51 protein-coding genes (2 of these 51 running past the window's edge) are annotated in these 56,841 nt (G+C 62.4%); 22 read left to right on the top strand and 29 right to left on the bottom strand.

The window, feature by feature from the left end:
• The 3 genes in view from ftsX to ftsY are tightly spaced (each overlapping or abutting the next) and all read right to left on the bottom strand, a layout consistent with a single transcriptional unit that may run on beyond the window.
• Positions 1-910: the 5' portion of a permease-like cell division protein FtsX gene (ftsX, locus tag AC07W7_RS08475; RefSeq protein ID WP_076963149.1), read on the bottom strand. It extends 113 nt beyond the left edge of the window; only the first 910 of its 1,023 coding nucleotides appear in the window; its start codon is at positions 908-910; its stop codon lies beyond the left edge, outside the window.
• Positions 907-1,578, bottom strand: a complete 672-nt coding sequence (gene ftsE / locus AC07W7_RS08470) for a cell division ATP-binding protein FtsE (protein WP_017476533.1) — start codon at positions 1,576-1,578, stop codon at positions 907-909. The genes ftsX and ftsE overlap by 4 nt, the downstream gene beginning before the upstream one ends.
• A complete protein-coding gene (ftsY, locus tag AC07W7_RS08465) occupies positions 1,575-2,957 on the bottom strand; it encodes a signal recognition particle-docking protein FtsY (protein WP_495039089.1) in 1,383 nt (460 codons plus the stop codon). The genes ftsE and ftsY overlap by 4 nt, the downstream gene beginning before the upstream one ends.
• Positions 2,958-3,298: 341 nt before the next feature.
• Between ftsY and AC07W7_RS08460 the strand changes: the two genes are divergently transcribed.
• The 4 genes from AC07W7_RS08460 to AC07W7_RS08445 all read left to right on the top strand — a co-directional run bounded on the left by AC07W7_RS08460 (position 3,299) and on the right by AC07W7_RS08445 (position 7,986).
• A complete protein-coding gene (locus AC07W7_RS08460; protein ID WP_076963147.1) occupies positions 3,299-4,654 on the top strand; it encodes a M16 family metallopeptidase in 1,356 nt (451 codons plus the stop codon).
• Entirely contained in the window at positions 4,647-6,137 is a 1,491-nt protein-coding gene (locus AC07W7_RS08455; protein WP_495039088.1) for a M16 family metallopeptidase, read from the top strand. The genes AC07W7_RS08460 and AC07W7_RS08455 overlap by 8 nt, the downstream gene beginning before the upstream one ends.
• The gene (gene rsmD / locus AC07W7_RS08450; protein WP_076963145.1) at positions 6,137-6,751 is read left to right on the top strand and encodes a 16S rRNA (guanine(966)-N(2))-methyltransferase RsmD; all 615 of its coding nucleotides are present in this window, start codon (positions 6,137-6,139) and stop codon (positions 6,749-6,751) included. The genes AC07W7_RS08455 and rsmD overlap by 1 nt, the downstream gene beginning before the upstream one ends.
• 236 nt (positions 6,752-6,987) lie before the next feature.
• Complete coding sequence (locus AC07W7_RS08445; protein ID WP_495039087.1) at positions 6,988-7,986, top strand: hydrolase; 999 nt, start codon at positions 6,988-6,990, stop codon at positions 7,984-7,986.
• A gap of 9 nt (positions 7,987-7,995) precedes the next feature.
• Here the strand turns inward: AC07W7_RS08445 and AC07W7_RS08440 are convergent, their stop codons facing one another.
• Both AC07W7_RS08440 and AC07W7_RS08435 read right to left on the bottom strand, forming a co-directional pair.
• Positions 7,996-8,850 (bottom strand): sulfurtransferase, encoded by an 855-nt coding sequence (locus AC07W7_RS08440; RefSeq protein WP_495039086.1) that lies wholly within the window; start codon positions 8,848-8,850, stop codon positions 7,996-7,998.
• Positions 8,851-8,883: 33 nt separating this feature from the next.
• Positions 8,884-9,555, bottom strand: coding sequence for a TetR/AcrR family transcriptional regulator (locus AC07W7_RS08435; RefSeq protein WP_029300622.1), 672 nt, complete (start codon positions 9,553-9,555; stop codon positions 8,884-8,886).
• Positions 9,556-9,702: 147 nt separating this feature from the next.
• Between AC07W7_RS08435 and AC07W7_RS08430 the strand changes: the two genes are divergently transcribed.
• The 5 genes from AC07W7_RS08430 to AC07W7_RS08410 all read left to right on the top strand — a co-directional run bounded on the left by AC07W7_RS08430 (position 9,703) and on the right by AC07W7_RS08410 (position 14,302).
• Positions 9,703-11,130: a coniferyl aldehyde dehydrogenase gene (locus AC07W7_RS08430; RefSeq protein ID WP_076963142.1), complete on the top strand. Its 1,428-nt coding sequence runs from the start codon at positions 9,703-9,705 to the stop codon at positions 11,128-11,130.
• Between the two features lie 28 nt (positions 11,131-11,158).
• Entirely contained in the window at positions 11,159-11,704 is a 546-nt protein-coding gene (locus AC07W7_RS08425) for a twin-arginine translocation pathway signal protein (RefSeq protein WP_099168611.1), read from the top strand.
• A gap of 53 nt (positions 11,705-11,757) precedes the next feature.
• A complete protein-coding gene (locus AC07W7_RS08420) occupies positions 11,758-13,353 on the top strand; it encodes a GMC family oxidoreductase (protein WP_236309081.1) in 1,596 nt (531 codons plus the stop codon).
• A 114-nt stretch (positions 13,354-13,467) separates the two neighbouring features.
• The gene (gene coaD / locus AC07W7_RS08415) at positions 13,468-13,947 is read left to right on the top strand and encodes a pantetheine-phosphate adenylyltransferase (protein WP_003176711.1); all 480 of its coding nucleotides are present in this window, start codon (positions 13,468-13,470) and stop codon (positions 13,945-13,947) included.
• Positions 13,948-14,050: 103 nt separating this feature from the next.
• Positions 14,051-14,302 carry a YfhL family 4Fe-4S dicluster ferredoxin gene (locus AC07W7_RS08410; protein WP_003213796.1) on the top strand — a complete coding sequence of 84 codons (252 nt, stop codon included), beginning with the start codon at positions 14,051-14,053 and terminating at the stop codon, positions 14,300-14,302.
• 124 nt (positions 14,303-14,426) lie between these two features.
• Here the strand turns inward: AC07W7_RS08410 and mutM are convergent, their stop codons facing one another.
• Together mutM and AC07W7_RS08400 are read right to left on the bottom strand one after the other, a co-directional pair.
• Positions 14,427-15,239 carry a bifunctional DNA-formamidopyrimidine glycosylase/DNA-(apurinic or apyrimidinic site) lyase gene (mutM, locus tag AC07W7_RS08405; RefSeq protein ID WP_076963139.1) on the bottom strand — a complete coding sequence of 271 codons (813 nt, stop codon included), beginning with the start codon at positions 15,237-15,239 and terminating at the stop codon, positions 14,427-14,429.
• A 21-nt stretch (positions 15,240-15,260) separates the two neighbouring features.
• On the bottom strand, positions 15,261-16,073 hold the full coding sequence (locus AC07W7_RS08400; protein ID WP_495039095.1) for an HDOD domain-containing protein: 813 nt from the start codon (positions 16,071-16,073) through the stop codon (positions 15,261-15,263).
• 279 nt (positions 16,074-16,352) lie between these two features.
• Between AC07W7_RS08400 and AC07W7_RS08395 the strand changes: the two genes are divergently transcribed.
• From AC07W7_RS08395 to ilvD, 3 genes are all read left to right on the top strand, one after another.
• Complete coding sequence (locus AC07W7_RS08395; RefSeq protein ID WP_057960898.1) at positions 16,353-17,549, top strand: class I SAM-dependent rRNA methyltransferase; 1,197 nt, start codon at positions 16,353-16,355, stop codon at positions 17,547-17,549.
• A gap of 246 nt (positions 17,550-17,795) precedes the next feature.
• Positions 17,796-18,995, top strand: coding sequence for an MFS transporter (locus tag AC07W7_RS08390; protein WP_495039085.1), 1,200 nt, complete (start codon positions 17,796-17,798; stop codon positions 18,993-18,995).
• Between the two features lie 227 nt (positions 18,996-19,222).
• Complete coding sequence (gene ilvD, locus AC07W7_RS08385; protein WP_076963136.1) at positions 19,223-21,064, top strand: dihydroxy-acid dehydratase; 1,842 nt, start codon at positions 19,223-19,225, stop codon at positions 21,062-21,064.
• A gap of 150 nt (positions 21,065-21,214) precedes the next feature.
• Here ilvD and AC07W7_RS08380 read toward each other — a convergent pair whose 3' ends face one another.
• On the bottom strand, positions 21,215-22,273 hold the full coding sequence (locus AC07W7_RS08380; protein WP_413469164.1) for an HAD family hydrolase: 1,059 nt from the start codon (positions 22,271-22,273) through the stop codon (positions 21,215-21,217).
• A 242-nt stretch (positions 22,274-22,515) separates the two neighbouring features.
• Between AC07W7_RS08380 and AC07W7_RS08375 the strand changes: the two genes are divergently transcribed.
• Positions 22,516-23,907: an L-cystine transporter gene (locus tag AC07W7_RS08375; RefSeq protein ID WP_076963134.1), complete on the top strand. Its 1,392-nt coding sequence runs from the start codon at positions 22,516-22,518 to the stop codon at positions 23,905-23,907.
• A gap of 73 nt (positions 23,908-23,980) precedes the next feature.
• Here AC07W7_RS08375 and AC07W7_RS08370 read toward each other — a convergent pair whose 3' ends face one another.
• Entirely contained in the window at positions 23,981-24,493 is a 513-nt protein-coding gene (locus tag AC07W7_RS08370; protein WP_076963133.1) for a dihydrofolate reductase, read from the bottom strand.
• A gap of 69 nt (positions 24,494-24,562) precedes the next feature.
• On the opposite strand from AC07W7_RS08370, the gene AC07W7_RS08365 reads away from it, so the two are divergent.
• Positions 24,563-25,942, top strand: coding sequence for a DUF2868 domain-containing protein (locus AC07W7_RS08365; protein WP_495039084.1), 1,380 nt, complete (start codon positions 24,563-24,565; stop codon positions 25,940-25,942).
• A complete protein-coding gene (locus tag AC07W7_RS08360) occupies positions 25,935-27,302 on the top strand; it encodes a DUF3482 domain-containing protein (protein WP_495039083.1) in 1,368 nt (455 codons plus the stop codon). Before AC07W7_RS08365 ends, AC07W7_RS08360 begins: the two co-directional genes overlap by 8 nt.
• Here AC07W7_RS08360 and AC07W7_RS08355 read toward each other — a convergent pair.
• From AC07W7_RS08355 to AC07W7_RS08325, 7 genes are all read right to left on the bottom strand, one after another.
• Positions 27,299-27,853, bottom strand: coding sequence for a phosphonate degradation HD-domain oxygenase (locus tag AC07W7_RS08355; protein WP_495039082.1), 555 nt, complete (start codon positions 27,851-27,853; stop codon positions 27,299-27,301). The two genes, AC07W7_RS08360 and AC07W7_RS08355, sit on opposite strands and share 4 nt — an antisense overlap.
• Positions 27,853-28,986 carry a TIGR03364 family FAD-dependent oxidoreductase gene (locus AC07W7_RS08350; protein ID WP_495039081.1) on the bottom strand — a complete coding sequence of 378 codons (1,134 nt, stop codon included), beginning with the start codon at positions 28,984-28,986 and terminating at the stop codon, positions 27,853-27,855. The genes AC07W7_RS08355 and AC07W7_RS08350 overlap by 1 nt, the downstream gene beginning before the upstream one ends.
• A 123-nt stretch (positions 28,987-29,109) precedes the next feature.
• Complete coding sequence (locus AC07W7_RS08345) at positions 29,110-30,135, bottom strand: putative 2-aminoethylphosphonate ABC transporter substrate-binding protein (protein WP_495039080.1); 1,026 nt, start codon at positions 30,133-30,135, stop codon at positions 29,110-29,112.
• Positions 30,136-30,161: 26 nt separating this feature from the next.
• On the bottom strand, positions 30,162-31,886 hold the full coding sequence (locus AC07W7_RS08340) for a putative 2-aminoethylphosphonate ABC transporter permease subunit (RefSeq protein WP_495039079.1): 1,725 nt from the start codon (positions 31,884-31,886) through the stop codon (positions 30,162-30,164).
• 1 nt (position 31,887) lies between these two features.
• On the bottom strand, positions 31,888-32,952 hold the full coding sequence (locus tag AC07W7_RS08335) for a putative 2-aminoethylphosphonate ABC transporter ATP-binding protein (protein ID WP_495039078.1): 1,065 nt from the start codon (positions 32,950-32,952) through the stop codon (positions 31,888-31,890).
• A gap of 237 nt (positions 32,953-33,189) precedes the next feature.
• Positions 33,190-34,053: a LysR family transcriptional regulator gene (locus tag AC07W7_RS08330; RefSeq protein ID WP_169900903.1), complete on the bottom strand. Its 864-nt coding sequence runs from the start codon at positions 34,051-34,053 to the stop codon at positions 33,190-33,192.
• A gap of 16 nt (positions 34,054-34,069) precedes the next feature.
• Positions 34,070-36,382 (bottom strand): heavy metal translocating P-type ATPase, encoded by a 2,313-nt coding sequence (locus AC07W7_RS08325; protein WP_495039077.1) that lies wholly within the window; start codon positions 36,380-36,382, stop codon positions 34,070-34,072.
• 85 nt (positions 36,383-36,467) lie between these two features.
• Between AC07W7_RS08325 and cadR the strand changes: the two genes are divergently transcribed.
• The gene (gene cadR, locus AC07W7_RS08320) at positions 36,468-36,917 is read left to right on the top strand and encodes a Cd(II)/Pb(II)-responsive transcriptional regulator (RefSeq protein WP_076963123.1); all 450 of its coding nucleotides are present in this window, start codon (positions 36,468-36,470) and stop codon (positions 36,915-36,917) included.
• A 114-nt stretch (positions 36,918-37,031) separates the two neighbouring features.
• Here cadR and AC07W7_RS08315 read toward each other — a convergent pair whose 3' ends face one another.
• Together AC07W7_RS08315 and lgt are read right to left on the bottom strand one after the other, a co-directional pair.
• The gene (locus tag AC07W7_RS08315) at positions 37,032-38,003 is read right to left on the bottom strand and encodes a thymidylate synthase (protein WP_076963122.1); all 972 of its coding nucleotides are present in this window, start codon (positions 38,001-38,003) and stop codon (positions 37,032-37,034) included.
• Positions 38,004-38,054: 51 nt separating this feature from the next.
• Positions 38,055-38,867 carry a prolipoprotein diacylglyceryl transferase gene (gene lgt / locus AC07W7_RS08310; protein WP_032858860.1) on the bottom strand — a complete coding sequence of 271 codons (813 nt, stop codon included), beginning with the start codon at positions 38,865-38,867 and terminating at the stop codon, positions 38,055-38,057.
• Positions 38,868-39,081: 214 nt separating this feature from the next.
• Here lgt and AC07W7_RS08305 point away from each other — a divergent pair, with 214 nt between their 5' ends.
• Positions 39,082-39,828: an NRDE family protein gene (locus tag AC07W7_RS08305; protein WP_495039076.1), complete on the top strand. Its 747-nt coding sequence runs from the start codon at positions 39,082-39,084 to the stop codon at positions 39,826-39,828.
• Positions 39,829-39,939: 111 nt separating this feature from the next.
• Here AC07W7_RS08305 and ptsP read toward each other — a convergent pair whose 3' ends face one another.
• Entirely contained in the window at positions 39,940-42,219 is a 2,280-nt protein-coding gene (ptsP, locus tag AC07W7_RS08300) for a phosphoenolpyruvate--protein phosphotransferase (protein WP_099168596.1), read from the bottom strand.
• A 22-nt stretch (positions 42,220-42,241) separates the two neighbouring features.
• Entirely contained in the window at positions 42,242-42,721 is a 480-nt protein-coding gene (locus tag AC07W7_RS08295; protein WP_003176750.1) for an RNA pyrophosphohydrolase, read from the bottom strand.
• Between the two features lie 143 nt (positions 42,722-42,864).
• Between AC07W7_RS08295 and AC07W7_RS08290 the strand changes: the two genes are divergently transcribed.
• Entirely contained in the window at positions 42,865-43,521 is a 657-nt protein-coding gene (locus AC07W7_RS08290; RefSeq protein ID WP_495039075.1) for a histidinol-phosphatase, read from the top strand.
• A 107-nt stretch (positions 43,522-43,628) separates the two neighbouring features.
• Here the strand turns inward: AC07W7_RS08290 and AC07W7_RS08285 are convergent, their stop codons facing one another.
• Both AC07W7_RS08285 and ilvA read right to left on the bottom strand, forming a co-directional pair.
• The gene (locus AC07W7_RS08285; protein ID WP_495039074.1) at positions 43,629-44,042 is read right to left on the bottom strand and encodes a DUF2269 family protein; all 414 of its coding nucleotides are present in this window, start codon (positions 44,040-44,042) and stop codon (positions 43,629-43,631) included.
• Between the two features lie 40 nt (positions 44,043-44,082).
• Positions 44,083-45,597 carry a threonine ammonia-lyase, biosynthetic gene (gene ilvA, locus AC07W7_RS08280; protein ID WP_197881431.1) on the bottom strand — a complete coding sequence of 505 codons (1,515 nt, stop codon included), beginning with the start codon at positions 45,595-45,597 and terminating at the stop codon, positions 44,083-44,085.
• A 136-nt stretch (positions 45,598-45,733) separates the two neighbouring features.
• On the opposite strand from ilvA, the gene rpiA reads away from it, so the two are divergent.
• Together rpiA and AC07W7_RS08270 are read left to right on the top strand one after the other, a co-directional pair.
• Positions 45,734-46,405, top strand: coding sequence for a ribose-5-phosphate isomerase RpiA (gene rpiA, locus AC07W7_RS08275; protein ID WP_495039073.1), 672 nt, complete (start codon positions 45,734-45,736; stop codon positions 46,403-46,405).
• A 348-nt stretch (positions 46,406-46,753) separates the two neighbouring features.
• Positions 46,754-48,700: an autotransporter domain-containing protein gene (locus AC07W7_RS08270; protein WP_495039072.1), complete on the top strand. Its 1,947-nt coding sequence runs from the start codon at positions 46,754-46,756 to the stop codon at positions 48,698-48,700.
• A 7-nt stretch (positions 48,701-48,707) separates the two neighbouring features.
• On the opposite strand, the gene AC07W7_RS08265 is transcribed toward AC07W7_RS08270, so the two are convergent.
• From AC07W7_RS08265 to AC07W7_RS08250, 4 genes are all read right to left on the bottom strand, one after another.
• Complete coding sequence (locus tag AC07W7_RS08265; protein WP_495039071.1) at positions 48,708-49,628, bottom strand: SdiA-regulated domain-containing protein; 921 nt, start codon at positions 49,626-49,628, stop codon at positions 48,708-48,710.
• A 120-nt stretch (positions 49,629-49,748) separates the two neighbouring features.
• A complete protein-coding gene (locus AC07W7_RS08260) occupies positions 49,749-50,675 on the bottom strand; it encodes an SdiA-regulated domain-containing protein (RefSeq protein WP_099168592.1) in 927 nt (308 codons plus the stop codon).
• A gap of 265 nt (positions 50,676-50,940) precedes the next feature.
• Positions 50,941-51,606: a fumarylacetoacetate hydrolase family protein gene (locus AC07W7_RS08255; RefSeq protein WP_495039070.1), complete on the bottom strand. Its 666-nt coding sequence runs from the start codon at positions 51,604-51,606 to the stop codon at positions 50,941-50,943.
• A gap of 24 nt (positions 51,607-51,630) precedes the next feature.
• A complete protein-coding gene (locus AC07W7_RS08250; protein ID WP_495039069.1) occupies positions 51,631-53,025 on the bottom strand; it encodes an FAD-binding oxidoreductase in 1,395 nt (464 codons plus the stop codon).
• A gap of 205 nt (positions 53,026-53,230) precedes the next feature.
• Between AC07W7_RS08250 and serA the strand changes: the two genes are divergently transcribed.
• On the top strand, positions 53,231-54,460 hold the full coding sequence (serA, locus tag AC07W7_RS08245) for a phosphoglycerate dehydrogenase (protein ID WP_076963666.1): 1,230 nt from the start codon (positions 53,231-53,233) through the stop codon (positions 54,458-54,460).
• Positions 54,461-54,522: 62 nt separating this feature from the next.
• Here the strand turns inward: serA and AC07W7_RS08240 are convergent, their stop codons facing one another.
• Positions 54,523-54,960: a DUF4399 domain-containing protein gene (locus tag AC07W7_RS08240; protein WP_076963665.1), complete on the bottom strand. Its 438-nt coding sequence runs from the start codon at positions 54,958-54,960 to the stop codon at positions 54,523-54,525.
• Between the two features lie 134 nt (positions 54,961-55,094).
• Between AC07W7_RS08240 and AC07W7_RS08235 the strand changes: the two genes are divergently transcribed.
• Positions 55,095-55,718 (top strand): transporter substrate-binding domain-containing protein, encoded by a 624-nt coding sequence (locus AC07W7_RS08235; RefSeq protein ID WP_076963664.1) that lies wholly within the window; start codon positions 55,095-55,097, stop codon positions 55,716-55,718.
• A gap of 64 nt (positions 55,719-55,782) precedes the next feature.
• Here the strand turns inward: AC07W7_RS08235 and AC07W7_RS08230 are convergent, their stop codons facing one another.
• Together AC07W7_RS08230 and AC07W7_RS08225 are read right to left on the bottom strand one after the other, a co-directional pair.
• Positions 55,783-56,277, bottom strand: a complete 495-nt coding sequence (locus AC07W7_RS08230; protein WP_495039068.1) for a 2-thiouracil desulfurase family protein — start codon at positions 56,275-56,277, stop codon at positions 55,783-55,785.
• 2 nt (positions 56,278-56,279) lie between these two features.
• Positions 56,280-56,841, bottom strand: partial view of a 2OG-Fe(II) oxygenase gene (locus tag AC07W7_RS08225; protein ID WP_169900895.1) — the 3' portion only. The gene runs 71 nt beyond the window's last position; 562 of the gene's 633 nt are visible here — the last part of the coding sequence; its start codon lies off the right edge, out of view — the gene reads right to left on this strand; the stop codon is at positions 56,280-56,282.

Below are 56,841 nucleotides of genomic sequence, written 5' to 3'. Positions count from 1 at the left end.
CCAGGGCAAAGTCACTGCCATACAAACCGGCCAGGCCGATTACCGCGTCGTTCAGCCAATCCAGGCCAAACGCCAATACGCCCCAGGACAGAATCCCCGCACCGAAGCCATAAAGCGCGCCCATATATAGAAAAGGACGACGCACATAGCTGTCTGTGCCGCCGACCAGTTTAATCACTTCTATCTCGGTGCGGCGGTTTTCAATATGAAGACGAATGGTATTGCCTATCACCAAAAGTAATGCAGAAACCAGCAACACCGTGAGGCCGAAGACAAACCGGTCGCCCAGCTTGAGAATCGCCGCCAGACGCTCGACCCACACCAGATCAAGCTGCGCCTGCTGTACCTTGGGCAGTTCAGCCAATTTTTGCCTTAATGCTTCAAGGGCCGTCTTGTCGATTTCATTGGGCGTGACCAGCACCACACCCGGCAGCGGGTTCTGCGGCAGCTCCTTGAGCGCCTCACCCAGGCCGGACTGTTGCTGGAACTCTTCCAGCGCCTGGTCGCGGCTGATGTACTCGGCCTCCGCCACGCCCGGCAGGTTCTTGATCTGCTCGCGCAGGGCCTCGCCTTCGGTAGCGCTGGCATCCAGTTGCAGGTACAGGGAAATCTGCGCCGCGCGCTGCCAGGAACCGCCCAGGCGCTCGACATTATTGAGCAGCAACGACAACCCCATCGGCAGGCTCAACGCCACGGCCATCACCAGGCAGGTGAAGAAGCTGCCAATCGGCTGCTTGCCCAGGCGGCGCAGGCTGTCCACCAGGCTGGCGCGATGGCTTTCGACCCAGGCATGCAGCAAGGTGCTGAAATCGGGGCCGTCATCATCGTCGCGTTTCTTTTTCTGCGGTTGCGGGTCGGCGGCTTTCGGCGCCACGCGCTCGGAAACTTTAGGGCTACGTGTGGCACTCATACGCCGGCCTCCCCATCACCAATCAGGCGGCCGCGCTGCAAGGTCAGCATGCGGTGGCGCATGCGCGCGATCAATGCCAGGTCGTGACTGGCAATCAACACGCTGGTGCCCAGGCGGTTGATGTCTTCAAACACGCCCATGATTTCTGCGGCCAGGCGCGGGTCGAGGTTACCGGTGGGCTCGTCCGCCAGCAGCAAGGCCGGGCGATGGACGATGGCGCGAGCAATGCCGACGCGCTGTTGCTGGCCGGTGGACAGGTCGCCGGGGTACAGGTCGGTCTTGTCCGACAGCGCCACACGCTCCAGGGCCGAATCCACACGCTTGATGATCTCGGCCTTGGACAGCCCGAGAATCTGCAATGGCAGGGCGATGTTATTGAACACCGTGCGATCGAACAGCAACTGGTGGTTCTGGAACACCACGCCGATCTGCCGGCGCAGGAACGGGATCTGCGCATTGCTGATAGTGGCCAGGTCCTGGCCCGCCAGCAGCAATTTGCCGGTAGTGGGGCGCTCCATGGCCAGCAGCAGGCGCAGCAAGGTACTTTTGCCGGCGCCGGAATGACCGGTGACAAACAAAAACTCACCACGGCGCACCCGGAAACTCAGCTCATGCAAGCCGACATGCCCGTTGGCGTAGCGCTTGCCCACCTGTTCAAAACGAATCATGAACGCTCCCGCTCGGCAAACAGTGCCTGGACAAAGGGTTCGGCCTCAAACGTGCGCAGGTCATCAATACCTTCGCCGACACCGATATAACGAATCGGCAGCCCGAATTGTTTGGCCAGGGCAAAAATCACCCCACCCTTGGCCGTGCCATCGAGCTTAGTCAACGCCAGGCCAGTCAGCTGTACCGTCTGGTGGAATTGCTTGGCCTGGCTGATTGCGTTCTGCCCGGTCCCGGCGTCCAGCACCAACAACACCTCGTGCGGCGCGTCGGCGTCGAGCTTGCCCATCACCCGACGCACTTTCTTCAACTCTTCCATCAGGTTGTCTTTGGTGTGCAGGCGACCGGCGGTATCGGCAATCAGTACATCGATGTTACGGGCCTTGGCCGCCTGCACGGCATCGAAGATCACCGAGGCGGAATCGGCGCCGGTGTGCTGGGCGATCACCGGGATCTTGTTGCGCTCGCCCCACACCTGCAATTGCTCCACGGCAGCGGCGCGGAAGGTGTCACCGGCGGCAAGCATGACTTTCTTGCCTTCCAGTTGCAGCTTCTTCGCCAGCTTGCCGATGGTGGTGGTCTTGCCGGCACCGTTGACGCCGACCACCAGGATTACGAAGGGTTTTTTCTCGACAATCACCAGCGGCGCTTCCACGGGCTTGAGCATGGCGGCCAGTTCGGCCTGCAATGACTTGTAGAGCGCGTCGGCGTCGGTGAGCTGCTTGCGCGCGACCTTCTGGGTCAGGCTCTGGATAATCACGGCAGTGGCTTCGACGCCCACGTCAGCGGTCAGCAGGCGGGTCTCGATGTCTTCGAGCAACTCGTCATCGATGATCTTCTTGCCCAGGAACAGGCTGGCCATGCCTTCGCCAATGCTCGCGCTGGTCTTGCTCAGACCTTGCTTGAGGCGGGCGAAGAAGCCGGTCTTGCTGGTTTCGGCAGGTGCGGCAACGACGGCAACAGGCTCGACCACCAGTGGCGCCGGCTCAACCACGACAGGCAGGGGCTCGACGGCGACCTGCACCGGCTCCACCACCACGGGGATCGGCGGTGTCACATGTTCGGCCTGCACATCCTCGACCAGCGCGACAGGCTCTTCAGCCACCGGCAATGGCGGCCACGGCTTGTGCTCTGGCTCTGGCGCAGCCTCCACCACCGGCTGCAGGACCGGCTCGGCGCTAGGCAGCACCACAGGCGCCGGCGTCTCAACAACAGGCTCGGCCACTGGTTCAATCGCCGGTTCCGCTTGCAGAACAGGCTCAGGTTGGACTTGCGGCTGTTCGACGACGGTTTCCTGCGGCTTTTTGCGCAGCCATCCGAACAGGCCTTTTTTCTCGCCAGCCGCAGCTGGGCTCTTCTTGTCGTCGTTGGAACCAAACATGGAGGACGGCTATCTCAAGGTAGCGACGCGCCAAGGAGGCGCCTCGGTAAATAATATTCAATGCGCAACAGACTGTTTTTTAGCCAGCTTGTTCATGCGCAGCATTGTACGAGGCGTGAATACAGCCTCAACAAATCGATTCAATATAGGACTGAAGCGATAAAATCGGCGAAAAGCGGATGAAAATCGGGAAAACCCACGAATAATTCCATCTTCACGACGACTGGATCCGAAACGATATGACCGCCGCAGTGGCCGCCGCTAATACGGATCAGTATCCTAGCACCTCCTCGCCCGCCGACGCTAAGACCAAGCGGGCAGCCCAACAGGTTTAAAAACGAATGAATGCTCTAGCCCGCCGCGCCGCAGGCCTGCTGCTCAGCACAGTTTGTCTGCCCCTTTCAGCCTTGGCTGCCGACCCACAACCCACCCATGAATTCACCCTGGACAACGGCCTCAAGGTCGTCGTGCGCGAAGACCATCGCGCCCCGGTGGTGGTCTCGCAGGTCTGGTACAAGGTCGGCTCCAGCTATGAAACCCCTGGCCAGACCGGTTTGTCCCACGCCCTGGAACACATGATGTTCAAGGGCAGCTCCAAAACCGGCCCCGGCGAGGCCTCGTTGATCCTGCGCGACCTGGGCGCCGAAGAAAACGCCTTCACCAGTGACGACTACACCGCCTACTACCAAGTGCTGGCCCGCGACCGCCTGGGCGTTGCCCTGGAGCTGGAAGCCGACCGCATGGCCACCCTGCGCCTGCCGGCCGACGAGTTCAGCCGCGAGATCGAAGTGATCAAGGAAGAGCGCCGCCTGCGCACCGATGACAACCCGATGTCCAAGGCCTTCGAGCGCTTCAAGGCCATGGCCTACCCGGCCAGCGGCTACCACACGCCGACCATCGGCTGGATGGCCGACCTGGACCGCATGAAGGTCGAGGAACTGCGCCACTGGTACCAATCCTGGTACGTGCCGAACAACGCCACCCTGGTGGTGGTCGGCGACGTGACCCCGGACGAGGTGAAAACCCTGGCCCAGCGCTACTTCGGCCCGATCCCCAAGCGTGACGTACCACCGGCGAAAAAGCCCCTGGAACTGGCCGAACCGGGCGAACGCCTGCTGACTATGCATGTGCAGACGCAGCTACCGAGCGTCATCCTCGGCTTCAACGTACCGGGCCTGGCCACCGCCGAAGACAAGCGCTCGGTCAACGCCCTGCGCCTGATCTCGGCGCTGCTCGATGGTGGCTACAGCGCACGCATCCCGAGCCAGTTGGAGCGCGGTGAAGAACTGGTGTCCGGCGCCTCGACCAACTACGACGCCTACACCCGTGGCGACAGCCTGTTCACCTTGAGCGCCACGCCCAACCAGCAGAAGAAGAAAACCGTGGCCCAGGCCGAAGCCGGGCTCTGGCGCCTGCTGGACGAGCTCAAGGCCAAGCCACCGACCGCCGAGGAACTGGAGCGTATTCGCGCCCAGGTCATTGCCGGCGTGGTCTACGAGCGCGACTCCATCACCAGCCAGGCCACGGCCATTGGCTCCCTGGAAACGGTCGGCCTGTCGTGGAAGCTCATGGACACTGAGCTGGCCGAGCTGCAAAGCGTGACGCCCGAGGATATCCAGAAGGCCGCGCGCACCTATTTCACCCGCGAACGCCTGAGTGTCGCCCATGTCCTGCCCGAGGAGACCACTCATGAGTGATCGCAAAAACAACCGCCTGGTGCTGCCCGGCCTGATCGTCGTGACCCTGGTGGCCGCGGTCGCGGTGTATATCGGTCGCCCGGACGACTCCATTGCCAGCCCGGCGCTGGAGCAGGCCAAGTCCAGCAAGACCCTGCAATCCCTGGCGGAGCTGGACGGCAAGAACCCGACCAACCGCACGCTCAACGTGCAGACCTGGAGTACCGCCGAAGGCGCCAAGGTGCTGTTCGTCGAAGCCCACGAACTGCCGATGTTCGACATGCGCATCCTGTTCGCCGCCGGCAGCAGCCAGGACGGCAACACGCCGGGCCTGGCGCTGCTGACCAACGCCATGCTCAACGAAGGCGTACCGGGCAAGGATGTGGGGCAGATTGCCGCCGGTTTTGAAGGCCTTGGCGCGGATTTCAGCAATGGTGCCTACCGCGATATGGCGCTGGTCTCGCTGCGCAGCCTCAGTGCCGCCGACAAGCGCGACGCCGCCCTCACGCTGTTCGACCAGGTGATCGGCCAGCCGACCTTCCCCGCCGACTCCCTGGCACGCATCAAAAACCAGTTGCTGGCCGGCTTCGAGTACCAGAAGCAGAACCCGGGCAAGCTGGCAAGCATCGAGCTGTTCAAGCGCCTGTATGGCGACCATCCCTATGCGCACCCCAGCGAAGGCACGCCTGAAAGCGTTCCGGCCATTACCCTGGCACAGCTGAAGGCCTTCCACGCCAAGGCCTACGCCGCCGGCAACGCGGTGATCGCGATGGTTGGCGACCTGTCCCGCACCGAGGCCGAGGCCATGGCGGCCAAGGTGTCCGCATCCCTGCCCAAGGGCCCGGCACTGGCGAAGATCGCCGAGCCGAGCGAGCCCAAGGCCGGCCTGGGCCATATCGAATTTCCATCCAAGCAGACCCACCTGTTGTTCGCACAACTGGGCATCGACCGCGCCGACCCGGACTACGCCGCCCTGTCCCTGGGCAACCAGATCCTTGGCGGCGGTGGCTTTGGCACCCGCTTGATGAGCGAAGTACGCGAGAAGCGCGGCCTGACCTACGGCGTCTACTCGGGCTTCTCGCCGATGCAGGCCCGTGGCCCGTTCATGATCAACCTGCAGACCCGCGCCGAAATGAGCGGCGGCACCTTGCGCCTGGTGGAGCAAGTGTTGGCCGACTACCTCAAGACCGGCCCGACGCAAAAAGAACTGGATGACGCCAAGCGCGAGTTGGCCGGCAGCTTCCCGCTGTCCACCGCGAGCAACGCCGATATCGTCGGGCAACTGGGCGTCATGGGGTTCTACAACCTGCCGCTCAATTACCTGGAAGATTTCATGAAGCAATCCCAGGCCCTGACCACCGAACAGGTCAAGGCTGCACTGAACAAGCACTTGAGTAGCGATAAAATGGTGATCGTGACCGCAGGTCCCACCACCGCGCAAAAGCCACTACCGCCCCCCACTGATAAACCTGCCGAGCAGCCGCTCGGGGTTCCGGAGCATTAATGGCTAGTCCATCCCGCCCTAAAAAACCTGTCCATAACGTTCACAACGGTGTGGGCCAATTGCGCATCATTGGCGGCCAATGGCGCAGCCGCAAGCTGAGCTTCCCCGACGTGGTGGGCCTGCGTCCGACCCCGGACCGAGTCCGCGAGACCCTGTTCAACTGGCTCGCGCCGTACATCGAAGGGGCCAAGGTGCTGGACCCGTTCGCCGGCAGCGGCGCGCTGTTCCTCGAATCCCTGTCCCGTGGCGCCGCCCTGGGCCAGGCCCTGGACGCGAGCAACGTGGCGGTGTCCAGCCTGCGCGAACACCTGGGCACCCTGCGTTGCACCACCGGTCACGTCCAAACCGCCGATGCCTTGCGCTACCTGGAAACCCAGCCGGCCAGCGCATTCGACGTGGTGTTCCTCGACCCGCCGTTCAACCAGAACCTGTTGCCGACCGTCTGCACCCTGCTGGAAGAACGCCAATGGCTGGCCGATGACGCCTGGGTCTACACCGAAAGCGAAACCGCGCCGTCGACCCTGGGCCTGCCGGGCAACTGGCGCCTGCACCGCGAGCAAAAATCCGGGCGGGTGTATTACGCATTGTGGCAACGTACGGCTCTGGCCCACTAAAAACACTGTAGGCACGAGCTTGTCGGGCAAGCCTGCTAATGCCGTTCAGTTAAGCGCAGATCCCCTGTGGGAGCGGGCTTGCCCGCGATAGCGGTATGTCAGTTAACAACTGTGTTGGCTGATCCACCGCCATCGCAGGCAAGCCCGCTCCCACATTTGATCTGCGCTGCTTTGAGCATTGCGTTCGCTTAACTGATCGGCATTAGGGCAAACCCGCTCCTGCAGGACAGGTATTCATGACACCGCTAGCCAATCGCTTCACTCCCGCCTTCGGCCTCGGCAACCCCCATCTGCAAACGCTGTGGGGCCCGCTCTGGCGCCCCACCACCCACCTCGAACGCCAGCGCGAGCGCCTGTGGCTGGAGGATGGCGACTTTCTTGACCTTGACTGGCACGGCCCCCACGACCCGCATGCGCCCTTGGTGCTGGTGCTGCACGGGCTGACCGGCTCGTCCAATTCGCCCTACGTCGCCGGCCTGCAAAAAGCCCTGGCCAGCCAGGGCTGGGCCAGCGTCGCGCTGAATTGGCGGGGTTGTTCCGGCGAACCCAACCTGTTGGCCCGCAGTTACCACTCCGGCGCCAGTGAAGACCTGGCCGCCGCCATCGCGCACCTGCGGGCCAAGCGCCCCTTGGCGCCGCTGTATGCCGTGGGTTACTCCCTGGGCGGCAATGTGCTGCTCAAGCACCTGGGCGAAACCGGCGACAGCTCTGGCCTGCAAGGCGCGGCAGCGGTATCGGTGCCGTTTCGCCTGGACCAGTGCGCCGACCGCATCGGCCTGGGCTTTTCCCGGGTCTATCAGAAGCACTTCATGCGCGAGATGCTCGGCTATATCCGGGTCAAGCAGCGCCAGTTCCTGCAGGATGGGCGTGAAGACGCACTGAAAACCCTGGCGGAGCTGGGCTCACTGGAGAAAATGCGCACGTTCTGGGATTTTGATGGGCGCGTCACCGCACCGCTGCATGGCTACCTGAGCGCCGAGGACTATTATCGGCGGGCGTCGAGTCGTTACTTCCTCGGGGCGATCCGTACGCCGACGCTGATCATCCAGGCGGCGGATGATCCTTTTGTGTTTGCCCACAGCCTGCCCCAGGCCAGCGAACTGTCGGACTGCATCGAGTTTGAACTGCAGGCCAGGGGCGGGCATGTGGGGTTTGTCGAGGGTTCGCTGAAACAGCCGGGTTACTACCTGGAGCGGCGGATCCCGCAATGGCTGCTGTCTCAACTCGATCCATAAAGTGGGAGCTCAGTCGCCGGTTGCGATTTGTCGCTGCGGATCAGTGATCCACTCACTCCACGACCCCGCATACAACTTGCCCAACGGATACCCCGCCAGGCTCAGGGCAAACAGGTTGTGGCACGCCGTCACACCCGAGCCGCAATACGCCACCAATTCCTGGGGCGAGCGGCCTTGCAGTTTTTCAGCAAACCGTTGCTTGAGCTGCGACACCGGCAAGAAGCGCCCGTCACTGCCCAGGTTCTCGCTGAACGCCGCACATTGCGCGCCGGGAATATGCCCGGCAATCGGGTCGATGGGTTCCACTTCACCGCGAAAACGCGGCAAGGCACGGGCATCGATCAGGGTCAGGCCCGGTTGGCCCAGGCGTTTTTGCAGGTGTTCAGCGTCCAGCAGCAGATGGTCGTCCGGGCTGCCAGCAAAGGTGCCCGGCTCGGTGCCAGGTGCATCCAGGCTCAGGGGGAAACCCGCGGCGTGCCAGGCCTTCAGGCCACCATCGAGGATCGACACCCCGTCGCGCTTGCCCAGCCAGGCCAGCAGCCACCAGGCACGGGCGGCAAATGCGCCAGGGCCGTCGTCATACAGCACGATCTCGCTGTCGGCATGGATGCCCCAGGCCTGCAACTGCCGGACCAGCACCTGGGCCGCCGGCAGCGGATGGCGGCCGGTCACGCCCTTGATCACCGGCCCGCTGAGGTGGCGCTCCAGGTCCGCATACTGCGCCCCTTCGATATGCCCCTCGGCATAGCTGCAACGCCCGTAATCCGGGTCTTCCAGGGCAAAGCGGCAGTCGAGGATGACTAAGCCGGCGCGCTGCTGGCGCTCGGCCAGTTGTTGCGGGCTGATCAGTTGTGCAAGCGGCATAACGGACTCCTGGAAATACGTTCGGGAAAGGGCCTACTTCACTTCTTCCAGTGCCTGACTTAACGGCACATAAAATTCCTTGAACAGCGCGTCCACGGCTTCTTTAGCCTGCGGCGTAATAAACCCTGCCTCCAGCACCAGCACCTGGTACACCCCGCGTTTGATCGCCTCGGCGCTCAGGTGCGCGGAGTTTTCATTGGTGGTGCACAAAAAGCGCACCCAGGAGGTGAGGATAATCCAGGCGTTGAGGGTCAGGGCTTCGGTCTGCACCGGGTCCATGTTCAGGATCCCGGCCTCGACAAACCCCCGGTAAATCGCGCCGCCCTGGATCAGGCAGCGCTGGGAAAAACGCCGGTAGCCGGTGGCCAGCTCCGGGTCGCTCTCCAGCAGATGCTCAAGGTCACGGTGCAGAAAGCGGTAGCGCCACATGCCGGCCAGTACCGCCTGCAAGTAAAAACGCTTGTCTTCGACCACCATGGCGCGCCCCTGGGGTGGGCGCAGGAAGCTGTCCACCAGGGCTTCGTACTCGCGAAACAGCACCGCGATAATCGCCTGCTTGTTCGGGAAGTGGTAGTACAGGTTGCCCGGGGATATTTCCATGTGGGCGGCAATATGGTTGGTGCTGATGCTGCGCTCGCCCTGCTGGTTAAACAGCTCCAGGCTGGTTTGCACAATACGTTCGCTGGTCTTTACTCGTGGTGCCATGGGGTATCGGCTTCTTGAATCCTGATGCAAACATCTTACGGTCTATCCTTGCCAGGATAAAACTGCATGTTGATGCGATGTCATTTGACAAATTAGAGCAATAACTCTAAAAACGCAGGTAGACCAATAATATCCTGGAGCTGCGTCATGTCTGCCAACGTTGCTTACCTGCAAGACTCCCAGGCGCTGGGCCAACTCCAGAGCCTGTTCGACGCCCAGCGTCGCGCCTACGCGGCCAACCCGATGCCGCCAGCGGCGCAGCGCCAGCAGTGGCTCAAGGCGCTGCGCGACCTGCTCAGCGATGAGCGCCAGGCGCTGATCGAGGCCATCAGCAACGATTTCAGCCATCGCAGCGCCGATGAAACCCTGTTCGCCGAGCTGATGCCCAGCCTGCACGGCATCCATTACGCCAGCAAACACCTCAAGGGTTGGATGAAACCCTCGCGTCGTGCAGTAGGTATAGCCTTCCAGCCGGCGTCTGCCAAAGTGATCTATCAACCCCTGGGCGTTATCGGGGTGATCGTGCCCTGGAACTACCCGTTATACCTGGCCATCGGCCCGCTGGTCGGTGCGTTGGCGGCGGGCAACCGGGTGATGCTCAAGCTCAGCGAGTCCACCCCGGCCACTGGCCAGTTACTCAAGACCCTACTGGCGCAAATTTTCCCCGAAGACCTAGTGTGCGTGGTGCTCGGCGAAGCGGAAGTGGGCATGGCGTTTTCCAAACTGCCTTTCGATCACCTGCTGTTCACCGGAGCCACCAGCATTGGCAAGCATGTGATGCGCGCCGCCGCCGAGCATCTGACCCCGGTCACCCTGGAGCTGGGCGGTAAATCCCCGGCGATTGTCTCGGCCGATGTGCCCCTCAAGGACGCTGCCGAACGGATCGCCTTCGGCAAGGCGCTGAATGCCGGGCAAACCTGTGTGGCGCCAGACTACGTGCTGGTTCCCGAAGACCGTGTGGAGGGCTTCGTCGAGGCCTACACCCAGGCGGTGCGCGGGTTTTATCCGACCCTGGCCGACAACCCGGACTACACCGCCATCATCAACGAGCGGCAACTCGCCCGGCTCAATGCCTACGTCAAGGACGCCACCGACAAGGGCGCGACCCTGGTGCCGCTCTATGACCAGGGCCAGGCCCGGCGCATGGCCCATAGCCTGCTGCTGAATGTCAGCGATGACATGACCGTGATGCAGGACGAGATTTTCGGCCCGGTGCTGCCCATCGTGCCCTATCGCGGCATCGACCAGGCCTTTGCCTACATCAACCAGCGCCCTCGCCCACTGGCGTTGTATTACTTCGGCTACAACAAGGCCGAACAGAATCGCGTGCTCCACGAAACCCATTCCGGTGGCGTGTGCCTGAACGACACCCTGTTGCATGTGGCCCAGGACGATATGCCCTTTGGCGGCATCGGCCCGTCGGGCATGGGCCATTACCACGGCCATGAAGGCTTCCTCACGTTCAGCAAGGCCAAGGGCGTGCTGATCAAGCAACGCCTGAATGCAGCCAAGCTGATTTACCCGCCATATGGCAAAGCCATCCAGAAACTGATCCAGAAGCTGTTCGTGCGCTAACACCGTGACCACCGGGACCACAATAAAAATGAACCCTAGCCTGACTGAATCACCCGCGCTGTCGCGGCGCGGCGTCTTGAAAATCGGCCTGTGCGCCAGCGCCTTCCTGGCCACCGCAGGCCTTGGCGCCAGCCTCAGCGGCTGCTCCAGCAGCACGCCGGCCAGCGGCTTTGCCATGCTGCGCAACAGCGACCTGCCGTTTTTGCGCGCAGTGATCCCGGTGTTACTGGAAGGCGCGGCCAGCGCCGAGGTGGTGGCAGCGGGTATTGAAGACACCCTGAAAAAACTCGATTACAGCCTGCTGCACCTGTCGCCGGAGATGTTCAAGCTGACCCAGCAGTTGTTCGACGTGCTGGGCATGGCCGTCACCCGTGGCCCGCTGACCGGCATCTGGGGCAGTTGGGAAAATGCCAGCGGCGAGCAAATCCGCAACTTCCTGCATCGCTGGGAAAACAGCTTCCTCAACCTGCTGCGCATGGGCCAGGGCTCGCTGCTCAAGCTGGTGATCATGGCCTGGTATTTCCGGCCCGAGTCCTGGGCCCATTGCGGGTACCCCGGGCCACCGAAAATCTGACCGTGATAGCTCCTACACGTCATGACCGCTGATAAAAACAAGAGAACAAGCTGATGCCCGTACCTGATGTGTTCCGCGATGGCATGGCCCGCGGCTGGAAGACCCATAATGGTGCTGCCCTCGACCAGGACCTGACGCTGGAAGCCGATGTCGCGATCATCGGCAGCGGCGCAGGCGGCGGCACTACCGCAGAGATTCTCAGCGCCGCCGGCTACAAGGTGCTGCTGATCGAAGAAGGCCCGCTCAAGACCAGCAGCGATTTCACGCTGCTGGAAGACGAGGCCTACGCCAGCCTGTACCAGGAAGGCATCGGCCGCATGAGCAAGGACGGCGCCATCACCATCCTGCAGGGCCGCGCCGTGGGCGGCACCACGCTGATCAACTGGACGTCGAGCTTTCGCACACCCGACCCGACTCTGGCCCACTGGGCCAGCGAATACGCGGTCAAGGGCCACAGCAGTGCCGAGATGGCGCCATGGTTTGCAAAGATGGAGCAACGCCTGGGCATCGCGCCCTGGGCCCTGCCGCCCAACGCCAACAACGATGTGATCCGCAAAGGCTGCGAAAAACTCGGCTACAGCTGGCACGTGATCCCGCGCAACGTGCGCGGCTGTTTCAACCTGGGCTATTGCGGCATGGGCTGCCCGGTCAACGCCAAGCAATCGATGCTGGTGACCACCATTCCCTCGACCCTGGAGCAAGGCGGCGAGTTGCTGTACCTGGCCCGCGCCGAGCGCCTGAAATTCAGCGGCGACACCATCACCAGCCTCGAATGCGTGGCCATGGATGCGCGCAGCGTAGCGCCCACCGGCCGCAAGGTCACGGTCAAGGCCAGGCATTACGTGCTGGCCGGCGGCGGGATCAACAGCCCGGCGCTGCTGATGCGCTCGGACGCACCCGACCCCCATTCGCGCCTGGGCAAGCGCACGTTCCTGCATCTGGTGAATTTTTCTGCGGGGTTGTTCGACGAGGTGATCAACCCGTTCTATGGCGCACCGCAGTCGATTTACTCCGACCACTTCCAATGGCAGGACGGCACCACCGGTAAAATGTCCTACAAACTCGAAGCCCCACCCCTGCACCCGGCCCTGGCCAGCACGCTGTTCGGTGGCTATGGCACGCAGAACGCCCTGGACATGGGCCAGTTGCCCAACACCCACGCCATGCTGGCGCTGCTGCGCGACGGCTTCCACCCCGACAGCCAGGGCGGCAGCGTCGGCCTGCGCGGCGATGGCACGCCGGTGCTCGACTATGAAGTCTCGCCCTACGCCTGGGACGGCCTGCGCCGGGCGTTCCACAGCATGGCCGAGATCCAGTTTGCCGCCGGCGCCAAGTCGGTCAAGCCGCTGCACCACGATGCGCGCTACGTCAGCACGCTGGCCGAGGCCCGCAGCCTGATCGACGGCCTGAACCTGGAACTGCATCGCACCTGCCTGGGCAGCGCCCATGTGATGGGCGGTTGCGCGATGGGCGAAGAGCCGAAAAATGCCGTGGCCGACAGCCTGGGGCGGCATCACCAGTTGCGCAATCTGTCGATCCACGATGGCTCGCTGTTCCCCACCAGTATTGGCGCCAACCCCCAGCTTTCGGTGTATGGCCTGACGGCGCAACTGGCGACAGCACTGGCCGAACGTCTGAAAACAGCATGAAAAAACCAGGTATTCGCGGTGTCTATAGTGCTTTCTTCTGCATAAGTTGACTTGGCCGACCGGGATGGCTGCGATACCATCCGGTTCCCCAACGGACTCCGCCAGGACGACGCGATGAACCGAGTGTTGTACCCAGGTACCTTCGACCCGATTACCAAAGGCCATGGCGATCTGGTCGAACGCGCCTCGCGCTTGTTCGACCATGTGATCATCGCGGTCGCGGCCAGCCCCAAGAAAAACCCGCTGTTTCCCCTGGAACAGCGTGTGGAGCTGGCCCGCGAGGTCACCAAGCACCTGCCCAACGTTGAAGTGGTGGGCTTTTCGACGCTGCTGGCGCATTTTGCCAAGGAGCAGAACGCCAATGTCTTCCTGCGCGGGCTGCGGGCGGTGTCGGACTTCGAGTATGAATTCCAGCTGGCCAATATGAACCGCCAACTGGCGCCGGACGTGGAGAGCCTGTTTCTTACACCGTCGGAACGTTATTCGTTCATTTCTTCGACCCTGGTGCGGGAAATCGCGGCATTGGGCGGGGATATCACCAAGTTTGTGCACCCTGCGGTCGCCGATGCGCTGACGCTGCGCTTCAAGAAGTAAGACCGCTCGACCGGCGCCCGCTCGCACTGCGGGCGCCAATGCGGCACAATTGCGCGCATTAGTTTTTCAGATGCCTTGGCAGAGTGCCCTGGCAGGAGTTTCCATGTCCCTGATCATCACCGACGATTGCATCAACTGCGACGTCTGCGAACCCGAGTGCCCGAACGCTGCCATTTCCCAGGGTGAAGAGATCTACGTGATCGACCCCAACCTGTGCACCCAGTGTGTCGGCCACTACGACGAACCCCAGTGCCAGCAAGTGTGCCCGGTCGATTGCATCCCGCTGGATGAGGCACACCCCGAGACTGAAGAGCAGTTGATGGAGAAGTACCGGTTGATTACCGGCAAGGCCTGAGACCTTGTGGTGGCTGGGCGGGCCTCATCGCGGGCAAGCCCGCTCCCACATTTTGACTTGTGAACACCTTCAAATGTGGGAGCTGGCTTGCCTGCGATGAGGCCATTCGCAGCACCCGCGAACCTCAGCTCTGGCACTTGGGGCAAAACACACTCGCCCGCTGCCCCAGCATCACATTGCGCAGCTCAGTCCCGCAGACCTTGCACGCCTCGACGCCCCGGCCGTAGACGAACAGTTCCTGCTGGAAATACCCCGGCTGGCCATCGCCACCGATAAAGTCGCGCAAGGTCGTCCCGCCGCGCTCGATGGCGGCCGCGAGGATGCGTTTGATCTCGATCGCCAGTTTCAGGTAACGCCCACGGGAAATGCCCTTGGCCTCCCGGCGCGGGTCGATCCCGGCGGCAAACAGCGCCTCGGTCGCATAGATATTGCCCACCCCCACCACCACCGCGTTGTCCATGATGAACGGCTTGACCGCCATGGAGCGCCCACGGGACAGCTGGAACAGACGCTCGCCGTCAAACAGGTCGGTCAACGGCTCCGGCCCCAGGCGCAGCAGCAGTTCGTGGTTGTGCGGGTCCTGGCTCCAGAGCATCGCGCCAAAGCGCCGGGGGTCGGTGTAGCGCAGGGCCAGGCCCGATTCCAGCTCGATATCCACATGTTCATGCTTGGCCGCCGGCAAACCGACTTCCACCAGGCGCAAATTGCCCGACATGCCCAAGTGGCTGATCAAGGTGCCGACTTCGGCATTGATCAGCAGGTACTTGGCCCGCCGCTCCACCAGCACGATGCGCTGCCCGGACAGGCGCACATCCAGGTCTTCGGGGATCGGCCAGCGCAGGCGCCGTTCACGTACGACGACCCGGCTGACCCGCTGGCCTTCCAGGTGCGGCGCAATCCCGCGCCGGGTGGTTTCGACTTCTGGCAGCTCAGGCATATTCGTCTCGCAATAGAAAGGTTAGTGCGCGCCCAACTCGCGGATCGACAACTTCAGGCTCTCGAAGTCGTAGTCTGACAGGCCCACGTAATCCAGCACCAGATGGCCGATGCTGTCCCATTCATGGTCAACCACCTGGTTGCCCAGTACCCGATAGGACGCGCAGATATGCTCGGCCATCTTCAAAATTGCCAGCAGGTTTTTCAACGGGCTGTTGCGCGCCGACTCATCGCTGAAAATCGCCAGGGCGTTGTGGTGGTTGGCGATGGCGTTGGTCACATGCTCCGGCAGGCGCCAGGACTTGGCGGTGTAATAACCCACCACCGCATGGTTGGTATGGAACGCGCTGTTCTCGGTGTCGACCACCCGGCATTCGGGCCCCGCCTTGGCGTAGGCATCCTCCAGCACGTTCATGTAGTCGGGGAAGCGCTTGAGCATCAGCGGCACGCCACAATCATGGAACAGGCCCAGGGCGTAGGCTTCGTCCACCGCCTGGGAGCCGGTGCGCTTGGCCAGGGTCAGGCAGGTCATTGCCACATCCTGGGCGGTGTCCCAGAAACGGTTGAGGGTGACGATGGTGTCATCGCTCATCTCGCCCTTGATCGACTGGGCATTGATCAGGTTGACGATGGAGCGGCTGCCCAGCAGGTTGACTGCGCGTTGGATCGAGGCAATTTTGTTGCTCAGGCCGTAATACGGCGAGTTGACGATTTTCAACAACGAACCGGACAGGCCCGGGTCTTGGGAGATCAGCCGGGCAATCACTTCCAGGTCTGGATCGGGCATGTACTGCTCCATCTGCAAATCCACCATGATTTGCGGTTGGGGCGGCACGCTGATGCCTTGCAGGGCCTGCTGGATCTGTTCGGCGGAAAGCTCTTGGGACATAAATACACACTCTAGGCTAGGCGCGAATTCTAACCTCTAAGCAAAGCTGACCGACACCTCAAAAACCCGAACCGAACCGCGATCAAATGTGGGAGCTGGCTTGCCTGCGATTGCATCACCGCCGTACGTCAGATACACCGCGCCGTCTGCATCGCAGGCAAGCCAGCGCCCACATGAACCGGTGCGCAAAGGGTATACTCCCGCTCTTTTTTCCGGAGCGACGTCATGTCCCTGCCAAGCCTGCGTCTCAAAGCCAACGCCGATCGTCGTTTGCGCAACGGCCACCTGTGGGTCTACAGCAACGAAATCGACGTGGCCGCCACCCCACTCCACGGCTTCCAGGCAGGCGACCAGGCCATCCTCGAAGCGGCCGGCGGCAAGACCCTGGGCATCGTGGCCATGAGCCCGAACAACCTGATCTGCGCGCGCCTGCTGTCGCGCGACATCAAGTTGCCGTTGGACAAGTCGCTGCTGGTGCACCGCCTCAACGTCGCCCTGTCCCTGCGCGACCGCCTGTTCGACAAGCCGTTCTACCGCCTGGTCTACGGCGATTCCGACCTGTTACCGGGCCTGGTGGTCGACCGTTTTGGCGATATCCTGGTGGTACAGATCGCCTCGGCGACCATGGAAGCCCATAAAGAAGACGTGATCGCGGCCCTGACCCAAGTGCTCAAGCCCAGCGGCATCCTGTTCAAGAACGATTCCGCCGCGCGTGATGCCGAAGGCCTCAACCGCTACGTCGAAACCGTATTCGGCCTGGTGCCAGAGTGGGTCGCCCTGGAAGAAAACGGCGTGCAATTCGAGGCCCCGGTGATCCAGGGCCAGAAGACCGGCTGGTTCTACGACCACCGCATGAACCGCGCCCGCCTGGCCCCGTATGCCAAGGGCAAGCGCGTACTGGACCTGTACAGCTACATCGGCGGCTGGGGCGTGCAAGCCGCAGCGTTCGGTGCCAGTGAAGTGTTCTGCGTCGATGCCTCGGCCTTCGCCCTGGATGGCGTAGAGCGCAACGCCGCACTGAACGGCGTTGCCGAGAAAATGACCTGCATCGAAGGCGACGTGTTTGAAGCGTTGAAAGAACTGAAAGCCAGCGAAGAACGCTTCGACGTGATCGTCGCCGACCCACCGGCCTTCATCAAGCGCAAGAAAGACATGAAGAATGGCGAAGGCGCCTACCGTCGCCTGAACGAGCAAGCCATGCGCCTGCTCAGCAAGGACGGCATCCTGGTCAGCGCCTCGTGCTCCATGCACCTGCCCGAAGACGACCTGCAAAACATCCTGCTGACCAGCGCCCGCCACCTGGACCGCAATATCCAGATGCTCGAACGCGGCGGCCAGGGCCCGGACCACCCGGTGCACCCGGCGATTGCCGAGACGCGGTATATCAAGAGCATTACGTGCCGGTTGTTGCCCAATAGCTAAGTAACACGCAGAGCAAAGGTGGGAGTGGGCTTGCTTGCGATAGCGGTGTATCAGTTACAGATTTTTAATCTGTTACGCCGCTATCGCAGGCAAGCCAGCTCCCACCTTTTTTGCGCCGTGTCAGAAAGATTTTTCCTACTGTCGCCAGCCACGCACCCCCAGGAAATTTCCCTCAAAGGTTTTGATTGAATTCCACTTTTTGCAGACTAGTATCGGTTTCTGGCTTCACTGCGGAAAACAAAAACAATGTCTGACTCCACCTGCTCGCCCGTCCTCGATGGCCCAGCCAAACGCCAGTATCTTTCCCGCTTCACCCTCATCACCTGCATTGCCCTGATCAGCTTCTTCCCGATCAATATCCTGCTGCCTTCATTTCCGGCCCTCGCCGCCAGGTTCGACACGCCCAGCGCCAATGTCGCGCTGTCCATCAGCCTGTTTACCCTGGTCTTTTCGATCTCCCAACTGATCGCCGGCCCACTCTCGGATAAATGGGGGCGCAAGGAAGTCCTGCTTGGCTGCATCACACTGTCGATCCTGGGGGCGATAGGCTGCACGCTGGCACCGGACTACCTGACCTTCCTGCTGTTTCGCAGCGTGCAGGCCATGGGCTGTGGCTTCTTCGTGCTGGGCCACGCCCTGGTGGAGGACCTGTTCGAGGAGCAGGACCGGGCCCGCGTGCGCCTGTATTACATGACCCTGAGCGGCTCGTTCGTCGCTCTTTCACCGCTGATCGGCTCCTGGCTGCAAACCACCTTTGACTGGCAAGGCAGCTTCTACGGGTTCGCGGTGATGGCATTGGGCATGTTGATCCATGCGTTGTGCATCCTGCCGTCCAAGTCCGCCAGCCCCCATCGCGCATCGGTGTCGATCATCGCCACCTTGAAAGCCGTGGCCGGCAATCGGGACTTCCTGCGCTACTGGTGGATCGCCGCACTGGTGTTCGCCTGCTACTTCGCCTTGATCAGCGTCACACCGCTGATGTTCATGGATGGGCTGAAACTGTCCGAATACCAGTACGCCCTGGTGCTGATGGTCTACGGCGTGGCCTATCTGCTGGGCGGCGTGGCGGCCTCGTTTCTGCAAAAACGCATCTCGCTGGCCCGGCAAATCAATATCGGCCTGGGGTTACTGCTGGTGGCCGGTGTGCTACTGATGCTGATCGTCAGCCTGGATGCCATCACCACCATAACCCTGCTGATCCCGATGCTGATCAGCGCCCTGGCCGTGACCCTGGTGCGCCCGGCGGCCATTTCGGCGGCGATGCTGCTGTTCTCAAGCAGCGCGGGCACCGCCGCCTCGGCGGGCAACAGCATCATGTTCCTGACGGCCGCTATCAGCAGCGCCGCCCTTGCACAAACCGGAACGCATTTGCTGATGACCATTGCTGCAAGCTTTATCGTCTTCAGCCTCTGGGGCTGGCTGACAAATACGCGGGTCGGGCGATAAAGCCCCGGACATGCTTCTCGCCATTCCCTCCCGCCGCCAGCGGTGTAGAATCGACCCTATTCATCGCCAGTCATCCCCCGGCGGGTTTATGAGCTCAAGGCCAATGCGCACGGCGATCCCGTAGCGTTTGCGGCAACCTCCGGACACACGGCTATTTCTGAGTGTTCCAGACGTCAATAGAAGCTCACTCCCCTATTTAGTACCTGATTAGCCGCCCGGAGTGCTCCATGCCAGATTACCGCTCGAAAACATCCACCCATGGCCGCAACATGGCCGGCGCCCGCGCACTGTGGCGTGCCACGGGGATGAAAGATGACGACTTCAAGAAGCCGATCATCGCGATTGCCAACTCGTTCACCCAGTTCGTACCGGGCCACGTCCACCTCAAGGACCTGGGCCAACTGGTCGCCCGCGAGATCGAACGCGCTGGCGGCGTGGCCAAGGAATTCAACACCATCGCCGTGGATGACGGCATCGCCATGGGCCATGACGGCATGCTCTATTCCCTGCCGAGCCGCGAGATCATCGCCGACTCCGTGGAGTACATGGTCAACGCCCACTGCGCCGACGCCATCGTCTGCATCTCCAACTGCGACAAGATCACCCCTGGCATGCTGATGGCCGCCCTGCGCCTGAACATCCCGGTGATTTTCGTCTCCGGCGGGCCGATGGAAGCCGGCAAGACCAAGCTCGCCTCCCACGGCCTGGACCTGGTGGATGCCATGGTCATCGCCGCCGATTCCAGCGCTTCTGACGAGAAGGTTGCGGAATACGAGCGCAGCGCCTGCCCGACCTGCGGTTCGTGCTCCGGCATGTTCACCGCCAACTCGATGAACTGCCTGGTAGAAGCCCTGGGCCTGGCCTTGCCGGGCAACGGCTCCACACTGGCCACCCACAGCGACCGCGAACAGCTGTTTTTGCAGGCCGGCCGCACCATCGTCGAGCTGTGCAAGCGTTACTACACCGAGAACGACGAGTCGGTGTTGCCGCGCAATATCGCCAACTTCAAGGCCTTTGAAAACGCCATGACCCTGGATATCGCCATGGGCGGTTCCACCAACACCATCCTGCACTTGCTGGCCGCGGCGCAAGAAGCCGAGATCGACTTCGACCTGCGCGACATCGACCGCCTGTCCCGGCATGTGCCGCAGTTGTGCAAGGTCGCGCCGAACATCCAGAAGTACCACATGGAAGACGTGCACCGCGCCGGCGGGATCTTCTCGATCCTGGGCTCCCTGGCCCGTGGCGGCCTGTTGCACACCGACCTGCCGACCGTGCACAGCCCATCCCTGGCCGCAGGCATCGCCAAGTGGGACATCACCCAGACCAACGACGAAGCCGTGCACACCTTCTTCAAAGCGGGCCCGGCCGGCATTCCGACCCAGACGGCGTTCAGCCAGTCGACCCGTTGGGACACCCTGGACGACGACCGTGAAAACGGCTGCATCCGCAGTGTCGAACACGCCTACTCCAAGGAAGGCGGCCTGGCCGTGCTCTACGGCAACATCGCCCTCGACGGCTGCGTGGTGAAGACTGCCGGCGTGGATGAGTCGATCCATGTGTTCGAGGGTCGCGCCAAGATCTACGAAAGCCAGGACAGCTCGGTGCGCGGCATCCTCGCCGACGAAGTGAAAGAAGGCGACATCGTGATCATCCGCTACGAAGGCCCGAAAGGCGGCCCGGGTATGCAGGAAATGCTCTACCCGACCTCGTACCTGAAATCCAAGGGCCTGGGCAAAGCCTGCGCACTGCTGACCGACGGGCGTTTTTCCGGCGGTACTTCGGGCCTATCCATCGGCCATGCGTCGCCAGAAGCCGCTGCCGGTGGCGCGATTGGCCTGGTGCAGGATGGCGACAAGGTGCTGATCGACATTCCGAACCGCTCGATCAACCTGTTGATCAGCGACGAAGAACTGGCTGCACGCCGGGTCGAGCAGGACAAGAAAGGCTGGAAACCGGTGGAGAAGCGCCCGCGCAAAGTCACCACCGCCCTGAAAGCCTACGCCCTGCTGGCCACCAGCGCCGACAAGGGTGCGGTGCGCAACAAGGCCATGCTCGACGGCCTGTAAGCCCCGCCCATAAAAATGCCCCGCCAAGTGCGGGGCTTTTTTTGCCTACCGAAGATCAATGTGGGAGCTGGCTTGCCTGCGATGCAGACACCACGGTGTTCCTGATACACCGAAGTCGATGCCATCGCTGGCAAGCCAGCTCCTACAGGGTTACTGGATTTCGTCAGGCTTGACGATCACCCAGTTCTTATCCGCCGTCACCGGTAACCCTTCCTTGGCCTGGGCCGCAGCATGCTTGGCGATCATGCCGTTGAGCTGGGTCATGTACTTGTCCTTGCGGTTGATCCACAAGTGGATGCCACCCTTGGCCACGTCCACATCGTGAAATAGCATGTAGCCGTCGCTGGTAGGGGTGTCGCCGCCGACCAGGACCGGTTTTTTCCATTCGTCGATGTAGGTGAGGATCGCCGCGTGCTTGCCGGCCATCCAGGTTGCCGGGGTCCACAGGTAGGGGGTCAGCTCCAGACCCAGGTTGGCTTTTTCGTCGTATTTGCCGGCGCTGATCTGCTTGCGGGCGGTTGTCAGTTCGCCGGTCTGGCGGTCCTTGAGCAAGGTGGTGACGCCAATCACGTTCTGCGGCTTGACGTTGTAGCCGTACTTCGGATCCGAGGCGACCATGCGCACCAGCTCTTCAGAGGCCGCCGTCATCACATACACGTCGATGCCGTTTTCCATCAGCCTGTTGTACAACTCGGTCTGGCCGGTGAAGATTTTCGGCGGTTGCACCTCCATGTTCTTCACCACATCGCCTTCGAAGTAGGTGACCGGCACCGGCTTGCCGCTCGCCATCAGCTCATCGACGTAGCCCTTGAGTTCCTTGAGGGTAAAGCCTGAAAACACCTGGGCGACCCACGGGTAGCAGACCATGTCGTCCACTTCGCACAGGCGATAGTAGTAACTGAACAGACTTTCCTTATGGTCGGCGGTGTCTTTAAAGGGCATAAGCTTGAGCGAAGGATCGAGACTGTCGCGGGTGATCAGGCCTTTGTTTTCCATATACGGCAGCAGCGATTCTTCGAGGTCGAAGCGGTAGCTGGTGTTGTCCATGTCGAACACCGCGTAATTGCCCTGGTTGGCGTTGGCGGCGATCATTGCATTCAGTTGCTTGGCGGCGGGTGCCGGCCAGTGTTTCAACTCGGTGGCGGCCATGACCTGGCTGGCAAGCCCCAGGCATAGCGCGGCGGCAAACAGTCTCGGCGCAAGCTTCATGTGCGTTTTCTCCCTGAGTGAAAGGCCACAACGCTAGCAAATCCTTGTGACGGTTTCCGGCACCAGCACGACGGTCTGCGTCCTGATACCGCCACCCATTTATCTCTAGGCGCCGATCCCTTATTCCAAAAACGACAGTAGTCATTCCATAACGGTATTAAATCAATATATTTCAAGCTGTTAGGCTTTCCGGTTCGCAGTCGCACGCTCAGGCGACTGGCAGCCATTTACTTGGAGCTTCAATGAATCTGCCGCTGATTCTCAATTTGCTGGTGTTCCTGGCGTTATTGCTGGGCCTGGCCCAAACCCGTCACACCCACTGGAGCCTGGCCAAAAAGGTCCTGCTCGCACTGGTACTCGGGGTGGTGTTTGGTGGAGTGCTACACACCATTTACGGTGCCGGCCACCCGGTGCTCAAGGCCTCGATCAGTTGGTTCGACCTGGTGGGCAATGGTTATGTGCAACTGTTGCAGATGATCGTGATCCCGCTGGTGTTCGCCTCGATCCTCAGCGCCGTGGCCCGCCTGCATAACGCCGCGTCCCTGGGCAAGATCAGCTTCCTGACCATCGGCACGCTGCTGTTCACCACCGCCATCGCGGCGCTGATCGGTATCGGCCTGACCAACCTGTTCGGCCTCACCGCCGAAGGCCTGGTGGCCGGCACCCAGGAACTGGCGCGCCTGCAGGTGATCCAGAGTGACTATGCGGGCAAGGTCGCCGACCTGAATATCCCGCAGTTGCTGCTGTCGTTCATCCCGCAGAACCCGTTTGCCGACCTGGCCCGGGCCAAGCCGACGTCGATTATCAGTGTGGTGATCTTCGCTGCGTTCCTGGGGGTTGCCGCGCTGCAACTGCTCAAGGATGACGTGGAAAAAGGCCAGAAAGTGCTGAACGCCATCGACACCCTGCAAGCCTGGGTGATGCGCCTGGTGCGCCTGGTGATGAAGCTGACCCCCTACGGCGTGCTGGCGCTGATGACCAAAGTGGTCGCCAGCTCCAACCTGCAAGACATCATCAAGCTCGGCAGCTTTGTGCTGGTGTCTTACCTGGCGCTGGGGCTGATGTTTGTGGTCCACGGCCTGCTGCTGTCGCTGGCCGGGATCAACCCGCTGCGTTTCTTCCGCAAGGTATGGCCGGTGTTGACCTTTGCCTTCACCAGCCGCTCCAGCGCGGCGAGCATCCCGCTGAGCATCGAGGCGCAGACCCGCCGCCTGGGCATCCCGCAGTCCATCGCCAGCTTCGCCGCCTCGTTCGGCGCGACGATTGGCCAGAACGGCTGCGCCGGCCTGTACCCGGCGATGCTGGCCGTGATGGTGGCGCCGACCGTGGGCATCAACCCGCTCGACCCGCTATGGATCGCTACCCTGGTGGCAATCGTGACCCTGAGTTCGGCCGGTGTAGCCGGTGTGGGCGGCGGTGCGACGTTTGCCGCGCTGATCGTGCTGCCGGCCATGGGCCTGCCGGTGGCGTTGGTGGCGCTGCTGATTTCCGTGGAGCCGCTGATCGACATGGGCCGTACGGCGTTGAACGTCAACGGTTCGATGACGGCGGGGGCGATTACCAGCCAGATCATGCAGCAGACCGATAAAGAACGGCTCAATGCCGATGAGCACGCTGAGTTGGCGCAGGCCTGATAGAGCGCTATCGCGGGCAAGCCCGCTCCCACAGTTGAGTCACCATGTGGGAGCGGGCTTGCCCGCGATGCTTTTAGGCTTTTTCCCAGACTTCAAAGTTATAGGCCGGCTTGTCGCCTTCAGCCGGGTTCTGCACATTCGACACCAGCTTCCAATGGTTGGTATCAAACTCTGGAAACCACGCATCCCCTTGCGGGCTCAGCCCCACCCGCGTCAAATACAGGCGATCCGCCTGCTCCAGCCCCTGCGCATACAGCTGCGCGCCGCCGATCAACATCAGCTCGTCCACGCCCTGTTCCAGTGCCCAAGCCTCGGCGCGCGCAACGGCTGCATCGAGGGACGGAAAAACTTCCGCACCTTCGAGCACCAAATCGGTCTGACGGCTGACCACAATGTTCAAGCGACCCGGCAACGGTCGACCCAGGGAATCCCAGGTCTTGCGCCCCATGATGATCGGCTTGCCCAGGGTGGTAGCCTTGAAATATTTGAAATCCGCCGGCAAATGCCAGGGCATGCTGTTGTCGACGCCGATCACGCGGTTTTCACCGAGGGCTGCGATCAGGCTTAAAGGGAGAGTTTTTTTCATGGCGACGAGAATACCAGAGGCGCGGGCCAGGGGTTATGCTCCAGGCTCACTGACACAACAGGACGGCGCGTGACTGCTCTGACTCCCCTGCACACACTCTGGCTGACGGAAACCGTGCGCCTGCGTGAAGAACACGCCGGCCCCCTGGAAGACCATGAAGCCAATCGACTGGCCCGCAGCCACGGCGGCGACCTGCCGACGCGCATTCAAAACCGCGCGTTGTGGCTGGCCGAGCGTGACGGCCTGCGCGCCGCCCTGCTCCACTGGCTGCAAGGCGCACGCCTGGCGCTGATCGTGCTGATGGTGCTGGCCATCGTCAGCGGCGCTGGCCTGGCCTTCGCCGCCCTGGGCAACGGCCTGGCCCCGGTCAATGTGTTCTGGGCCCTGGGCAGCCTGCTGGGCTTGAACCTGATCCTGCTGCTGAGCTGGGCCCTGGGCCTATTGTTTGCCGGCGAACACAGCGCCAGCCTCGGCCGCCTGTGGTTATGGCTCAGCGAAAAGCTCGCCCGCGATGCCAAGGCCGCACAACTGGCGCCAGCGCTGTTGTTGTTGCTGCAGCGCCAGAAGCTCAACCGCTGGGCGGTGGGCGTGCTGGTCAATGGCCTGTGGCTGCTGGCGCTGTGCAGCGCGCTAGTGATCCTGCTGACCTTGATGGCCACCCGGCGCTACGGGTTTGTCTGGGAAACCACCCTTCTCGGCGCCGACACCTTTGTCAGCGTGACTCAGGCCCTGGGCAGCCTGCCTGCGCTGCTGGGTTTTAGCGTACCGACCGTGGAGATGATCCGCGCCAGCGGCGACTCGGCGCTGACTCTCGAAAGCGCCCGCCAGGCCTGGGCTGCGTGGTTGGTGGGGGTGTTGCTGGTCTATGGCCTGCTGCCCCGGCTGATCCTCGCGGTGCTGTGCCTATGGCGCTGGCAACGCGGGCGCGCTGCCTTGGCCCTGGACCTCAACCTGCCCGGCTACGCCCACTTGCGCGAAGCCTTGATGCCCAGCAGCGAACGCCTGGGCGTCAACGATGCCGCGCCAGAGCAGTTGCACCACGTCAGCGGCGGCGCCAGCGAACTGCACAGCGATGGCGCGCTGCTGGTGGCCATCGAACTGGACGACCAGCGTCCCTGGCCGCCCAAACTGCCGGCCACGGTCAAGGACGCCGGTATCCTCGACAGCCGCGAATCGCGCCACACACTGCTGGAGCAACTGACTCGCTTCCCGCCGGCGCGCCTGGTGATCGCCTGCGACCCACGCCGCTCGCCGGATCGCGGCAGCCTGGCGCTGATCGGCGAACTGGCCCGCAGCGCCAGCGCTACCCGGGTCTGGCTGCTGCAAGCACCGCCCGGCCAGGCACTGGATGCCGAGCGCCTCGGTGATTGGCACACGGCCTTACAGCAACTGGATCTCCCCTTCGCCGACTGCGCGCCGCTCACTTGGTTGGAGACCGGTCATGACTAAACCCCTGAAACTGGCGGTGGTCGGCCACACCAACGTCGGCAAGACCTCGCTGCTGCGCACCCTGACCCGGGACGTGGGCTTTGGCGAGGTGTCCCACCGCCCCAGCACCACCCGACATGTCGAAGGCGCGCGCCTGTCAGTCGACGGCGAGGCCTTGCTGGAGCTGTACGACACCCCGGGCCTGGAAGATGCCATCGCCCTGCTCGACTACCTGGAGCGCCTCGACCGCCCCGGCGAACGCCTCGACGGCCCGGCCCGCCTCGCTCGTTTCCTTGAAGGCAGCGAAGCCCGCCAGCGCTTTGAACAGGAGGCCAAGGTGCTGCGCCAGTTATTGGCGTCCGACGCCGGCCTGTACGTGATCGATGCGCGGGAGCCGGTGCTGGCCAAATACCGCGACGAGCTGCAAGTGCTGGCCAGTTGCGGCAAACCGCTGCTGCCGGTGCTCAACTTTGTCAGCAGCAGCGACCACCGCGAGCCGGATTGGCGCGAAGCCCTGGCCCGCCTGGGCCTGCATGCGCTGGTGCGCTTTGACAGCGTGGCGCCCCCCGAAGATGGCGAGCGGCGGTTGTATGAAAGCCTGGCCCTGTTGCTGGAAAGCGCACGGCCACAGCTGGAACGGCTGATCCTCGACCAGGAGGCTCAGCGCCAGGCGCGCCAGCAAAGCGCCGCACGCCTGATCGCCGAGCTGCTGATCGATTGCGCCGCGTGTCGGCGCAGCGTGGTCACCGAGGATGAACAGCAAGCCATCAGCGATCTGCGCAAGGCCGTGCGCCAGCGCGAACAACGTTGCGTCGAGGCCCTGCTCAAACTCTACGGCTTCCGCCCGCAAGACGCCGCCGCCAGCGACCTGCCCTTGCTGGACGGGCGTTGGGGCGATGATTTGTTCAACCCCGAAACCCTCAAGCAACTGGGGGTGCGGGTCGGCGGCGGGATTGCCGCGGGGGCCGCCGCCGGGGCGGGTGTGGACTTGCTGGTCGGCGGCCTGACCCTGGGCGCCGCCGCCCTGGCCGGGGCGATTGCCGGCGGCGCGCTGCAAACCGCACGCAGCTACGGCAGCCGTCTGCTGGGCAAGATCAAGGGCCAGCGCGAACTGACCGTGGATGACAGCGTATTGCGCCTGTTGGCCCTGCGCCAGCGCCAGTTGCTCAAGGCCCTGAACCTGCGCGGGCATGCGGCGCTGCACAGCATCAAGGTCGATACCCCGCAGGACAAGAGCTGGCGCGAAGGCAAGCTGCCCGACGCCCTGCACAAGGCGCGCGCCCATCCGCAATGGTCGTCCCTCAACCCTCACCCAAGGTTGAGCCAGGCCGAGCGCCAGGAACAGATCCAAGCCCTGGCCCAGCGCCTGGACGAGGCCTAAGCCGCCAGCAAGTGCCGGGCCTTGGCCTTTAACACCTCAAGGTCGAGCAGCGGCACGTGCATTGCCTTGGCCTGTTCATCCCAGTGGCGCATGCGCAGGCTCACCGCACACAGCGGGTCCTGCTCAAACACACGGGCCTCGTCGGCTGTCATCACCCCGCCCTGGTAACCCAGGGTGCGGCGGCTGGCCTCGCTCAAACGCGCGTAATAGTCCGGCTGACTGAAGGTCAGGTAGCGCTTGGCCTGCACGTGGTACTCCACCAGTTTCGCCAGGCGCTCGCTGAACCCGGCACGCCGCAAGTAATCGGCGCCCAGGCGTTCGTGGCTGACCACGCCGTAGCCGCCCATATTCGCGCCACCCTGGCCGCAAAGATGCCCGATATCATGGAAGAACGCCGCCAGCACCACTTCATCGTCGAAGCCCTCGGCCATGGCCAGTTGCGCGGCCTGGGACATATGCTCGATCTGCGACACCGGCTCGCCGATGTAGTCGGCGGCACCATGCTGTTCGTACAGGCCGAAGACTTCGGCGACTACCTGCTCAGCGTTCATCACGCCTCCCCCCACAGTTCAGTGATAGCGCGCTCGGCCAGCGCCGGCCCCACGCTCATGCCCACGCCAGTGTGCATCAAGGCCACTCTGACCCCGTCGGCGGCGCGCAGGAACGAAAACGGCGCCGGCCCACGGGCACCATAGACGCCTTGCCAGCGCTCCACGACCTGGATCGGGCAGCCCAGGGTCTGTTCTGCCAGTTCGATCATCCAGTTGTCCACCTGTTCGCCGTTGAACGGCGATGGATCGCTGCCGTAATGGTGGGAATCGCCGATGATCAACTCGCCATGGGGCGTCGGGCTGATCAACAGGTGGATGCCATGCTCATGCAGGTGCGGCGTGTCGCGCAGAATCTGCGCCTGCACCGGCGCCGCTTCCGGCAAGTCGGCGAAGGCGCCGTAGTGCACGCAGCTCAGGCCGGTCAGCAGCGCGTGCTGCAGGTTCAAGTCGACCTTGGGCCGGGCACGGAGCATTTGCAGTTGGCAGATTTGCGGCTGGAGTGCGGCGATCTGCTCGGCCAGCAGGGTCTGGTAGTCGTGGCCGGAGCACACGATGATCTGCTTGCCACGAAAGCTGCCAGCGGTGCTGTGCACCTGGCCCGGTTCGATATCGCGTACCAGGGTGGAGAAGTGGAACTCCACCTTGAGTTCGCGGTGCAGGTAGTTGATCAGCGCGGGGAGTGCTTGGCGTGAATACAGCTGCTGATCGTCCAGGCCGTGCAGCGCGGCGCGATGATGGCGAAACTGGCCGCCATACAGATCATGCAGCGCGGCGCCTTGCAGCAGGTTGACGCGGTAGCCATGCGCCTTGGCGCGCCCGGCGCAAAAAGCCTCCAGCAGGTGTTCTTCGGCTTCGGTGCGGGCAAACAGGTAGGAGCCATTGCGCTTGAGTGGCAGGTTTGCCAGTTGTGCCCATTGGCCCCAGATCTCACGGCTTTGCCGGGCCAGGTCGAGCATCTGCCCGGGCGGTTGGCCGGTGACCAGGGCCTGGCCGAAGTTACGCACCGAGGCGCCCAGGGGCGTGGAGGTGCGCTCGAACACCTTGACCCTGAGGCCGCGTTTGGCGGCGGCGTAGGCGTGGGACAGGCCGAGGATGCCGGCGCCGATGATCAGTAGGTCGCTGTGGTGTGTCATTAAGTGATGTCCTGAATTTGAGGCCGCTATCGCCGGCAAGCCAGCTCCCACATTTGAATGTATTCACAGATCAACATGTGGGAGCTGGCTTGCCGGCGATGAGGCCATCAGCCCCAACGAATATTATTGACCTGCCACTTTCTCCGACTTGCCGTCATAGCGCTTGCGCCACTCAGCCAGGATGCTGTCGCGGTTCTTCGAGGCCCAGGCAAAGTCGTTTTTGATCAGGCGCTGCTCATAGTCCGCCGGCAATTCGGTCTGCGGCTTGGCAATGCCCGGCTGGGCCAGCACCGCGAAATTCTCCTTGTACAACTCCATCGCGGCGGGGCTGGCAGAGAAGTCGGCGAGTTTCTGCGCCGCCTCCTGGTGCGCCGTGCCCTTGATCAGCGCCGTGGCTTCGATATCCCAGCCCAGGCCTTCCTTGGGCAATACGATATCCAGTGGCGCGCCCTGGCGCTTCAACTGCACCGCCGGGTATTCAAAGGAGATACCGATCGGGAACTCCCCGGACGCCGCCAACTTGCACGGCTTGGAACCGGAGTGCACGTACTGGCCGATGTTCTGGTGCAGGTCATCCATGTACTGCCAGCCCTGCTTCTCGCCGAAGGTCTGCAACCAGGCGCTGACGTCAAGAAAGCCGGTGCCGGATGACGCCGGGTTCGGCATGACGATCTTGCCCTTGTACTCAGGCTTGGTCAGGTCCTGCCAGCTGATCGGCTTGCTCAGGCCCCGTTTCTCGGCTTCGACGGTGTTGAAGCAGATGGTCGCGGCCCACACGTCCATGCCGACCCAGGCCGGTGGGTTGGCGGCGTCGCGGTAGTTCTTGCCGATCTTGTCCAGATCCTTGGGCGCGTAGCTTTGCAGCATGCCCTGCTGATCGAGGATCGCCAGGCTGGACGCCGCCAGGCCCCACACGGCATCGGCTTGCGGGCGGGCTTTTTCCGCCAGCAGCTTGGCCGTGATGATGCCGGTGGAGTCGCGCACCCACTTGATCTCGACGTCCGGGTTGGCCGCCTCGAAGGCTTTTTTGTAGGTCTTCAACTGCTCGGCCTCAAGGGCCGTGTACACGGTCAACTCGGTCTTGGCAGCAAAGGCATTGAGGCTGAACGCGGTAAGCACAGCAGCGGCGAGGGCCAGGGGCTTGAACATGGTGCGTGTCCTTGTGGGGGGCAGAGTTATTGACCAGGCGCGGTTTGGCGCCAGGCCTGGGAGCGGCGCAACAAGCCGCGTGAGGCCCACGCCAGCAGCAGCGAGACGCCGGCTGACGTGAACAGAATCAGGGTCGACATGGCCGCCGCGCCGCCCACGTTGCCGGCATCGTCCATGTTCAGCACCGCCACCGCCGCGAGGATGGTGTCGGGGCTGTAGAGGAAGATCGCGGCCGATACGGTGGTCATCGCCGAGACAAACAGGTAGCGCAGGATGTCCAACAGCGCCGGCAGGCAGATCGGCACCGTCACCCGCAAAAAGTGGCGGTACAGCGGCGCCTTGAGCGACAGCGCGGCGGCCTCGAACTCGGCGTCGAGTTGGCGCAGGGCGGTGGTGGCGGTCATCTGCGCAGTGGTCAAATAGTGCGCAATGGTGCACACCACCAGCAGTGTCATGGTGCCGTAGAGCACATGCAGCGGGTTGCCGTTGAGGTTGAAAAAGAACACGTAGCCCAGGCCCAGCACCAGGCCCGGCACCGCCATCGGCACAAAGCTGAGCATACGCAGCGCCAGGTTCAAGCCCTTTTGCCCCTTGGTCTTTTCCATCAGGTAAGCGCCGGTAAAGATCAGCACGCTGCCGATCAGGGCGGTGCAGATCGCCATGGTCAGGCTGTTGCGATAGGCCAGCCAGCCGCCGCCGGCGGTGTCGTCGAACTGATAGTGGTTGAGCGACAGCGACAGGTTGTACGGCCAGAACTTCACCAGCGACGAATACACCGCCATGCCGAACACCAACAGCAACACCGCGCAGATCAGCAGCACAATCGCCAGGTAGCAGCCATCCCGCAGGCGCGATGGCGCCGGCTGGAACACCTGGGCACGGCCGCTCATGGCATCGCCATGGCGCCGGCGCAGCCAGGTATCCACGGCAAAACTGAGCAGCGCCGGCAGCAGCAACACCATGCCGATCAAGGCGCCGCGACCGAACTGCTGCTGGCCGACCACGGCCTTGTAGGCTTCCAGCGCCAGCACTTGATAGTCACCGCCCACCACCACCGGTACGCCGAAATCGGTGATGGTCAGGGTGAACACCAGGCAGAACGCGGCGAACACGGCCTGGCGCGTCGCCGGCCAAGTGATGCTGCGAAACGCCCGGGCCGGGCTGGCGCCCATGCTCGACGCCGCGTCGAACAGCCGCGCATCCGCCAGGGACAGCGCCGACAGCAGGATCATCAGCGCATGGGGAAAGGTGTAGATCACTTCACCGAGGACAATGCCCCAGAAACCATAGATGTTGTCTGACAGCAGGCCGCGCAACAGGCCCTGGTTGCCGAACAGGTACACCAGGGCGATGCCCGGCAGCATCGACGGCGCCATCAGCGGCAGCAACGACAGGCCGCGCCAGAGGGGCTTGCCGGGGATCAGCGTGCGTTGCAGGGCGTAGGCAAACAGATAGGCCAGGGGTACGACAATGATCGCAACGCTGAGGGAAACCTTCAGGCTATTGCCCAGCAGCCAATGGAAGTTGGCGCTGGTCAGCAGCTCGCGCGCGGCCACCAGGCCGCCGCCCTGGCCGTCTTCGGCGCTGAAACCGCGCCAGAAGATCGCCAGCAACGGCAGCAATACGGCGATGCTCAACAGGCACAGCAGCAGCAACTTGCCGCCCAGGACAAAAATACGGTCGCCGATTTGCGCACGGGAAACCTGACGGGCCACGCGGCCGGGTATCGGCAGGGTCATATCCGCGGCCATCTCAGGCAAACACCTGCAGGCTGCGCGGCGGCAGTGCCACCCAGATATCCTGGGCGCCCAGGCGCGGCATGGCTTCCGGCGCCAGTTCGGCCAGCAGCGGGTGGCCGGGCAACTGGTTCAGTTCAAAGCTCATGCGGCAACGGTTGCCGAGGAAGGTGATCTCGCGGACCTTGGCCGGGAACAGGTTTTCCTCGTGCGCCGGCGGGTTGATGCTGATCGCTTCCGGGCGGCAGAACAGGCGGCCCGACGCCGCTTTACCACTGTCTTCGGCCAAGCGTACGTTCATCCCGCCGACCTGGGCGTGGCTGGCACTGTTGCGGCTGAACGGCAGCCAGTTGCCCTGGCCGACAAATTCGGCCACGAACGGTGTGGCCGGGCGGTCGTAGATTTCTTGTGGGGTGGCGTACTGCTCGACCTTGCCGTTGTTCATCACGGCGATGCGGTCGGCCATCAACATGGCCTCGTCCTGGTTGTGGGTGACCATCAGGGTGGTGATGCCCAGGCGACGTTGCAGTTGGCGCAGTTCGGTACACAGGTGCTCGCGCACCCGGGCATCGAGGGCTGACATCGGTTCGTCCAGCAGCAACAGCGACGGGGCCGGCGCCAGGGCACGGGCCAGGGCGACCCGTTGCTGCTGGCCGCCGGACAGTTGGCCGGGGTATTTCTTTTCGCTGCCGCTCAGGCCCACCAGCTCCAGCATCTGTGCCACGCGCTTGCGCACTTCATCGCGACCGCTGCCGCTCAGGCCGTAGCCGATATTGGCCTCGACGCTGAGGTTGGGAAACAGCGCGTAGGACTGAAACAGAATGCCGTAGTCCCGCGCCTGAGGCGCCAGTAGGGAAACATCGCGATCCCCCAGGTACAACTCGCCGCTGTCCTGGCGTTCCAAGCCGGCGATGCAGCGCAGCAAGGTGGTCTTGCCACAGCCCGAGGGGCCGAGCAGGCACACCAGTTCACCGGCGGCGACGTCCAGGGACACATGGTCCAGGGCAGTAAAGGCGCCAAAGCGCTTCTGAATACCACGCACCTTCATCGGCGCGCCGGGGTTGAGCTGGACTGTGTGCATGATGGCACCTCATCGAACGGATGAAGGCCATGCTAGGGAGCAAATGCGTCCCTGGTGTGGCAGGAAGGCAAAAGCGGGTGATAGTGGTATTGGTGGATTTGGGTAGGGGTATAGCCTTGGGGTGTTTGGTCTACCGCTATCGCAGGCAAGCCAGCTCCCACATTTGGAGCTGTGAATACCTTCAAGTGTGGGAGCTGGCTTGCCTGCGATGGCGATTTTAAAACCATCAAAAATCTTTCAGAGCGGCGACATTTCCTGCGCCAACCCCAGAAACGCCGCCGGCAACCGCGCACCTTTGCGCTCCTTGAGGCAGTACAGGTACTCAGGAATCTGCGGCGCGTTCTCGATGGTCAGCACCCGCAGCTGCGGGTCATGGGGCACTTCCTGGCGGGCGATGATGCTGATGCCGATATTGCGCAGCACCGCCTCGCGAATCGATTCGCGGCTGCCGATTTCCAGCAGCGGCCCATAACTCACACCGCTGCCCTTGAGCATCTCTTCGGTCAGGCGCCGGGTGGTGGACCCTGCCTCGCGCATCAACAGGGTATGCCCCGCCAGTGCACTGAGCGGCACATGTTCCAGCACGGCCAACGGGTGATTGCGATGCACTGCCAGCACCAGCGGGTCGCTGCCCAGCACCCGGCGGATCAGGCGCGGGTCTTCCAGCAGCTGCGAGGAGGCGGCGACATCCACCCGGTAATCATCCAGGGCTTCGAGGACCTGCTGGGAGTTGCCGATTTCCACCGCCACCTCGACGTGCGGCAGGCGTTCGCGGAAGGTTTTCACCAGGTCGAGGATGTAATACGGCGCAGTCGCGGCGATCCGCAACGTGCCCTGGAGCTGGCCACTGTTGCGCAGAAAAAACTCAATATCCGCTTCCTGCTGCAACAACGCCTTGACCATCGGCAGCAGCCGCGCCCCTTCGTCGCTGACGGTGAGGCGGCGGCCACCGCGATAGAACAGCTCAACTGCGTACTGGCTTTCCAGATGGCGGATCTGGGTGGTCACCGTGGGTTGGCTCAGGCCGAGCTTTTTCGCCGCCTGGGTAATGCTGCCCAGGCGGGCGACCATGTAAAACGCCTTCAGCTCGGCACTCAGCACACCACCCTCTCATCGACTATTTGCGCAACAGGCGCAGACCATTGAACACCACCAGCAAGCTCACGCCCATATCGGCAAACACCGCCATCCACATGGTGGCCATGCCCATGAAGGTGACGACCAGGAAGATCGCCTTGATCACCAACGCCAGGCCGATGTTTTGCTTGAGGATACTCGACGTTTGACGCGACAAGCGTATGAATGCCGGAATCTTGCGCAAATCATCATCCATCAGCGCCACGTCGGCGGTCTCGATGGCCGTGTCGGTGCCCGCGGCGGCCATGGCAAAACCAATCTCGGCGCGAGCCAGGGCCGGGGCGTCGTTGATGCCGTCGCCGACCATGCCGACCCGGTGGTTTTTCCCGTACAGGTCCTCGATAGCCTTGAGCTTGTCGGTGGGCAACAGATCGCCCTGGGCCTCGTCGATGCCCACTTGGGCAGCAATCGCCCGGGCGGTGTGGACGTTGTCGCCGGTGAGCATCAGGGTCTTGATGCCCAGGTCGTGCAACTGCTGGATGGCTTCGCGGCTGCTGTCCTTGACCGTATCGGCCACGGCAAACAGCGCCATTGGGCCGGATTTGTCGAGCAGCAGCACCACGGACTTGCCTTGTTTTTCCAGGGCGAAGAGTTTTTCTTCAAGGGCCGGCGAGCACAGGCCCAGCTCCTCCACCAGGCGGTGGTTGCCCAAGTGGTAGACCTCACCGTTGATCTCGCCGCGTACCCCGCGCCCAGCCAGGGCCTCGAAGTTATCCACAACCCGCAGCGGCAGGTTTTTATCCACCGCGGCATTGGCGATCGCCAGCGACACCGGGTGGTCGGAACGCGCGGCCAGGCTGGCGGCCAAGGCCGGTGCGTGGTCTTCTACGTTGGGGAACAACGCCAGGTAGTCGGTTTGCACCGGCTTGCCGTGGGTGATGGTGCCGGTCTTGTCCAGGGCCAGGTAGTCCAGTTTGTAGCCGGCCTCCAGGTACACGCCGCCCTTGATCAGGATACCTTTGCGCGCGGCAGCCGCCAGGCCGCTGACGATGGTGACCGGGGTGGAAATCACCAGGGCACAAGGGCAGGCAACCACCAACAGCACCAGGGCGCGATAGATCCAGTCGAACCACACGCCACCCATGAACAGCGGCGGGATCACGGCCACGGCCAGGGCAAACAGGAATATCACCGGGGTGTAGATTTTCGAGAAGCTGTCCACAAAGCGCTGGGTCGGTGCCCGCGAGCCCTGGGCCTGTTCCACGGCATGGATGATGCGCGCCAGGGTGGAGTTGTTGGCGGCAGCGGTCACCCGGTATTCCAGGGAACCGGCCTGGTTGATGGTGCCGGCGAAGACTTTATCGCCCACGGTTTTCTCGATCGGCAGGCTTTCGCCGGTGATCGGTGCCTGGTCGATGGTGGACTGGCCGGCGCTGACTTCGCCGTCCAGGCCAATGCGCTCGCCGGGGCGTACCCGCACGATCGCACCCAACTCAATGTTCTTGACCTCCTGTTCGACCCAGCTACCGTCAGCCTGGCGCACCGTGGCCCGTTCCGGGGTCATCTGCATCAAGCCACTGATGGCATTGCGCGCACGGTCCAGGGACTTGGCCTCGATCAACTCGGCCACGGTAAACAGGAACATCACCATCGCCGCTTCCGGCCACTGGCCGATCAGGATCGCACCGGTCACGGCGATGCTCATCAGCGCGTTGATGTTCAGGTTGAGGTTTTTCAGGGCAATCCAGCCCTTTTTGTAGGTGGTGAGGCCGCCACTGAGGATCGACACCAGCGCCACCAGCGCCACCACCCAGGTCGGTGCGGCACTGGTGAAATGGATCACCTCTGCCGCCAGGGCACAAAAGCCAGACAGGGCCAGCGGCCACCAATGCTTCTTGGCCGGTGGTGCGGCGGCCGGCACGCCCTCTTCGATCGGATCGGCCTGCATGCCCAGGGACTTGATGGCCTCGACGATCGGTGCAGTGCTCGGCAGGTCGTGGGTGACACCGAGGATGCGGTTGATCAGGTTGAATTCCAGTTGCTGTACACCGGCCATCTTGCCCAGTTTGTTCTGGATCAGCGTCTGCTCGGTGGGGCAGTCCATGGCTTCGATGCGGAAAGTGCTCAGGCGCGCGTTGGCGCTGGTGGCTTGCGTCAACGTCACCAACGACGGGGCCGCCGCGCCGGAGCAGCAGGAATCGCCGCCGTGATCATGCTTTTTCACAGGCGCAAGCTTTTGCGCGTGATCATGGTGGCTATGATCATGGCTGTGGTCGTGATGGCTATGGTCATGATCATGACCGTGGTCGTGGCTGTGGTCGTGCTTGTGTGGGGTGCGCAGGGAATCGCTCATTGTGTCGCGTCCATAGAGGTGCCTGTTGCCAAGTAAAGACCCTGTAGCCACTATAGGGTCAAGCCCCCTTTTGGAGATTGCTGCGATGAAGATCGGTGAACTGGCAAAACTGACCGAATGCCCGGTGGAAACCATCCGTTATTACGAGAAGGAAGGCCTGCTGCCGCCGCCGGCTCGCAGCGAGGGCAACTACCGCCTGTACACCCAGGCCCACACCGAGCGCCTGACGTTTATCCGCAACTGCCGCAGCCTGGACATGACCCTGGAAGAGATCCGCAGCCTGCTGGGCCTGCGCGACAGCCCCCAGGACCAGTGCGAAAGCGTCAATGCACTGATCGACGAGCATATCCATCACGTCAAGGCGCGGATTGATGGGTTGTTGGCCTTGCAGAAGCAATTGCTCGACCTGCGCCAGCGTTGTGGCGAAGGGCCGGAGATTGAGCAGTGCGGGATCTTGCAGCGCCTGGAGGTCAGTGGGAGTGTGGCGGCCAGTGAGGCGGAGCATTCACATGTGGGTCGTAGTCACGGCCATTAGATAATGGGGTAACTGAGCTGACGCCATCGCAGGCAAGCCAGCTCCTACATGTGCCTGAGTACTCGGTCACATGTGGGAGCTGGCTTGCCTGCGATGCAGACGATGCGGTCTGGACTAGACCGCCATCGGCGCCGTCATCGGCGCATGGTGCTCATAGCCTTCCAGCGAGAAGTCGCCCGGCTCGATCAGCTCCAGCCACTCCGGCTGGTACACCCCGGTCTTGGCAAACTCCGGCACGCGCTCGCTGATCACCAGTTTCGGCGCGGCGAATGGCTCGCGCTTGAGCTGTTCGTTGAGCATGTCCAGGTGGTTTTCGTAGACGTGCGCGTCACCAATGAAATAGGTGAACCAGCGCGGCGTGTAGCCGGTCAGGCGCCCGATCAGGCTCAGCAGCGCGGCGCCTTCGGTGAGGTTGAACGGCGTGCCCAGGCCCAGGTCGTTGGAACGGATGTAGAGGGTCAGGGAGATTTCCTTGGTCTGCACATTCGGGTGGAACTGGTACAGCAGGTGGCACGGCGGCAAGGCCATTTCATCGAGCTGGGCGCAGTTCCAGCCGTGGAACAGGATGCGCCGGCTGCCCGGATCCTTGATGATGGTGTCGACACACTGGCGGATCTGGTCGATGGCCTTGTACAGCACCACGTAGGCCTGGCCGTCTTCCTCGCCTTCGGCGATCTGGCGATAGCCCTGGGCCAGGGTCTGCTCGATGGCCGCCTGGTTGCTCAGCGGGATCTGCTTGTACGCCGGCCATTTGCGCCATTGCACGCCGTAGATCTCGCCCAGGTCGTCCTCGCCCTGGCGGAACGGGTTGGCCAGCCACTGCGCGTTTTCGTTGGCATTCTGGTCCCAGACCTTGCAGCCCAGGGCGCGGAATTCGGCGGCGTTATTCACCCCACGCAAAAAGCCGCACATCTCGCCAATAGCCGATTTGAAGGCCATTTTGCGGGTGGTGATGGCCGGGAAACCTTCCTGCAGGTCAAAGCGCAACATCGCACCGGGGAAGCTGATGGTGTTCACGCCCGTGCGGTTGGCCTGCTTGGTGCCGTTGTTGATGACGTGGGAAACCAGCTCGAGATATTGCTTCATGACATTACCTGTATCGGTGAAGCCGAGGCCCCAAGGCCCCGGCGTTCAAATTTATAGCGCGGTGTTCTTGATCGCCTGCGGGCGGTTGTAAGCCCACCAGAGCATGCCCAGGCCGGCGAGAATCATCGGAATGCTCAGCACCTGCCCCATGGTCAGCCAGCCAAAGGCCAGGTAACCCAGTTGCGCATCCGGCACCCGCACGAACTCGACGATAAAGCGGAAGATCCCGTAGAACAGGGCGAACATCCCCGAAACCGCCATGGTGGGGCGCGGTTTACGCGAGAAGATATAGAGAATCAGGAACAGCGCCACGCCTTCGAGGGCGAACTGGTACAACTGCGACGGATGGCGCGGCAGTTGCGCCGGGTCGCTGAACGGCGGGAACACCATGGCCCACGGCACGTCGGTCGGCTTGCCCCACAATTCGGCGTTGATAAAGTTGCCGATACGCCCGGCCCCCAAGCCAATCGGCACCATCGGTGCGACGAAGTCCATCAACTGGAAGAATGACTTGCCATTGCGCCGGCCAAACCACCAGGCCGCGAGCATCACGCCGATAAAGCCGCCATGGAATGCCATGCCGCCCTTCCACACCTCGAAGATCAGGGTCGGGTTGGCCAGGTACGCGCTCAGGTCGTAGAACAGCACGTAGCCCAGGCGCCCGCCGACGATCACGCCCATCGACATCCAGAACACCATGTCGGAGAGCTTCTCCTTGGTCCAGGTCGGGTCGAAGCGGTTCAGGCGTCGGGAAGCCAACAGCCAGGCGCCGCCGATGCCGATCAGGTACATCAACCCGTACCAGTGGATTTTCAGCGGACCGATGGCCAGGGCCACCGGGTCGATCTGCGGGTAAGGCAGCATTGCGACTCCTCGTTAAATCATTGGTTATTGCGCACGGACCATGCCGGTGGGCGATTAAGCCTGCGTTACAGCAGTTCGATCAAATGAAGAAGTACGCCCCCCACGCCAAGCAGCCTGGCATGTTAACGGATGGGAGGCCTCTGGCCCAACTTCGATACGATGGATAGCCGGCGGTTCTATGGGTAGAGTGGGCAAAACACAAAGGGATCGCCTTATGTGCCTGATTGTTTTCGCCTGGCGGCCGGGCCATGCCCAGCCGCTGATCGTCGCGGCCAACCGTGACGAATTCTACGCCCGGCCCAGCCTGCCCCTGGCCCAGTGGCTGGATGCACCGCAGGTGTATGCCGGCCGCGACCAGGAAGCCGGGGGCACCTGGCTGGGGATTGGCGCCGATGGACGGTTTGCCGCGCTGACCAATATCCGTGACCCGCACCAGCCACCGGCGCGCAAGTCCCGGGGCGAGTTGGTGGCACGCTTTCTCAACGGTTCGCTGCCGGTTGGCGACTATTTAGCCGATGTTAACGGCAGATCCATTGAATATGCCGGCTTCAACCTGCTGATTGGCACGCCTCAAGAGCTATGGCACTACAACGCCCATGAGTCGACGCCTACCCAACTGACGGCCGGGATCTATGGCTTATCCAATGCCGGGCTGGACACGCCATGGCCGAAACTGCTCAAGGCCAAGGCGGCGCTGGCCCACGTGCTGGATGATCCGCAACCGGAAGCCTTGCTGGGTATTTTGAACGACCCGCAGACCGCGCCCTTTGCCGAACTGCCGGATACCGGGGTGGGGTTGGCCACGGAGAGTTTGTTGTCGAGTGTGTTTATCGCCAGCCCCAGTTACGGGACGCGGGCGAGTACCGCGCTGATTGTGCATGCCGATGGCATGCGGCATATGGTCGAGCGCAGTTTTGGCCCCCATGGTGGGCGGCTGGGTGAGGTGGAACTCAAGATCTAACAGCGCCGCAGGTCAACGGTGGGAGCGGGCTTGCCCGCGATAGCATTGGATCAGTCGACATCTTAGTTGACTGACCTACCGCAATCGCGGGCAAGCCCGCTCCCACATTTTTTAGAGGGTTTTTGTCGCGGTCGGATTGATCATCCGCGCCAACCCCAGGCTTTTCAGGGCCAATTGCAGCGAGCTGTGGATAACTTGCGGGTTGTCGATGGTCATCAACTCCGCCAGCAGGTCCTTGGCCTTGCTCAGGTTGATCTGGCGCAGCATCCACTTGACCTTCGGCAGGTTGGTGGCGTTCATCGACAGGCTGTCAAAGCCCATGGCCATCAACAGCACCGCCGCCGCCGGATCACCGGCCATTTCCCCGCAGATACTCACCGGCTTGCCTTCGGCATGGGCGTCGCGCACCACGTTCTGCAAGGCTTGCAGCACCGCCGGGTGCAGGTAGTCGTAGAGGTCGGCCACCCGTGGGTTGTTGCGGTCCACGGCCAGCAGGTATTGGGTCAGGTCGTTGGAGCCCACCGACAGGAAGTCCACCTGCCGCGCCAGTTCCTTGGCCTGGTACACCGCGGCCGGGATTTCGATCATCACGCCAATCGGCGGCATCGGCACGTCGGCGCCTTCGTCGCGCACTTCGCCCCAGGCCCGGTGGATCAGGTGCAGGGCTTCTTCCAGCTCGTGAGTGCCGGAGATCATCGGCAGGAGGATGCGCAGGTTGTTCAGGCCTTCGCTGGCCTTGAGCATGGCGCGGGTCTGGACGAGGAAGATTTCGGGGTGGTCGAGGGTCACGCGGATGCCGCGCCAGCCAAGGAAGGGGTTGTCTTCCTTGATGGGGAAATAAGACAGTGACTTGTCGCCGCCGATGTCCAGGCTGCGCATCGTCACCGGTAACGGATGGAAGGCGGACAGTTGCTCGCGATAAATCGCCAGCTGCTCCTTCTCGCTCGGGAAACGTTGGTTGATCATAAATGGCACTTCGGTGCGGTACAGGCCCACCCCTTCGGCGCCACGTTGTTGAGCACGCGCCACGTCCGCCAGCAGGCCAGTATTGACCAGCAGCGGTACACGGTGGCCGTCGAGGGTCACGCAGGGCAGTTCACGCAGGGCGTCGAGACCCTGGGACAGCTGGCGCTCCTCCTCGACAATTTCGGCGTACTGCTTGCGCAGCACCTCGCTGGGGTTGGTGAACACCTCGCCACGGTGCCCGTCGACGATCATCGCGATACCGTCGACCTTGGAATACGGCAGGTCCACCAGGCCCATCACCGTCGGGATGCCCATGGCCCGGGCCAGGATCGCCACGTGGGAGTTGCCCGAGCCCAACACCGAGACCAGGCCCACCAGTTTGCCTTCTGGCACTTCGCCGAGCATGGTGGCGGTCAGTTCTTCACTGATCAGGATGGTGTTGTCGGGGTACACCAGGTTGGTGCTGCGGTCTTCCTGCAGGTAGGCCAGCAGGCGCCGACCCAGGTCACGCACATCCGAGGCGCGCTCGCGCAGGTAGGCGTCGTCCATCAGTTCAAAGCGGTTGACGTGATCGGTGACCACCTGGCGCAGCGCGCCCTGGGCCCACTGGCCGGTCTTGATCACGGTCTTGACTTCGTTACCCAGGGACGCGTCGTCGAGCATCATCTGGTACACGTCGAACAGCGCCCGTTCTTCGGGGCGCAACTGGGTGGCCAGCTTGGTCGACAGGTTGCGCATGTCGGCGCGCACGCCTTCCAGGGCGGTCTTGAACAGTTTGATTTCCGCGTCGATGTCATCGACGGACTTGTCCGGCACCACATCCAGGTCGGCCGGGGGCAGCATGACCACCGCCGTACCCACCGCGGCGCCCGGTGAGCCCGGCACGCCGACGAACTTGGCCTCCTGGATGCCCTTGCCCTGGCGCCCCAGGCCGCGAATCGAGCCGGTGGCCTCGGCATGGGCGATCACCCCGGCCAGTTGCGCGCTCATGGTCACCAGGAAGGCTTCTTCACCTTCGTCGAACTGGCGGCGTTCTTTCTGCTGGATGACCAACACGCCGACAACGCGGCGGTGGTGGATGATCGGCGCGCCGAGGAATGAGGCATAGCGCTCTTCACCGGTTTCGGCAAAGTAGCGATAACGCGGGTGATCGGCCGCGTTTTCAAGGTTCAGGGGTTCTTCACGCGTCCCCACCAGGCCCACCAGACCTTCATTGGGCGCCATGCTGACCTTGCCGATGGAGCGCTTGTTCAAGCCCTCCGTGGCCATCAGCACAAAACGGTTGGTCTCGGGGTCCAGCAGGTAAACCGAGCAGACCTGGCTGCCCATGGCTTCCTTGACGCGCAACACAATAATCCCCAACGCCGCCTTGAGATCCTTGGCGGAGTTAACTTCCTGGACGATCTTGCGCAGCGTATTGAGCATGGCTCGGGGTCGAACTCCGTCGTCAGTCGCGCGCTAAAAGGCGCGGGGCAAGCTCTTTGAGAGCGCGACGATAAACCTCGCGCTTGAATGTCACCACCTGGCCCAACGGATACCAATAACTGACCCAGCGCCAGCCATCGAACTCCGGTTTACCGGTCAAATCCATCCGCACCCGCTGCTCGTTGGAGATCAGGCGCAGGAGAAACCACTTTTGCTTCTGGCCGATGCACAGCGGTTGGCTGTGGGTACGCACCAGGCGTTGCGGCAAACGATAGCGCAACCAGCCTCGGGTACAGGCCAGAATTTGCACATCTTCGCGCTCCAGGCCGACTTCTTCGTTCAACTCACGGTACAGGGCGTCTTCAGGGGTTTCGTCGGGGTTGATCCCACCCTGGGGAAACTGCCAGGCATCTTGGTTGATTCGGCGAGCCCATAGCACCTGTCCGGCATCATTCGTAAGAATAATCCCGACATTTGGACGGAAACCATCGGGGTCGATCACGGCAACAACCTCGCAAACGCATGTCGCCGCATTGTTCCACAAAGCTTGTTGCAGCGGCAACGAGGCTGCTTACCTTATGTGCACTCTTGTGAAAAGACCGTATTCTGGACGCCTTTTTACAGACTTTTCAGCGAGTAACCGCAATGCGCCTGGCTTTATTCGACTTGGACAACACGCTTTTGGGCGGCGACAGTGACCACGCCTGGGGTGATTACCTGTGTGAGCGCGGCATCCTCGATGCCGTTGCCTACAAGACCCGCAACGACGAGTTCTACCAGGATTACCTGGCCGGCAAGCTGGACAACGCCGCCTACCTGAACTTCAGCCTGGAGATCCTCGGCAGCACCGAAATGGCCCAACTCGACGAATGGCACCGCGACTTCATGCGCGACTGCATCGAGCCGCTGATGCTGCCCAAGGCGGCTGAACTGCTGGCCAGGCACCGCGCCGCCGGTGACACGCTGGTGATCATTACCGCCACCAACCGCTTTGTCACCGCGCCGATTGCCGCACGTTTGGGGGTTGAAACCCTGATCGCCACCGAATGCGAGATGGCCAATGGTCGCTACACCGGACGCAGTACGGATGTGCCGTGCTTCCGTGAAGGCAAGGTGACACGCCTCAAGCGCTGGCTGGAAGAAACCGGGTATAGCCTGGAGGGCAGCTATTTTTACAGCGACTCGATGAACGACCTGCCGCTGCTGGAGCAGGTGACTCACCCGGTGGCGGTGGATCCGGACCCGAATCTGCGGGCCGAGGCCCAGAAGCGTGGCTGGCCGGTGATTAGCCTGCGCGCCTAAATGCTCGTTCCCACGCTCTGCGTGGGAATGCCTCACCGGACGCTCTGCGTCCACTCCTGGGACGCAGAGCGTCCTGGGCTGCGTGACCACGCGGAGCGTGGGAACGATCAGACGGGTTTGGCACCCATCAACCCGGCAATCGCCACGAACCCCACCAGGCTGACAACCGCCAGGGCCAGGGTGAATTTCGCGCTGCCCGTACCGCCCAGCCGCAGGCGATTGAGGCGCACCACCAGCCAGAACCAGGCCAGCGCCGCCACGCTGTAGATCACGCTGGAGCCCAGGATCCAGGTCTGCCCCAAAGGCCAGCCGATCAGGTGCACCAGCCACCAGCCGGTAAACGGCATGCTCACCAGGCTTACGCCCATCAACACCCAGACAAACAGCCATGGCCGGTGCAACGTAACCGCCGGGCCGGCGGCACGCTTGCGCCAGCTCATCACGGCCAGGGCCAGGCCACTGGCCAGCAGCAGCACGGTGGCCACCATGTGGATCGTCTTGAGGGTCGTCAGATATTCCATGCTCTCGATTCCTTAAAGGCCGCCCAATCAGCGTAGTCGCTCAACCGAGGAACAGCTGATAGGCCGGGTTGTCGCTTTCATCCCAGTACGGGTAACCAATTGCTTCCAATGCCGCCGGCACCAGGTGGCGCTCGTTGGCCGGCACTTGCAGCCCGGCCACCACACGGCCGTCGGCCGCGCCGTGGTTGCGATAGTGGAACATCGAGATGTTCCAGCGCCCGCCCAATTTGTTAAGAAAGTTGAACAAGGCCCCCGGACGCTCCGGGAACTCGAAGCGAAACACCACTTCATTGCTGACATGCGCCGCGTGGCCGCCAACCATATGACGGATGTGCAGCTTGGCCAGTTCGTTCTCGGTCAGGTCCAGCACCGGGAAACCCTGCTCGGTGAGGCTGGCGATCAGCGCGCTGCGCGGGTCGGTTTCCGGGTGGGTCTGCACCCCGACAAAAATGTGCGCCTCGCTGCCGGAGTGGTAGCGGTAGTTGAATTCGGTGATCTGGCGCTTGCCCACGGCCTCGCAGAAGGCCTTGAAGCTGCCCGGGCGCTCGGGGATGGTCACGGCAATGATCGCCTCGCGGCCTTCCCCCAGCTCGGCGCGCTCGGCCACATGGCGCAGGCGGTCGAAGTTGACGTTGGCCCCGGAGTCAATGGCGACAAAGGTCTGACCGCTGACGCCACGGGTCTCCACGTACTTCTTGATCCCCGCCACGCCCAGGGCCCCGGCAGGCTCGGTGATGGAGCGGGTGTCGTCGTAGATATCCTTGATCGCCGCGCAGATTTCATCGGTGCTGACGGTGATGACTTCATCGACATAGTCTTTGCAGATATCGAAGGTGTGCTGGCCGATCTGCGCCACGGCCACGCCATCGGCAAAGATCCCCACGGCTGGCAGTACCACCCGCTCACCCGCGGCCATGGCGGCCTGCAGGCAGTTGGAGTCGTCCGGCTCGACACCGATGATCTTGATCTCCGGGCGCAGGTACTTCACGTACGCCGCGATGCCGGCAATCAGGCCGCCACCGCCCACCGGGACGAAAATCGCGTCCAGCGGCCCCGGGTGCTGGCGCAGGATCTCCATCGCCACCGTGCCCTGCCCGGCAATGGTGTGTGGGTCATCGTAGGGGTGAATGTAGACGTAGCCTTTTTCGTCGACCAGTTTCAGCGAATACGCCAGCGCTTCCGGGAAGGAGTCACCGTGCAGCACCACTTTGCCGCCACGGGAGCGCACGCCTTCGACCTTGATCTCCGGGGTGGTCTTGGGCATCACGATGGTGGCCTTGACCCCCAGCACCTTGGCCGCCAGGGCCAGGCCCTGGGCATGGTTGCCCGCCGAGGCGGTGACCACGCCACGCGCACGCTCTTCGGCACTCAGTTGGGTCAGCTTGTTGTAGGCGCCGCGAATCTTGAAGGAGAACACCGGCTGCAAGTCTTCGCGCTTGAGCCAGACCTGGTTGCCCAGGCGCTCGGAGAGCTGGCGGGCGGTCTGCAACGGGGTTTCCACGGCAACGTCGTAAACGCGCGAGGTGAGGATCTTCTTGACGTACTGTTCGAGCATCGGAAAGCATCACTGGGCGGGTTGGGCAGGGCCGAGGAGTCTAACCCGCCTTTTGGCCGGACGACCACACGAATCCAGAGGTTTTGTTGGGTTATACTCGCGCCCCTCTTTACTCCCCGCCCGCTTCGGAGCCCGCATGACCCAGGATCAACTCAAACAGGCAGTGGCCCAGGCCGCCGTCGATTTAATCCTTCCCAAGCTCGACGATAAAAGCATCGTCGGTGTCGGCACCGGCTCCACCGCCAATTGCTTTATCGATGCGCTGGCCCTGCACAAGGGCGCGTTCGACGGCGCCGTGGCCAGCTCCGAAGCCACCGCCGCGCGCCTCAAGGGCCATGGCATCCCGGTGTACGAGCTCAATACCGTGAGCGACCTGGAGTTCTACATCGACGGCGCCGATGAAAGCGACGAACACCTGAACCTGATCAAGGGCGGCGGCGCAGCCCTGACCCGCGAGAAAATCGTCGCGGCCGTGGCCAAGACCTTTATCTGCATCGCCGACGCCAGCAAGCTGGTGCCGGTACTGGGCAACTTCCCGCTGCCGGTGGAGGTGATCCCCATGGCCCGCAGCCACGTGGCCCGCGAGCTGGTGAAACTGGGCGGCGACCCGGTGTACCGCGAAGGCGTGTTGACCGATAACGGCAACATCATCCTCGACGTGTTCAACATGCAGATCACCAACCCGGTGGAACTGGAGACCCAGATCAATGCGATCGTCGGCGTGGTCACCAATGGCTTGTTTGCGGCACGGCCTGCCGACGTGCTGCTGCTGGGGACCGCCGAAGGCGTGAAAACCCTCAAGGCCTGATGCTGTATGTGGGAGCTGGCTTGCCTGCGATGCGAGCGATTCGGTCTTTCAGCAAGACCGAGTTGATGCTATCGCAGGCAAGCCAGCTCCCACACTTGACCGAGTTTTACCCGACAAACATGTAACAAAAACGCTACTTTTCGCAGCATTCCCTCCCCCGCCCGCCCCAATTTGTGCGCCAAGTCACGGCATCCCCTGCCGCATCTGGTATCAAATCCGTTACAACTTATAGCCAGGCGACCCCCACGGCCAACAACGCGCCAATTCGCGACCGCCCCATGGAATGAGGCGCGCATTGTGCAATCGGTCCCGCCGAGCGACTCCCTCCATCACCCCAAGGAAGACTTTGTGATCAAACCCCTCGCCCTCGCTGTCAGCGTTGCCTGTGCCCTGCTGTCGACTCAATCCCATGCCTACGACTATGGCGAGCACGCCAATGTCACCCTGGAAAAGCTGATCACCGACTACCCCGGCCGCTACCGCGGCACGGCCAACTTCGCCGGGGCCGCCGACTGGATGCAGAGCCAGATGGGCAGCGCCTATAACATCAGTCGCCAGGACTTCACTTGGAACGCCGGCAGCCGCGCCTCGCAGAACGTGGTGGCCTACGCCGCCGGCACCAAACCGCAGTACGTGGTGATTGGCGCGCACTTCGATACCTACTTCGGCCGCCCGGCCCTGCAGGGCCTGGACGACAACGGTTCCGGCGCCAGCGTGCTGACTGAAGTGGCGAAAAACCTCGGTGGCCTGCAACTGGAAAACGGCTTGCAGATCGTCGGCTTCGGCGCCGAAGAGGAAGGCTTGCGTGGCTCCAAGGCGTTTGTGGAGTCGTTGAGCGCCAGCCAGCGCGCCAACATGCTGGCCATGATCAACCTCGACAGCCTGATCACCGGCGACAAGATGTACGCCCACGCGGGCCAGAACAGCACGGCCAACCCGGCCCTGGCGGCGTTGCGCGAACACACGTTGCAGATCGCCAGGGAGTTGAACATCAACCTGTTCACCAACCCCGGCCTGGACCCGCAATACCCCGCCGGCACCGGTTGTTGCAGTGATGGCGAGGCCTTCGAGCCGCTGAACATTCCCATCCTGTATATCGAAGCCACCAACTGGGAACTGGGTGCCCTGGACGGCTACACCCAGACCGACAACCCGGCGATCCCCGGCGGCTCGACCTGGCACGACCCCAACGAAGATAACAAGACGGTCCTGACCAATGCCTTCGGCCAGGAGCGCATCGACCAGCGCCTGCGCGACTATTCGCGTCTGCTCAGCCGCCTGGTGCTGGAGCTGACCAATGCCGACTTGATGGCCTCTACCACCTCGGGCGGCGCGGTTGCACGCAATATGCAGGACAACCTGCAGCGCCAGCACCAGGCCATGGTGCGCCTGCACGACCGGCGCTGGCTGACCCTGCAATCGGCCAGCCGTGAAGTGGGCAGCTTCGATGGCGAGATCGGCGTGGACGGCGAATACAACCCCGACAGCGGCTTCGACACCGCCCCCAACCCCGAGGCCCGGCGCCTGGGCCTGCATGCCCTGGGCGACTATCAACTGAGCAGCAGCCTGAATATCGGCGCCAGCCTCAGCTACCTCAACGGCCGCGACAAGCTGGAGCACCGTGGCAAGCTGCAAAGCGACACCTGGCAAGCCGCGGTCTACGCCCTGTTGAGCGATGGCGGCCCGACCTGGCTGGCCGGCGACCTGAGCGTGGGCCACAGCCGCTTCGATTCCAAGCGCAACCTGCTGATCCAGGCCAACGGCGGCCCCGTGCTGCTTAACCAGCAGTTGACTGGCGAGACCGATGCCCTGTCCCTGGGGGCCCGGGTGCTCGGCGGTTATGACTTCGACCTGGGCGCGATCAAGACCGGGCCGTTTGCCGGGCTCGATTACAACCACTCGCGCATCGACAAGTTCCACGAGAAGCAGAACCTGCGCACCGCCCTTGAGTATGAAGAACAATCCTTCGATTCCCTGGAAGCCAGCCTCGGCTGGCGCGTACGCGGCGCGGTAACCCTGCCTTACGGCCTGAGCCTGATGCCCTACGGCGACATCGCCTGGGTCAAGGAATTGGCCGACGGCCGCCTGGACGACCTGGACCTGACTGCACGAGCTGATGGCCAGGTGCGCACTGCGCGCCTGGGTTCAATAGACAAGAGTTTTGGCCGCGCGCAGGTCGGCAGCCAATTGGCGATCACCCCGCAGCTTGGGGTGTACGCCGAGGTGAATGGCCGCCTGGGCCATGCCGAAGGCAGCCAGACCGGCTATTCGCTAGGTGTGCAGTGGATGTTCTGACCCGTACCTACAAAGGGCCGGGGGTTTTCTTGAAGACGTAGAACAGGTTCGGCTCGCTGACCAGGTACAACGCGCCATCGTCATCCATGGCAATACCCTCGGCCTGGGGCACGCGCTTTTTCAAGCCATGGCGCCCCTTGAGCAGTGACAGGCTGCTCAAGGGGCGGCCATCGATATCCAGTTCCAGCACCAGGTACGACTCATCGGACAGCGCCAGCAAATGGCCGCTGCGCTCATCGTATTGCAGGCTGGACAGGTCGCGTACAAACAGCCCGGCATCACGCCGGGGGTTGTTGACCACGTGGACCGAGTAGGTTTTTTCTGGCTTGAAATGGGGAAACCCGTGCACTTCGTAGATCAACATCGGGTCCCGCTCCTTGGCGACAAACAGGCGCTTGCCCACCGAGTCATAGGCCAGCCCTTCAAACCCTTTATTGCCTTTGAGGTGCACACCCAGGGTCATCTGCTCGGCCTCGGCCGCGTCGAGGAACTGCGTGTCGTCCTCCAGGTGGATCTTGATCAAGCGCTGCTGGCGTTCATCGCTGATCACATAAGTGTTCTCGCTGATAAACTCCACCGCTTCGGCATCGCCAAACCCCACCAGGTTAATCCGCCGCAGGATCTTGCCCTCCAGGGACAACTCGACCAGTTCGGCATTTTGATTGGTCACGGTAAACAGGCTCTTGCGTACCGGGTCGTAGGTCAGCGCCGAGACATCATCATCCAGGCCCTCAATCACCTGCGCCTCCAGCACCACCTGATAATCCGCCAGGCCAATGGAGCGCTCGTCCGCCGGTTGGCGCCAGGCCTGCCAGTTGAACCAGGCGCGCTCGAATAAACGAAATTGCTGCGCGACTACCCCCACGGCAACCAAGGCGATCAGCAGCAAGATAAGCAGGGCAGGTTTGGGGCGGGTCAATCGACGCATGGGGGCTGGCTCAAAGTCAAAACTGGCAAATGAATATCACAGCCGCCTGAATTTAAACTTAAACACCGCTCAGTGTCTGGGGAATGCCGCGCATAGAGAAGAATCCGACGTATAAGTCGGCTATTTCTGCCTCTCGAAGCGATAGAACAGATTGGGCTCGCTGACCATGTACAACGTGCCGTTTTCGTCCATGGTCACGCCTTCGGCGCGGGGGATGGTGTTTTTCAGGCCATTGAAACCGCCAAGCACGGTCATGAAGCTGACTTGCTCGCCTTTTTCGTCCAGTTCCAGCAGCAGATGGGAGTCGGCGGACAAGACCAACAGGTGGCCAGTGCGCGGGTCGACGCTCAGGGCCGAGAGGTTGCGGATATCCAGCTCGGAGCTGGGCAATGTCTGCTTGTCGCCGGCCAGGGCCTGGCCGCCGTCGCTGTGCCAGGTAAACAGCTGCGCCGGGCGCTCAATGCCCAACACCAGTTGTTGATTGCGCTTGTCCCAGGTGACAGCCTCGAACGCCTTGTTCTGCTCCTTGGAGGGGCCCAGGTCGTAGCTTGGGAAGTCAGCGAAGGCCAGTTGCCGCGTATCGGCATCGACCTTGACCAGGGTCACGTTGTGCCTGCGCTCATCCACGATGGCCAGCACGCCGTTTTCCATCACCGTCACGCCTTCCGGGTTGCTCCAGCCCACCAGGGGTATCTTGCGCAGCACATCGCCCTGCAGGCTCAGTTCCACCAGGAATGGGTTGCGGCCCATGACCGCGAACAGGGTCTTGGTCCTTGGGTCGTAGGCCAAGTCCGAAGCTTCATCCTTTTCCATGCCGGGCAGCGGCTTGGCATCGATCACGGCCTGGTAATCCGGGAGCCAGACACTCTCCTGGCGCTCGACCGGGCTTTCAAAACGCTCCAACACCCATAACGCGCCCCGGTCATCCCAGTGCATCAACCAGGCAATGCCATACATCAGCGCCCCCGCCAGGCACAGCCAGGAATACCAGCGCATGTGCAAGCGCGAACGAAGCGTGGGTTTCACAGAAGGGAGAGGCACGGCCATGGAGGCATTCCAGATAATCGGCTGTAGGTGATAGCCCAGGCTCAGAACGCCTACGTGCCATATGCCCGAGGATTATCCAGATGACGTGTGAAAAAAATGCAAAACCCCGATTTTGGGGTGTATGCAAATTAACTGTGGGAGCTGGGCTTGTGTGGGAGCTGGCTTGCCTGCGATAGCATCACCGCGGTGTGCCTGATACACCACGGTGCTTGCATCGCAGGCAAGCCAGCTCTCACACAAGCCAGCTCCTACATAAGTAAGGGCGTTAGCGTACGAAGCTCTCGAAGCGGCTCACGCCCGGCAGTTCCAGCACCAGCTCATCGCCCACTTCCAGCGGCCCCACGCCGACAGGCGTGCCGGTGAGGATCACATCACCGGCCTGCAACGAGAAGCAGCCCGCCATATGCTGGATCATCGGCACAATCGGGTTGAGCATCTGCGCGCTGCTGCCGTCCTGGCGCACCTGGCCATTGATGGTCAGGCGAATGCCAATCTCGGCCAGGTCCGGGAAGGTGCTGCCGACCACGAACGGGGCAATCACCGCCGCACCGTCGAAGGACTTGGCGATTTCCCATGGCAGGCCCTTGGCCTTCAGCTCGGCTTGCTTGTCGCGCAAGGTCAGGTCCAGGGCCGGGGCGAAGCCGGAGATGGCGTCCAGCACTTCTTCACGGCTCGGGGTTTTCGACAAAGGCTTACCGATCAGCACCGCGATTTCCGCCTCGTAATGCACCGAGCCACGCTCGGCCGGAATGGCAAAACCGCCTTCCAGGGGCACCACGCAGCTGCCCGGCTTGATAAACAGCAGGGGCTCGGTCGGCACCGGGTTGTCCAGCTCCTTGGCGTGCTCGGCGTAGTTGCGCCCGATGCAGACCACTTTGCCCAGTGGAAAGTGGATGTTGGTGCCGTCGACGTACTTGTGCTGATAGCTCATGGGCCACTTCCTCTTGCGTGATGGTTAAACAGCGAAGATCTTGCCCGGGTTCATGATCCCGTTGGGGTCGAACACGGCTTTCACTGCCTTCATGTAGTCGATTTCAACCGGGGAGCGGCTGTAGGTCAGGTAATCACGCTTGGTCATGCCTACGCCGTGTTCGGCGGAGATCGAGCCGTTGTACTTCTCGACGGTCTCGAACACCCACTTGTTGACGGTGGCACACTTGGCGAAGAACTCATCCTTGGACAGGTTTTGCGGCTTGAGGATGTTCAAGTGCAGGTTGCCGTCACCGATGTGGCCGAACCAGACGATCTCGAAGTCCGGGTAGTGTTTGCCGACAATCGCATCGATTTCCTTGAGGAATGCCGGCACTTTCGACACGGTGACCGAAATGTCGTTCTTGTACGGCGTCCAGTGGGAGATGGTCTCGGAGATGTACTCGCGCAGCTTCCACAGGTTGTGCAACTGGGTTTCGCTCTGGCTCATCACGCCATCGAGCACCCAGCCCTGCTCGACACAGTGCTCGAAGGTTTCCAGGGCGTGGTTGGCCACTTCTTCGGTGGTGGCTTCAAATTCCAGCAGGGCGTAGAACGGGCAATCGGTCTCGAACGGCGCCGGTACATCGCCACGGGCCATGACCTTGGCCAGGGCCTTGTCGGAGAAGAACTCGAAGGCGGTCAGGTCCAGCTTGCCCTGGAATGCATGCAGCACCGGCATGATCGAGTCAAAGTCGGCGGTGCCCAGGACCATGGCAGTGAGGTTTTTAGGGGCCCGGTCCAGGCGCATGGTGGCCTCGACCACAAAGCCCAGGGTGCCTTCGGCGCCGATAAACAGCTGGCGCATGTCGTAGCCGGTGGCGTTCTTGATCAGGTCGCGGTTGAGTTCCAGCACATCGCCCTTGCCGGTGACGACCTTCATGCCCGCCACCCAGTTGCGGGTCATGCCGTAGCGAATCACCTTGATCCCGCCGGCATTGGTGCCGATATTGCCGCCAATCTGGCTGGAGCCGGACGAGGCGAAGTCCACCGGGTAGTACAGGCCGTTTTCTTCGGCGATGTTCTGCAATTGCTTGGTGACCACGCCCGGCTGGCACACGGCGGTGCGGTCGGTGAGGTTCACGTCGAGAATCTGGTTCATGTAGTCGAACGACACCACCACTTCGCCATTGGCCGCCACCGCAGCCGCCGACAAGCCGGTACGCCCACCGGACGGCACCAGCGCCACCTTGTGTTCATTGGCCCAACGGACAATGGCCTGTACCTGCTCAATGGTCTTGGGGAAGACGATGGCGGTCGGCGCGGGGGCGAAGTGCTTGGTCCAATCCTTGCCGTAAGCCTCCAGGGAGTCTGCATCGGTCAGCACTTTGCCGGGCTCAACCAGGGTCTTTAGCTCATCAATCAGGGCAGGATGGGTCATCGACAGAACTCTCGAACAATTCATGGTCATCCTGAGAACGCTTCACGTCGCAGGAATGAGTGTTTAGCGGGGCGCGTATGCTAGCATACCGCCCCCGCAGGACAGAGCCCAAGGGCGTTTCTGCGGTGACGGCTTTCCTGCCGTCCGGGTCAGCTTAAACGATCCGATTCCCTGCCATTTTTCTCCGGGACACAGGTTTACGCAGATGAGCAAGACTTCTCTCGATAAGAGCAAGATCAAGTTCCTTCTTCTGGAAGGCGTCCACCCATCGGCCGTCGACGTCCTAAAGGCCGCCGGGTACACCAGCATTGAGTACATCACCAGTTCTCTGCCGGAATCCCAGCTCAAGGAAAAGATCGCCGACGCGCACTTTATCGGCATTCGCTCCCGCACCCAGCTGACCGAAGAGGTCTTCGACCACGCCAAGAAGTTGGTGGCGGTCGGCTGTTTCTGCATCGGCACCAACCAGGTCGACCTCAATGCGGCGCGCGAGCGCGGTATCGCGGTGTTCAACGCCCCGTACTCCAACACCCGTTCCGTGGCGGAGCTGGTGTTGGCGGAAGCGATCCTGTTGCTGCGTGGCATCCCTGAGAAAAACGCTTCCTGCCACCGTGGCGGCTGGATCAAAAGCGCGGCCAACTCCTTTGAAATCCGCGGTAAGAAGCTGGGTATCGTCGGTTACGGCTCGATCGGTACCCAGTTGTCGGTACTGGCTGAAGGCCTGGGGATGCAGGTGTTTTTCTACGACACCCTGACCAAGCTGCCGCTGGGCAACGCCACCCAGGTGTCGAGCCTGACCGAACTGCTGGGCATGTCCGATATCGTGACCCTGCACGTGCCGGAAACCGCTGAGACCCAGTGGATGATCGGCGAGAAGGAAATCCGCGCCATCAAGAAGGGCGGGATCCTGATCAACGCCGCGCGCGGCACCGTGGTCGAGCTGGACGCCCTGGCCGACGCGATCAAGGACAAGCACCTGATCGGCGCCGCCATCGACGTGTTCCCGGTGGAACCGCGCTCCAACGACGACATCTTTGAGAGCCCGCTGCGTGGCCTGGACAACGTGATCCTGACCCCGCACATCGGCGGTTCCACCGCTGAAGCCCAGGCCAACATCGGCCTGGAAGTGGCAGAAAAGCTGGTCAAGTACAGCGACAACGGTACGTCGGTGTCCTCGGTCAACTTCCCGGAAGTGGCCCTGCCGGCTCACCCTGGCAAGCACCGCCTGCTGCACATCCACCAGAACATTCCTGGCGTGATGATGGAGATCAACAAGGTCTTCGCGGAAAACGGCATCAACATCTCCGGTCAGTTCCTGCAGACCAACGAGAAGGTCGGCTACGTGGTGATCGACGTCGATGCCGAGTACTCGGACCTGGCGCAAGAAAAGCTGCAGCACATCAGCGGTACTATTCGTAGCCGCGTGCTGTTCTAAAGCTTCAAGTGTGTACGAAAAAGGGAGCCCCGCGGGGCTCCCTTTTTTCGTCTGAACAAATCTTACTTCACGGTAATCGTAATCACTTTTGAGGCTACAGTAGGCTCGAACTGACGATGCAGGTTATCGCCCGCCAGCAGTTGCAGAGTGTGCTTGCCCGGGGCCAGGGTCAGTTCGGTCTTGGTTTGTGCCTTGCCGAAATGGATCACGGTCGCAGTGGCCGGGATCGGCTGGCTTGGGTCAGGCAGTTGCGTCTGGTCGATCAGCAGGTGGTGATGGCCGGCACCTGGCACCTGTTTGTCGATGGGCTCCAGGTCCATGCCCTTGATGCCAAACTCGACGGTAAAGGTCTTGTCGACGGTGGCGCCGTCCTTGGGCGAGACAATGGACACTTCAGCCCCCTTGGGTGCCGGTGTACGTGGGATATCGGCCGCCGAGGCCAGCATGGAAGCCCCCAGCAAAAGACTGGCCAGGGTTGCACGAGACAAAATGGCTTTCATTAACTTCTCCAGTTTTTCTGTGAAATCTGTAGGGTTATGACAACTTAGTGATGAAACGTTGTCCAAGGCACTCGACACCATAGCAAAGCGAGCCTGAATCGCGTCTCGCACCTTTGAATTCTTTAGGAGTGACCATGCGCTTTTTGCCTGGCCTGTTACTTGTGTTGCCTTTGTTGAGCCCCTTGGCTCACGCCGAACTGTTCGACGACGTGTTTGACCGTGGGGAACTGCGCATTGCCCTGGAAGCAGACACGCCGCCCTTCAACTTCAAGGAAGGCGACAAACTCACCGGTTTTGAAGTGGAACTGGGTGAGTTGCTGGCTCGGGAAATGGACGTACGCGCCTCCTTTATCACCACCGACGACAGCGACTTGCTGCCCGGTGTGGAAAGCGGCAAGTACGACGTGGCGATCAACCACATCGCTGTGACTCCTGAACTGCGCGATCGTTTCGATTTCAGCACGCCGTATAGCTATTCCAGCGCCCGCTTGATTGCGCACAAGCAACCCAAACGCCTGCTGAGCAACCTGGACACCCTCAAGGGCAGCCAGTTTGCCGCAAAGCCCAGCGAGGGCGTGGATCTGCGCAGCCGGGGTGATAGCAAAGCGACTTTGACCCTGGCGATCCCCTTCCAGAAGGGCAACCCGGCGTTCAAGTCGAGCCTGGACAAAGCGCTGGAGCGGATCAAGGCCGATGGGCGGCTGACGGCATTGTCGGAAAAGTGGTTTGAGGCAGACACCAGCAAACCCACCAAATAACCCATGTGGGACCAGACTTGTGTGTGGGAGGGCTTGTGTGGGGGCGGGCTTGCCACATGGGCTTTTAGGTCGGATTTGAGAGCAGGGCCAGGGCTACCGCAGCCTCGGCCAGTTCCAATTCGCTGAACACCTGCACCCCATGGCGCTTGAGCAACGCCGCCGTCACCCCTTCGCCCGCAACTTTCACCCCACTGAAGGTGCCGTCATACGTCAGCAGGTTGCCGCATGACGGACTGTTGGCCTTGAGCACGGCAATGCCGATGCCATGGCGCTGCACCAGGGCCAAAGCCTGGCGCGCGCCCTCAAGGAAGGCTTCGCTGAAGTCCGCGCCATCGGCGGTCAACACCCGGGCCCGGCCTTCCCACACATCCAGCCCTTGCCCACCCGGAATTTCGGCCGGGGGTCGTGGCGTGGGCAGGCCACCGGCCACTTCCGGGCACAATGCAACTACCCGGCCTTCGGCCTGCCAGGCGGCCAGTTGGTCGAACGGCCCGCTGGCGCCACCGTCGTAACGTACCCAATGCCCCAACAGGCAGCGGCTGACCAGAATCTTTTGCACGCTCAAAACGGCTCGTTGCCCCGCCGGCGAAACCAGCCGGTCAGGGACAGGCGTTCGCGGTGGGCGGGCAGGACTTCATGGGGCACGTCCCCCGACAGGAACACCACCAGGCAACCGCCGGCAGGGTCCACGTCGTATTCAACGCCATCCTTGAGGTACATGCGCAACTGGCCGCCGTGCTCGGGCAGCCAGTCCTGGTTCAGGTAGACCACCGCCGAGACCATGCGCCGGTCATCGTCGCGAAAACGGTCGAGGTGCTTGAGGTAGAACGCCCCTGGCGGGTACATGGCGAAGTGGCATTCAAACTCTTCCAGGCCAAGGAACAGCCCGCGGTTCATCGCCAGCCGCAGGCTGTCCATCAGCCCCAGATAGCGATCGCACACCGACGCCTGGCCGGGTTCCAGCCACTGGATATGGTCGCCACGGATCCCCTCGCGAATCTCCTGGGCTGGGCCTCGTCCTACAGCGGCCGGTGCCAATTCACCTTCAGCGGCACGTTTATGGCACTCAGCCGCCAGTTCCAGGGTCAGAGCCTCTGGCAGGAAGATGTTCTGCTGCGACCAG

The sequence above is a fragment of the Pseudomonas sp. GW821-FHT01D09 genome (assembly GCF_059422465.1).
Note: the sequence above shows the minus strand (reverse complement) of the source record. Positions and strands in the feature narration are given on the sequence as shown.

Coding starts and splice junctions, on each gene's coding strand:
- ftsE (WP_017476533.1), bottom strand. CDS start 1,578: ATGATTCGTTTTGAACAGGTGGGCAAGCGCTACGCCAACGGGCATGTC.
- ftsY (WP_495039089.1), bottom strand. CDS start 2,957: ATGTTTGGTTCCAACGACGACAAGAAGAGCCCAGCTGCGGCTGGCGAG.
- AC07W7_RS08460 (WP_076963147.1), top strand. CDS start 3,299: ATGAATGCTCTAGCCCGCCGCGCCGCAGGCCTGCTGCTCAGCACAGTT.
- AC07W7_RS08455 (WP_495039088.1), top strand. CDS start 4,647: ATGAGTGATCGCAAAAACAACCGCCTGGTGCTGCCCGGCCTGATCGTC.
- rsmD (WP_076963145.1), top strand. CDS start 6,137: ATGGCTAGTCCATCCCGCCCTAAAAAACCTGTCCATAACGTTCACAAC.
- AC07W7_RS08445 (WP_495039087.1), top strand. CDS start 6,988: ATGACACCGCTAGCCAATCGCTTCACTCCCGCCTTCGGCCTCGGCAAC.
- AC07W7_RS08440 (WP_495039086.1), bottom strand. CDS start 8,850: ATGCCGCTTGCACAACTGATCAGCCCGCAACAACTGGCCGAGCGCCAG.
- AC07W7_RS08435 (WP_029300622.1), bottom strand. CDS start 9,555: ATGGCACCACGAGTAAAGACCAGCGAACGTATTGTGCAAACCAGCCTG.
- AC07W7_RS08430 (WP_076963142.1), top strand. CDS start 9,703: ATGTCTGCCAACGTTGCTTACCTGCAAGACTCCCAGGCGCTGGGCCAA.
- AC07W7_RS08425 (WP_099168611.1), top strand. CDS start 11,159: ATGAACCCTAGCCTGACTGAATCACCCGCGCTGTCGCGGCGCGGCGTC.
- AC07W7_RS08420 (WP_236309081.1), top strand. CDS start 11,758: ATGCCCGTACCTGATGTGTTCCGCGATGGCATGGCCCGCGGCTGGAAG.
- coaD (WP_003176711.1), top strand. CDS start 13,468: ATGAACCGAGTGTTGTACCCAGGTACCTTCGACCCGATTACCAAAGGC.
- AC07W7_RS08410 (WP_003213796.1), top strand. CDS start 14,051: ATGTCCCTGATCATCACCGACGATTGCATCAACTGCGACGTCTGCGAA.
- mutM (WP_076963139.1), bottom strand. CDS start 15,239: ATGCCTGAGCTGCCAGAAGTCGAAACCACCCGGCGCGGGATTGCGCCG.
- AC07W7_RS08395 (WP_057960898.1), top strand. CDS start 16,353: ATGTCCCTGCCAAGCCTGCGTCTCAAAGCCAACGCCGATCGTCGTTTG.
- AC07W7_RS08390 (WP_495039085.1), top strand. CDS start 17,796: ATGTCTGACTCCACCTGCTCGCCCGTCCTCGATGGCCCAGCCAAACGC.
- ilvD (WP_076963136.1), top strand. CDS start 19,223: ATGCCAGATTACCGCTCGAAAACATCCACCCATGGCCGCAACATGGCC.
- AC07W7_RS08380 (WP_413469164.1), bottom strand. CDS start 22,273: ATGAAGCTTGCGCCGAGACTGTTTGCCGCCGCGCTATGCCTGGGGCTT.
- AC07W7_RS08375 (WP_076963134.1), top strand. CDS start 22,516: ATGAATCTGCCGCTGATTCTCAATTTGCTGGTGTTCCTGGCGTTATTG.
- AC07W7_RS08370 (WP_076963133.1), bottom strand. CDS start 24,493: ATGAAAAAAACTCTCCCTTTAAGCCTGATCGCAGCCCTCGGTGAAAAC.
- AC07W7_RS08360 (WP_495039083.1), top strand. CDS start 25,935: ATGACTAAACCCCTGAAACTGGCGGTGGTCGGCCACACCAACGTCGGC.
- AC07W7_RS08355 (WP_495039082.1), bottom strand. CDS start 27,853: ATGAACGCTGAGCAGGTAGTCGCCGAAGTCTTCGGCCTGTACGAACAG.
- AC07W7_RS08350 (WP_495039081.1), bottom strand. CDS start 28,986: ATGACACACCACAGCGACCTACTGATCATCGGCGCCGGCATCCTCGGC.
- AC07W7_RS08345 (WP_495039080.1), bottom strand. CDS start 30,135: ATGTTCAAGCCCCTGGCCCTCGCCGCTGCTGTGCTTACCGCGTTCAGC.
- AC07W7_RS08340 (WP_495039079.1), bottom strand. CDS start 31,886: ATGGCCGCGGATATGACCCTGCCGATACCCGGCCGCGTGGCCCGTCAG.
- AC07W7_RS08335 (WP_495039078.1), bottom strand. CDS start 32,952: ATGCACACAGTCCAGCTCAACCCCGGCGCGCCGATGAAGGTGCGTGGT.
- AC07W7_RS08325 (WP_495039077.1), bottom strand. CDS start 36,382: ATGAGCGATTCCCTGCGCACCCCACACAAGCACGACCACAGCCACGAC.
- cadR (WP_076963123.1), top strand. CDS start 36,468: ATGAAGATCGGTGAACTGGCAAAACTGACCGAATGCCCGGTGGAAACC.
- AC07W7_RS08315 (WP_076963122.1), bottom strand. CDS start 38,003: ATGAAGCAATATCTCGAGCTGGTTTCCCACGTCATCAACAACGGCACC.
- lgt (WP_032858860.1), bottom strand. CDS start 38,867: ATGCTGCCTTACCCGCAGATCGACCCGGTGGCCCTGGCCATCGGTCCG.
- AC07W7_RS08305 (WP_495039076.1), top strand. CDS start 39,082: ATGTGCCTGATTGTTTTCGCCTGGCGGCCGGGCCATGCCCAGCCGCTG.
- ptsP (WP_099168596.1), bottom strand. CDS start 42,219: ATGCTCAATACGCTGCGCAAGATCGTCCAGGAAGTTAACTCCGCCAAG.
- AC07W7_RS08290 (WP_495039075.1), top strand. CDS start 42,865: ATGCGCCTGGCTTTATTCGACTTGGACAACACGCTTTTGGGCGGCGAC.
- AC07W7_RS08285 (WP_495039074.1), bottom strand. CDS start 44,042: ATGGAATATCTGACGACCCTCAAGACGATCCACATGGTGGCCACCGTG.
- ilvA (WP_197881431.1), bottom strand. CDS start 45,597: ATGCTCGAACAGTACGTCAAGAAGATCCTCACCTCGCGCGTTTACGAC.
- rpiA (WP_495039073.1), top strand. CDS start 45,734: ATGACCCAGGATCAACTCAAACAGGCAGTGGCCCAGGCCGCCGTCGAT.
- AC07W7_RS08265 (WP_495039071.1), bottom strand. CDS start 49,628: ATGCGTCGATTGACCCGCCCCAAACCTGCCCTGCTTATCTTGCTGCTG.
- AC07W7_RS08260 (WP_099168592.1), bottom strand. CDS start 50,675: ATGGCCGTGCCTCTCCCTTCTGTGAAACCCACGCTTCGTTCGCGCTTG.
- AC07W7_RS08255 (WP_495039070.1), bottom strand. CDS start 51,606: ATGAGCTATCAGCACAAGTACGTCGACGGCACCAACATCCACTTTCCA.
- AC07W7_RS08250 (WP_495039069.1), bottom strand. CDS start 53,025: ATGACCCATCCTGCCCTGATTGATGAGCTAAAGACCCTGGTTGAGCCC.
- serA (WP_076963666.1), top strand. CDS start 53,231: ATGAGCAAGACTTCTCTCGATAAGAGCAAGATCAAGTTCCTTCTTCTG.
- AC07W7_RS08240 (WP_076963665.1), bottom strand. CDS start 54,960: ATGAAAGCCATTTTGTCTCGTGCAACCCTGGCCAGTCTTTTGCTGGGG.
- AC07W7_RS08235 (WP_076963664.1), top strand. CDS start 55,095: ATGCGCTTTTTGCCTGGCCTGTTACTTGTGTTGCCTTTGTTGAGCCCC.